The organism is Winogradskyella sp. 3972H.M.0a.05, from assembly GCF_040493455.1.
Lineage (GTDB): Bacteria > Bacteroidota > Bacteroidia > Flavobacteriales > Flavobacteriaceae > Microcosmobacter.
Genome location: NZ_JANFDA010000004.1, coordinates 346029 through 388187 on the forward strand (window position 1 = coordinate 346029; position 42159 = coordinate 388187).

Genomic DNA, 42159 nt, shown 5'->3' on the forward strand with positions numbered 1-42159 from the left:
TGAAGTAGGTGCAGCTGTTTTGGTCGATGGTGCACAAGCTTGTCCTCACATAAAACCAGATGTGCAAGCGCTAGATGTCGACTTTTATGTTGCCTCAGCTCATAAAATGTGTGGCCCAACAGGTGTTGGCATGCTTTACGGTAAAAAAGAATGGTTAACGCTTTTACCACCTTATCAAGGTGGTGGCGAAATGATTTCGGAAGTCACTTTCGAAAAAACTACTTATGCGGATTTACCGCACAAGTTTGAAGCAGGCACACCAAATGTTGCTGGAGGCATAGCATTTGGAGCAGCAATAGACTACATGAATTCTATAGGTTTTCAAGCTATTGCAGATTACGAAAACAACCTCTTGGAATATGCCACTTCAGAGTTATTATCTATTGATGGGCTGACAATCTATGGTACTTCAGACCAAAAAACATCTGTGATTTCATTCAACTTAGATGGTATTCATCCTTACGATGTAGGCACGCTTCTAGACAAAATGGGCATTGCCGTAAGAACAGGACATCACTGCGCTCAGCCAATCATGGACTTCTATAAAATACCTGGAACGATAAGAGCTTCTTTTTCATTTTACAACACCAAGGAGGAAATCGATCGATTTGTTGAAGGTGTCAAAAAAGCTAAGCTGATGTTATCTTAGGATTTCATACATTTAAGCAAAATTAACAACCATGCGTTTTATTAACCTTATGACTCTAGCTTTATTGCTAACTTTAATGTCTTGTGCTAAAGAAGACCCTATCAAAGTATTACACATTTCTGGAAATCTAGCAGATTGCGAAGGTGTTGCTCAACAAAAATGCCTTCAAGTAAAGTATGAAGGAGATACAGAATGGACGCTCTTTTATGATACCATAAAAGGCTTTAATCACACTAAGGGTATGGATTATGTCATTAAAGTAAAAGAAACAAAAGTAGATAATCCACCTGCAGATGGTTCTTCAATCTCCTATGAATTGGTTGAAACGATTAGATCTTACAAAACACCTTTACAGCTTGGAGAAGGCTCATGGAATGTTGTTTCTATTTTAGACCAAAGCAAGTTTACAAGAGCGCCTTTCATTACGTTAACGCCTTCTGAGAAAAAAATTCATGGCAGTACTGGTTGCAATAAGTTTTTTGGTTCACTAGTTTCAGATGATTTTAACTTCAAAGTTGAAGAAGTTGGTCTCACAAAAATGCTATGTGAAGACACTGAAACTGAAACCAAATTCTTAAAAATGTTGGAAGCAACAACTAATTTTGAAATCGTAGACGAGACCTTGCATTTACTGTCCTCGGACGGAAAAATATTAATCAAAGCAGCGCACGATAAGCTTAGACAATAATGTTTTGGCTTCATTTTTGAAATAACACTAATATGAACGTAAAACACTAGAGCTATGAAACTTTTATTCAGCCTATTGGCAATACTAATGTTGTCTAAAGAATGTGAGAACAAGAATACATCTTCTGCAAGTGAGGAGGTAAACACTACTGAACAAAGTCAGAAAATGGCTAGTATGGAAAAAGCACAAAATGAAATGACCATTACTTACGAAGCCTCTACAAGAGGATACTTCCATAAAGTTTGGGTTACAAAAGATACTATTCGTACAACGACAGATAGATATATGAAATCTATTGAAGGCTATCCTTGCCCAGAGAAAGATTGGGAAGAATTGATGGAAGCTATGAAAGATATAAAGCTTACTTCGCTTTCTGAGCTTGAGCCACCATCAAAAGCATTTCAATACGATGGTGCTGCTATGGCATCACTCAAAGTGCAGGATGGTGACGTTATATACGCTACGCCAATCTTTGATAATGGTAATCCTCCAAAGTCAATAGCGGCAGTGGTTAAAAAAGTGTTATCGCTCGGCGAAATGGTAGAAAAGCAATAAGGAAGTTGTACCTTTGCAAAAAGGTTTTTTACATGACGATAGAAGCGATCCAACAAGATATTATTGATGAGTTCTCAATGTTTGAAGATTGGGAAGAACGATATCAATATATGATTGATCTTGGTAAGACTTTACCACTTATAGACGACCAATATAAAATAGATAGTAATCTTATAAAAGGTTGCCAAAGTAAGGTATGGGTTCATGCTGAAATGAAAGATAATACGATTGCGTTTACAGCAGACAGTGATGCCATTATTACTAAAGGAATCATAGCGATCTTAATCAGAGTTTTTTCAAATCAGCATCCTGAAGCCATTATAAATGCCAATACTGATTTTATTGATGAAATCGGCCTAAAAGAGCATTTATCACCCACAAGAGCAAATGGCCTAGTAAATATGGTAAAGCAACTAAAAATGTACGCTATAGCCTATCAAACACAATTAAATTGATTATGAGCGAGATAATTATTGATACTGAAGCACTGGGAGAAAAAATCGTAAGAGTTCTAAAGACTATTTACGATCCAGAAATCCCTGTAGACATATACGAACTGGGTTTAATTTATGACGTCTTGGTTAACGAGGATTATGATGTAAAAATCCTTATGACCTTAACGACGCCAAACTGCCCTGTGGCTGAGACATTACCTCTCGAAGTTGAGGAAAAAGTAAAATCTCTTAATGATGTAAAATCTGCTGAAGTGGAGATTACTTTTGATCCACCTTGGTCGCAAGATTTAATGAGCGAAGAAGCTAAGTTAGAGTTAGGAATGTTATAACTCCACCATTAAAATATTCTAAAGCCTTGACAGTTCTACAGTCAAGGCTTTTTTGTTTTATCAAAATAGTATTATTTTCATGCCATGAACATTACTAGAGCCGTAGAAAACCTATTTAAACGATTCTTGCCCTCGCCATTTACCATAGCCATACTACTGACTTTGGTAACGATAATTTTAGCATTAACCTTTACAGAATCTAAAGATGAAGGCTCTCATCTATTAAACATCCTGTCTTATTGGGAAAAAGGCATCTGGAATACTGGCTTATTAGAATTTGCCTACCAAATGATGCTTATTCTGGTTCTTGGACATATTCTTGTGCTGAGCAAACCCATGAGTAATTTAATAATGGGACTTACGCGATATGCTAAGAATTCTACATCTGCAGTTATTCTGGTTAGTGTTACTACCATGCTTGTAGCATTCTTCAATTGGGGACTTGGACTTATTTTTGGTGCTATTCTCGCGAGAAAAGTCGGTGAGCATGCTCAGAAAAATAACATCGCTTTAAACTATCCGTTAGTCGGTGCAGCAGGTTATGTCGGCCTTATGATTTGGCATGGAGGCATTAGTGGTTCTGCACCTATAAAAGTTGCAGAAAGCAATCACATTATCGATATGATGAGTTCTATTTCAGATGCTTCTGTATTATCACAATTGCCAGAAAGTGTCAACTTCAATACAACTGTGTTTAGCTGGTGGAACTTATTACTCTTTGTCATTTTATTAATACTAATTCCTTTTGTATTAACCCGATTGGCCAAAGCCTCCAAACCAACATCTTTACATCTTGAAACTTACCAGTTTCAGTCTTCAAAAGATGAACCCATTGAAGGAGCAGAAAAAATGGACCATTCTAAGCTATTGGCAATTGGTTTTGGTGCTTTAATACTCATCGTATTCGGATATCAATATAGTGACAACCTTCTAAGACTGCAGATTACGCCAAACATGCTAAACTTTTTTATGCTTGGTCTAGCCATAATGTTGCATGGTAGTTTTAGTAGCTTTCTCAATGCTGTCGAGGAAGCCATAAAAGGCACTTCTGGGATACTTATTCAGTTTCCGCTATACTTTGGTATTATGGGGATTATGAAAGATACTGGTATGGTTGTTATGATTTCGGACTTCTTTGCCTCTATTGCAACGGCAACAACGCTACCAATTTTTACATTTTTTAGTGCAGGCTTGGTGAATATTTTTGTCCCAAGTGGTGGTGGCCAATGGGCGATACAAGGACCTATTGTCGCGGAATCTGCAATGCAACTAGGCGTTCCGCTACCAAAAGCTATTATGGCTTTGGCTTACGGTGATCAAATTACAAATATGTTACAACCATTTTGGGCACTACCTTTACTCGGAATCACAAAGTTAAAAGCTAAAGAGATTTTACCATATACCATTATCTTAATGCTTGTCGGTATCTCAGTATATATATTAGGCTTATTATTGCTGTAATAAAAAAGTCTCGAGGGTTAGTCGAGACTTTAATGTTGTGGTTTTAGGTTTTGACCTTTATAAACAAACTCAAAAAAAGCAATGATGAACAAAATAAGTGAACAAAGGTCATCTCAAATATGGCAAAAAATATCTTATTTTCAAAGTTTTAGATGGCTTTTAACAGCAAGAAATTTACTTAAACGTTGTAGTTATACATAAAATTGAAATTTCTAGATCAAAATATCGAATTCCCAAATGTCTCAGAAGCTACTGAAGATGGTCTGTTGGCTATTGGAGGTGATTTGTCTCCCGAGCGTCTAATCTATGCTTACGAAAATGGTATTTTTCCATGGTTTGATGATGGTCAACCTATCTTATGGTGGTCTCCCGATCCAAGATTTGTATTATTTCCTGAAGACCTTAAGGTGTCTAAAAGCATGAAACAGACACTTCGCAATAAAGATTTCGAGGTAACCGTGAACAAAGCCTTCGAAGACGTTATCAATGCTTGTGCTGCAATAAAGCGAGATGGTCAGTATAGCACATGGATATCACCTTCAATGATTGACGCTTATATCAAACTGCATGAACTAGGCTACGCAAAATCTGTAGAAGTTTGGGAACAAGAAGAACTAGTCGGAGGGCTTTATGGCATTGACCTGGGAAATAAAGTGTTTTGCGGTGAAAGTATGTTTACCAAAGTAAGTAATGCAAGTAAGGTTGGTTTTATCTCTTTTATTCAGAATAGTGACTATCGCTTAATAGATTGCCAGGTGCATACACTTCATCTTGAAAGTTTAGGTGCAAAATTTATTAGCAGATCCGATTTCTTGAAATTCCTAATTGATTAAATCTTCAAAATTCCTGAGGTAAGAATAAACAAACGCTGTTTGGTATCGATGTTTAATGCTTCAAATCTGTATTGAACTCCTGCTTGAATTTTGAATTGCTTAGACAATTGATATCCTACTTGAATAGTAGTTCTATGATCCAATTCTGGAGCAATTAGCTTATTCATACTCCAAAGTGCTTCCATAGACGACACCATATAAGCCTCTCCTGTATCCAAACGCTCTCCATTTAAGGGAAAGTCTAAAGCAAAGCGATAACGTGCTCTAAAAGTCGTAGAAGCATCAAAAATTCGCTCTTCTAGCCTTATACGATGCCCAAATCGCTTACTAAATCGTTTTTTTGTGTAATTGAATTGCTGAGTCAATCGCAGCTCATTAGAACTATCTTCAAACCAATCTCTATTTCTGTATTGAGCACCTAAGCTCACACTATGGTTGAACGTAAGACTTAGCGTAGAAAAATGGGCAATATCGATTTGCCTAAACTGAGCGTTAACCTCATCATTTCGATATAAATAATAACGTGTTCCTAACTTGAAGTTTATTTTATAATCCTGAGATACTTTATGGTTTACAGCAAATTCAGATTCTCCAAAACTGGTAAAATCGGATTGTGCGTGCAATATCGAAAATGCACATAGAAACACAGCTAAAAACCACTTCCTAATACAACACATAATCATAAGAAGAAGGAGCTACCACACGTTTTGAAATAAATTCACCTGATGCTGAAAACGTAAACTCTCCAAGAGCTCTGGAACTACCTGTTTTGGTTTCAGCAATAATCTCATAATATATATTGGAAAAATGAGCATTTTCTAAAGCAATCTTCAATAATTCTGCTGCATTTTGTGAGATCGGCCTATACTGTTTTTGGATTTTTATAATTCTGCTTTTTTTGTGATTTTCCTTGAAGTAGTTTTTAATGTTACTAAAAGCTTCTTGGTCTAAGTCTCTCTGCTTCATCAGCACTTCAATATCTTCCAAAATACCTTCAGTATTAAACTCAACACTAAAAAATTGCCTATTGTACTTAAACTTTGCCTCGTAACTTATTGTAGAACCATCTGTTTCTCTGAAGAGCTTTAGGCGTTTTACTGTTTTTGGTAGCGCCTCAATATGAATCAGTGCTTCCTTGGGAAAGTCTTCTTTGGATACGCGTTCTTCTATTTCGTTTTTCTCTTGGGCAAACGAAACAAACGCAGCACATAGAACTATTAAAATTGAAAATCTAAACTTCATTATATCTAAAACAATCTACCATGTGATCATTAACCATACCTGTCGCTTGCATGTGCGCATATACCACTGTAGTACCAACAAACTTGAAGCCTCTCTTTTTTAAATCTTTACTTATGGTGTCGCTCAAAGGCGTATTGGCTGGAACTTCGGACATAGTTTTAAAGGCATTCTTTATAGGCTTACCATCTACAAAACCCCATATATATTTACTGAAGCTTCCAAACTCTTCTTGTATTTTCATAAAGGCTTGAGCATTGGTTATTGTAGCATTGACTTTCAGCTTGTTTCTAATGATACCTGCATCTTGCAATAGGCTATCAATCTTTTTTTGATCGTATTTAGCAATCTTCTTATAATCAAACTTATCAAAAGCCTTTCTGAAATTCTCTCTCTTCTTCAAAACGGTGATCCAACTTAGTCCAGCTTGAAAAGTTTCAAGAATTAAAAATTCAAATAATGTATCATCATCATAGACTGGGACGCCCCACTCTTCATCATGATAAGCTTCATATAATGTATCACCTTCACTCCAATGACATCTGTGCTTTTCCATTTGTAAGTTTTTCAGAATTCAACTACTAATGTAAGAACTGTTACGCATTTTACGTAATAGAATTCTTAATATTGAAGAAAAATGGAAATGATTCTAGATAAAACTATCGAAACTGCTTTAGAAAGCAGTATTACATACAACGATTACAGAGCTTTGGTTGCAGACCAGGTTGAACATAAACAAACTAGTGGTGACAATCAGTCTGAAGCTTTGATCAACTATACCATGTTAAACGACAGGCGTATGAAACGTTGGGATAAAACAGTAAAGGTTGACCCTGAAAGCGTGGAAACTATTCAGTCCTTTTCTGGTGACACTACATGGTTGGTGATTTCGGAAAGCTGGTGTGGTGATGCAGCACATCTTCTGCCTGTAATGCATAAATTTTCTGAGCTAAATCCTAACATTAAACTACGTATTGTGTTTAGGGATGAGCATTTAGAATTAATGGATCAATACCTTACTAATGGAGGTAGATCTATTCCTAAACTTATTATGATAAACAATGCCACTGGTGATGTTGTAAACACTTATGGTCCAAGACCTTCTGTTGCTACTGAAATGGTTAACGCGTATAAGGCTGAGCATGGTCAACTAACTCCAGAATTCAAAGAAGATTTGCAACGTTGGTACAACAAAGACAAAGGACAAACGGCTATTAAGGACCTTAAGGGTATACTCGGAATCTAATTTTTCCCTTTAAAGTAAAAAGTAATTGAACCTAATTGCGACGTGTTACTTGAAGTGTCGAATGTAACTGCTTTGGCATACTCTAGTGCATGTTCAATGAGACATTCGTTTGTAGATGTAGACGTCGTGTTGACATAAGCATCGGTTACAGCACCTTGAGCATTAACAGTGATATTAATGACCATTTTACCACTGATTTCACAAAGGTATCTTGGCGTATTGTACTCTAACAGTGTTCTTCCTTTGAGTGAATAGGTTAATGTGCTGTTAGCATTTACACCTTTTTTGGAAGCATCTCTGGTATGCATTGCCAACTTATCATTTATCTTTTTGAATGAAGACTTATCAATGTCTTTAATGGCATAGTTTCCTTGTGAAGAACTGACTCTAGAGTTTTCGGTCAACACGTCTTGATCTTCATTCTGAAGCTGCTCCTCTTCAATAGATTTCATGGTCTTTTCAAAATCATTAGAATTCATTGATTTGAAATTCTTCATTAAATCTTTAAACTCCTGATCTTCATTTAAGGCTGAATTGGTTTGCGGAAGTTTGGAAGCCAATTCTTCCAACAATCGCTTTTCTTTTTCTTCTTCGGTTTCTGGTGTTAATTCATAGAAGCTTTCTGCAATGCGTTCATCTTGTTTTTTAATATGAACAGCAAACATAGCCATAACCATAGTCCCCGTTAGAAGAACAGTTATTAGTAGCGCCTTATGACTATCTGATAGATTCAAGTGCTTTGTTTTAGGTAAATATATACGTTATATCTCAAAAAATAGTTGATATGCTTCAAAAACAGACACTTCTATAGAAATGCTTGTTTTTCAAATTCATAAAATAATTGAGCAAAAATCAGCCCAAACTTTCTACAAATTCTTCCGGAGAGATAGCGTCTTCAACCTTAAAATCACCTATTCGTGTTCTTCGTAATGCGGAAAGATGAGCTCCAGAGTCGAGCGCTTTACCAAAATCGTGAGCTAGAGACCGAATATAGGTGCCTTTACTGCAAACCACTCTAAAGTCTACGTTTTTGCCTTCGATCTTAGTGATTTCAAACTCTGAAATAGTTACCTGTCGTGGTTTTATCTCAACATCCTGACCAGCTCTGGCAAATTGGTATAATCGCTTGCCATCTTTTTTAACTGCTGAAAATACTGGAGGATATTGTTCTATATTACCAATAAATGTCGAAGTTGTTGCTTTGATGCGTTCTTCGGTAATATGTTCAGTAGGAAATGTAGCGTTGATTTCAGTTTCAAGATCATACGATGGTGTAGTACTACCTAAAACTATGGTTCCAGTATACTCCTTTTCTTGTCCTTGAAAAGTATTAATCTGTTTTGTCATTTTGCCTGTACAAATGACTAATAGACCTGTTGCCAAAGGGTCTAACGTCCCTGCATGGCCTACTTTTATTTTTTTAATGTTGAAATTTTTACGGATAGCCCAACGTAGTTTATTTACTACCTGAAAAGAAGTCCACTCAAGAGGTTTATCAATCAGCAAAACTTGCCCTGATGTAAAATACAATGCGTCCATAATTACGAAGCTGATGCCATTCCTATGGCAATTAAACCTACAATGACACAATACACGGAGAAGTAAACCAGCTTACTTTGCTTTACCAGTTTTATCATCCAGGTGCAGGCCAATAACCCAGAAATGAATGCTGCAACGAATCCTATAGATAATGTTGAAATATTAGAGCTTTCGTAACTCAATTCTCCAGTAACAATATCCTTAGCAATCTTACCAAAAATCAATGGCACTACCATCAAAAATGAAAAGCGCGCAGCTTTTGTCTTATCATTCCCTAATAATACCGAAGTAGATATCGTGGCTCCAGATCTCGATATGCCTGGAAGCATAGCAATGGCTTGGGCAAATCCTATAACTATTGCATTTTTGAAGGATACATTCTTCGTGGTATCTTTTGCTTTATCTGCTAAATAGAGTAACAACGCTGTTAGGATAAGCATAAAACCTACCATTTTTATATTTCCACCGAAAAGTTCTGCTAATTCACTCTCGTAGGTGTAACCTATCAATGCAGCTGGTATCATGGATAATGCAATCTTGGCAGCAAACTGCATGTCTTCATTCCATTGAAATTTCAAAACGCCTTTTAGAATGTTCCAGATGTCCTTTCTAAAAACGACAATGGTACTCAATGCGGTTGCAAAGTGTAATATAACCGTAAACAACAAGCTTTCTTTTGGCATGGATTCATCACCAAGTATAGCCTTACCCAACTCTAAATGACCACTAGAAGATACTGGTAAAAACTCTGTTAAACCTTGAATGATTCCTAAGACAATTGCATCAATAATTTCCATGGCGTCAAAGGTATCAAAAACTGATTAAGATTCTATTCTAAGCGTTTCTTTTTGGATAAAAACCGTAAGTGTTTTGGACATTACATCGAAGAATGTTTGTTTGTTTACATTATCAACTGCATTAATAGCACTCATAAAAATAATTAACAACCAAACTATGCTATATATAAAATAAAAACAGGCTATGATAATAAAGGTTATTATCACTTGAAATAACCCAATTGCGTTGTCTATTATTACTTCAGCCATATTACCTCCCTTAGTCTCATTAAAGTCGAACAACTGATCATGGAATAGTAGCATAACCAAATGAGGAATAACAAAATACAAGACCAAATAACCATTTCTTGTAACACTTTGTTTGAATGTTATTGATGTATACTCTTGAGAAACTACTTTCATACTCATTATCCTCTTCCCTATTGTATGACCATATTTCCATTCTCCCAACATCTTATACGCTGGAAAAATTAAAGAAATAATCAAGGAAATTTTCAGAGTTCTAGGTGAGGTAAAAAAGTAATCTTCACCCATAAAAATAAAGGAAACAACACCAGAAAATATATAACCTACAAAAAAGTAATCTAGTAAAAAAGCTAGAATTCGCTTTCTAAAACTAGCTATATGCATTATTTGTCTTTATTCGGATTTAATAAGATGGCATAGACCTGAATTCCAAAGCCTATCAACACTAAAGTCGGAGCTAACCGAATACGTCTCCAACTAAACACATCATCGTTCCAAACATTAGGATCATCACTTCCTCCTCCTGCCATGAGTATAAATCCAATCGCAATACATGCTAACCCAATGAACATCCACTTGTAGTTTTTCTTTCCGAAAATGAATTCGTTTTTAGATGCTTCTTTACGTTTTTTTTCGCCCATGTTTAGTCTTAATTACCTGAACTCAGTGTAAATAATCTCATCACCTAGAGCTAATTGTGAGATATGCTCCGAAGTAATACCACCAAGTACTTTAGCCAGGTGCAAAGTAACGGTTTTATTTAAAACTTTTGTCTTAAGGGAATCTAAATTTAATCCTTGCTCCAATCCTCTGTTGATATAATAGAAGTCGCTACCAGCATCATGAAACACAATATCCTTCACACCACCTTCTGTGATATTGGTAACTTTTATGGTCATTACGACACATTCTTCGGGTTTAGGATTTTGGATAATACAGGATTTAAATGCAAAAAGCGCAACAATAGCAAAAGCTAAAAGACAAAAGAGAAGTACTAATCGTTTCATTGGTTGGTGGTTTTCTTTTGAACGTAACTTTTCAAGAATTATTATGCTAGGGTACTAACCACCAACACCTAACGTCCATAATCCAACTAATAATACAACTGATCTGTCTTCAGGTTTAAGAAGCGCTGAGTGGCTATGAAAGTACTAAACCACGTGATGACGATTCCGAGTAAAAAGATACCAACAAACAACAATCCAATCATCACTGGCTGCCTAAGAAGTTCTAATTCGGGGAATGTTTGGTTCAGATAATACAACACTACAGCCATTCCAATCAAAGCTACAATAGCACCGATGACACCAAGTTGCACACTCTTCCATACAAATGGTTTTCTAATAAATCGTTTTGTGGCACCAACCATTTGCATGGTTTTAATAATGAAGCGTTTAGAATACACTGCCAATCGTATAGAACTATTGATAAGTAACACCGCAATTAAAGTGAATATGGCACTGATTAATAATACCCAAAATGTGATCTTCTTTACGTTATTGTTCATAATCTCAACAAGGTCATTGTCATATCGTATTTCTTCAATAAACGCCTTCCCAGATAGATCATCAGTAATATTGGCTAACGAATCTGTAGTTACATACGCTGCTTTCAAATAAACATCAATAGAGTTCTTCAAAGGATTATATCCAACAAAATCCATAAAGTCCTCGCCAGTTTCAGCTTTCATGATTTCGGCAGCCTCTTCTTTAGAAACATAGGTCGTTGTTTTGGTATAATCTGCCATGGCCAAGCTCTTCTTCAATTGATTTACCTCAACATCTTTAGCAGAATCCTGAAGATAAATGGTCATAACCACCTGCTCCTTAAAGTGATCTGCAACCTTCTTAGCATTCAATACCAACATACCAAGACAACCCAATAAGAATAACACCAAAGCTATACTTACGACAACCGAAAAATAAGATGAAATTAACTTTCGTTTTTGATACCTATCAAATGATGAACTCATAAATCGCGGATATTGCGTAAAAATAAAAAACAAATCTAATTGCGTAAGGAATACAACGCTTAAACTTTCAACATTGTTATAATAGATGTAAATTAGTCTGCATAACACATATTATTTTGAATACGATAAGCTTTAGAAAGGCAACCAAAAGTGATTTACCAAGTATCATAGAGATGCTTGCAGACGATGCTCTTGGAAGCACCAGAGAAGACTTTCGGATTCCGCTTCCTGAAGCCTATCAAATAGCTTTTGAAAACATTATCGGTGACAATAATCAAGAACTAATCGTTGTAGAAACCGAAGATTCTAAAATAATAGGCACCTTACAACTCACCTTTATCCAATACTTAACCTATCGTGGCGGGATTAGAAGTCAAATTGAAGCCGTAAGAATTAAAAAAGAATTCAGAGGTAAAGGCATAGGAAAACAGATGTTTCAATTTGCTATAGAACGTGCTAAAGAACGTGGTGCGCATTTACTACAACTTACCACAGACAAAAGAAGACCTGAAGCCATACAATTTTATGAAGATTTGGGCTTTACAGCATCACACGAAGGGATGAAAATTCATTTCAAATAATTATTCATTGCATTTTAGTCTCCTATACACTTTTCAATCTACTTGATTAACTGTAAATTTGCGGCTTAAAAAGTTGTTAGGCTTTAGTCATTAGGTGTTAGGACAACATGAAAAAATGACTACAACAATTAAAGTATAAGCCAATAGACAACTACTTTGGCAGGCAATGTTATGAAATACAATTTCAACGAGATAGAGAAAAAATGGCAAGACCATTGGGCTAAGAACCAAACCTTTAAGGCTGAAAACAATTCAGATAAGCCTAAATATTACGTACTAGACATGTTCCCTTATCCGAGTGGTGCTGGGTTACACGTTGGGCATCCATTGGGCTATATTGCTTCAGACATCTATGCGCGCTACAAGCGACACAAAGGCTTTAATGTTTTACATCCACAAGGTTATGATAGTTTTGGACTTCCTGCCGAGCAATATGCCATCCAGACAGGGCAACATCCTGCAATTACTACTGAAGAAAACATTAAGACCTATCGTCGTCAGTTAGATCAGATAGGATTCTCTTTCGATTGGTCTCGTGAAGTGAGAACTAGTGACCCTAAGTACTACAAATGGACGCAGTGGGTATTCATTCAATTGTTCAACTCATGGTATAATAATGACAGTAATAAAGCTGAAAACATTTCAGAATTAATAAAGATGTTTGAAGCTGAAGGAAATGCTAATATAAACGCTACTTGTGATGATGATACGGAAACGTTCACTGCTGAAGCATGGAACGCGTTTTCTGATGTTGAACAACAGGAAATTCTTTTAAAATACAGACTAACATACCTTGCTGAAACCGAAGTGAACTGGTGTCCTGCACTAGGTACTGTTTTAGCCAATGACGAAATCGTAAACGGAGTATCGGAACGTGGTGGTCATCCAGTGATTCGCAAAAAAATGACACAATGGAGCATGCGTATCTCTGCTTATGCAGAACGTCTGCTTAATGGTATTGATTATAACACAGAAGATTTAGATTGGACCGATGCATTGAAAGAAATGCAGAAAAACTGGATTGGAAAGTCTGTTGGAGCTAGCGTTACGTTTAATGTTATTTCTAATTCGGACGTTGAGGCTCTCGAAACGTCTGAAGAAATGGACACTTCGAGAACCTCAGTGTCCAATACCATCGATGTCTTTACCACACGACCAGATACCATCTTTGGAGTAAGCTTTATGACGCTTGCACCAGAGCACGATTTGGTGTCTAAGATTACCACTGCTGAGCAAAAAGATGCTGTAGATGCCTATGTTGAAGCTACCGCAAAGCGTAGTGAGCGCGATCGTATGGCAGACGTCAAAACCATTTCTGGGGTGTTTACAGGAGCCTATGCAGAGCATCCATTTAGCAAGGAACCGATTCCGATTTGGATTGGTGATTATGTATTGGCTAGTTATGGTACAGGTGCTGTGATGGCAGTACCTTGTGGAGACCAACGCGATTACGATTTTGCAAAGCACTTTGATATTCCTATTCCAAACATCTTTGAAGGTGTCGATATTTCTGAAGAAGCCTTTGCCGATAAGGATAATACCATTATTGCAAACAGTGATTTCATCAATGGGATGAATTACAAAAAGGCAACAAAGCGTGTCATCTATGAACTAGAACAGATTGGTCAAGGTGAAGGCAAAACCAATTATAGACTGCGTGATGCTGTCTTTAGCCGTCAGCGTTATTGGGGCGAGCCATTCCCAGTGTATTATGTGGATGGTATGCCACAAATGATTGCGGATGAGCATCTCCCAATTACCTTACCAGAAGTGGAAAAGTATTTACCAACCGAAACTGGTGAGCCACCTCTTGGTAATGCCACAGTTTGGGCTTGGGACACAGAAACAAATACAGTTGTAGACAATGATAAGATAGACCATAAAACGGTATTCCCGCTGGAGTTGAATACGATGCCTGGTTGGGCTGGAAGTTCACAGTACTTTAACCGTTATATGGATCCTCATAATGCCAATGAGATTTTCTCGCAAGAGGCTATTGATTACTGGCAACAGGTAGACTTGTATATTGGTGGAAGTGAGCATGCTACAGGACATCTACTCTATGCACGTTTCTGGCAGAAATTTATGTACGACCTTGGTTTAGTACCTCATAATGAGTTTGCTAAAAAGCTGATTAACCAAGGAATGATTTTGGGGACTAGTGCTTTTGTTAATAGAATTGATAAAGTTATTATTAACAAAGCAACTAGAATAGATGGGAAAAAAGTTGCCTCAAAAGAAAAAATTAAAACTGTTAAGCTCAAAAATCCAATTTTCTTATCATATTATTATGTTAATGAAATTGACTACTCAAAAAGTGTTGGAATTAATCTGGATGATTCATTTGGCAATAAAATTATTAAAGAAAGAACTCAGAGAATTACAGATATAATCAAAAGTCAAGTTTCAGATGATGATATTAAATATTTTGAAGATGATGATTTTGCTTACACAAGGTTCATAAGTACAATTCATGCTGACGTATCTTTTGTTAATGCTTCTAATGAACTAGATACTATTGCTTTTACGGAATGGAGAAAGGAATATAGAAATGCTCAATTTCTTTATGAAGAAGATAAAACTTTCATAGTTGAAAGAGACGTCGAAAAAATGTCGAAGTCTAAATTCAATGTAGTTAACCCAGATGATATTGTTAGAGATTACGGTGCCGACAGTTTAAGACTTTATGAAATGTTCCTTGGACCATTAGAACAATACAAACCTTGGAATACTGCTGGTATTACAGGTGTATCCGGTTTCCTCAAAAAACTCTGGAAACTATATATTCCTTTTATGGACGGGTCGCTGAGCGGAGTCGAAGTGGAACCAACAAAAGACAATCTAAAGACACTTCATAAAACCATCAAAAAGGTTGAGGAAGACATCGAGAACTTCTCGTTCAATACGTCTGTATCGACGTTCATGATTGCGGTAAACGAATTGACTGCGCAAAAGTGTACTTCAAAAGATATTCTCGAGCCACTATTGGTATTGATTTCGCCTTATGCACCACATATTGCTGAAGAACTTTGGGAAGCACTAGGTCATAACGAATCGATTTCTACAGCAGCGTTCCCAATCTTTGATCAAAGTCATTTGGTTGAGAGTACTAAAGAGTATCCGATTTCGTTTAATGGTAAAACCCGTTTTACTATCGAGTTTCCACTAGACATGAGCAAAGAAGACATTGAAAAGGCTGTTTTAGCAGATGAGCGCACGCAAACACAAATGCAAGGTCGTGAACCGAAACGAGTCATTGTCGTACCAGGTAGAATAGTTAATGTGGTAGGATAGTATGCTATGCAATTAAGACTAAACAGATACGGAAAAATAGGTTTATTCTTAGTTGCGTCAATCATCATTAGTATTGCTCTACTTCGATTGTTTGAAAAACGTTTTGATACTGAAGATTGGAAACGCCTCCCTACTGAACGTTACAAAATGGTCGATAATCTCATTGAACAACAACTACTAATAGGAAAGACCAAAGAAGAAGCCATTAAACTTCTAGGAAAGCCCAATGCTACTATATCTTCTGCTAGTGTATTTCTTTATGAAATAGGAACAGTCCCTAGTTTTTTTAAGTCGAAAACTGAACAGTTGCTTATTGTTTTTGAAGATGAAAAAGCAATAAAAGTAACACTTGCTGATGAATAGTTAAGCAGTATTGTTTTGTAGATTTCTCACTTTGTTCGACATGATATAGCCTTGCCATTCAGAGCGAATACAATGAAGCGAAGAATCTCTTAGCTCTCTGGAGCTAATTGCACCTTAAGCCCCTCCATCGCTGGAGTCATTTGAATTTGACAACCAAGACGACTATTATCCTTAACGTAAAAAGCTTCTGCAAGCATAGCATCCTCATCGTCTTGCATTTCTGGTAAATCGTGGTCAGATAACACATAGCATTGACATGATGCACACATTGCCATGCCGCCACAAACACCAATAGTACCTTCTTCAGCCAGTTCATAAGAACGTACAACTTCCATAAGGTTCATTGCCATATCTGTTGGTGCTTCTATAGTATGTTCAACACCGTCACGGTCGATAATTGTTATGTTAATATCTTCCATACAGGAATTAGTTATTAGGTCTTAGGATTTAGTTTTCATCGAATTAATCAATCCATAAAGCATTCTTGAAATTTCATTAGAAGCTTCAATCAACTCCTTGGAATTTACTCCTGCAATTAATTCTAGTTCTTCGGCAAGATATAACATTGACCTAACTTCACTATTTGAACCTAAAGAAAAGTACAAAAATCTTGAAAAATCGGCATTAGTCTTTCTTTCAAATCCTTCAGCTATATTGTTTGATATTGAAACAGAGGCTCTAGTTATTTGATCCCGAAAGGCAAAGTCTTTTGATGCATTAAACTGTTGATATATTCTTACAGAAAAATCTTGAGCTTTTTGCCAAACCAAGATGTCTTCAAACTTTTTTATTGCCATTTTCTAATTCCTAGTTCCTAGTTCCTAAAAGACTATACCCTAAAGTATTATTCAATTTTCTTAACTACTGCTTTTGGTGCTTCTTTTCGTGTGCCGTCAAACCCATCTATACCACTCACTGTAGTATACTTCATGACATATTTCTTACCCGGATTGATAATCTTATATGCTGCCTGACACATTATAGTTGCTTCGTGGAAGCCACAAAGAATCAACTTAAGTTTTCCTGGATAGGTATTGACATCTCCAATAGCAAATATCCCTGGAATATTAGTTTGATAGTCTAATGCATTATTAACCTTAATGGCATTCTTTTCAATCTCCAAGCCCCAATTTGCAATCGGTCCAAGCTTAGGCGATAATCCAAAAAGCGGAATGAAATGATCGCATTCTATTTCAAACTCTCTTTCTATATGCTGTGCTTGTTTTACAACAACTGCTTTAAGGTGATGATCACCAACTAATCCAATAACTTCAGCTGGTGTAACTAGGTTTATCTTTCCTTGGTTCTTTAACTCTTGGACTTTTTCTACAGAATCCAAATGCCCTCTGAATTCGTTTCGTCTATGTATCAATGTAACTTCGGAAGCGACATCACTTAAAAAGATGCTCCAATCTAAAGCTGAATCTCCTCCTCCTGCAATCACCACTTTTTTATCGCGATACATTTCAGGATTTCTGATGATATACTCTACACCTTTATCTTCAAAATCTGCAATGTTATGAATCAATGGTTTTCTTGGCTCAAAACTCCCTAATCCACCTGCTATGGCTACTACTGGTGCTTGGTGCTGCGTACCTTTATTTGTCGTTACTATAAACGATCCGTCTTCTTGCTTTTCTATAGTTTCGGCACGCTCTCCTAATGTGAATCCAGGTTCAAATTGCTTGCCTTGTTCTAATAGCTTTTCGGTAAGGTCTCCTGCTAAAATTTCAGGATAAGCAGGTATATCGTAGATGGGTTTCTTTGGGTAAATCTCAGAGCATTGTCCTCCTGGCTGTGGTAAGGCATCGATAAGATGGCAACGTAATTTTAAAAGCCCTGCTTCGAATACAGTAAACAATCCTGTAGGTCCAGCGCCTATGATGAGTATATCTGTTTTTATCATAATATAACCTGCAAAAGCAGGCTTAACTTTAATTCAACTTAATGTAATTCAAAAGTAAAATGAAATTGAAAAAACTTTTATGACAAAAGTCATGCTAAGCCTCTACATTGATGACTTCTTCTATCTGTGGTGCATATTTCTTAATAGTCATTTCCACACCAGATTTTAAGGTCATTTGATTGACACTACACGATATACAAGCACCTTCTAACTGTACTCTTACACGTTTGTCATCTTCAATAGATAATAACGAAATATCGCCTCCATCGCTTTGAAGAAATGGACGAATTTCGGCCAAGGCTTTTTCTACGTTTAGTTTTATTTCTTCTGTAGTCATACTCTATTTCTTAACGGCTGAGCAACCAGCCATTGTTGTAATTTTTATTGCTTCTGTAGGTGGCAAATCGGTATTACGTCTTACCACTTCCTGAACCACATTTTTAGTTAGTTCTTCAAAAGCTTCTTCTAAAGTAGAAGCTGTCTGTAATGCCGCAGGTCTACCTACATCGCCTGCTTCTCGTATACTTTGTACTAATGGTATCTCTCCCAAAAATGGTACTTCTAAATCTTCAGCTAGGTTTTTTGCACCTTCTTTACCAAAAATGTAATACTTGTTTTCTGGCAATTCTTCTGGAGTAAAGTAAGCCATATTTTCAACAATTCCTAAAACCGGCACGCTAATGCTCTCTTGCTGAAACATTGCCACTCCCTTTTTTGCATCGGCTAGTGCTACATTCTGTGGCGTACTTACCACAACGGCTCCAGTGACTGGAAGCGATTGCATAATGCTAAGGTGAATATCTCCTGTACCTGGTGGTAAGTCTAGTAATAAGAAATCTAAGTCTCCCCATGCCGCATCGAAGATCATTTGATTTAAGGCTTTTGCTGCCATAGGCCCTCTCCATATCACTGCTTGATCTGGTTTGGTGAAAAATCCAATTGACAATACTTTAACACCATAGTTTTCTACGGGTTTCATTTTGGATTTGCCTCCAACATTGACTGCTAATGGTCTTTCGTCAGCAACATCGAACATTATTGGTATTGACGGCCCATAAATATCTGCATCTAGCACACCAACTTTAAAGCCCATTTTTGCTAACGTAACAGCAATGTTGGCGGTCACTGTAGATTTTCCAACGCCACCTTTACCTGAAGCTACCGCTACAATATTCTGAATGCCAGGAATGGCTTTTCCTTTAATCTGGTTTGTTGGTTTGGCTGGTGCTTCAACTTTTACATTGACATTGACTTTAGCCTTTTCATACACTTTATCATGAATAGTTTTCATGATATCTACCTCAGTCTTTTTCTTTGCTTGAAGCGCTGGGTTTTTTATAGTGATATCAACAATAACCTCATCTGCAAAGGTCACTACATTGGTTACTGCACCACTATCTACCATATTCTCTCCTTCACCAGGAACAGTAATGGTTTTTAGTGCATCTAATATATCTTGCTTATTAAGTTTCATTAACTCTATTAAGATTCATTCTAAAATGCAAAGATAGTCAATAATGACAGAAGACATCTCACCATACAAGAAGTTTTATTTATGCTATTATTGAGTTTAATTATGTTTCAAAATGACACAAAAACTACGCAAATCGCATACATTTCAACGTGAAAAAATGCTCTAAAAACAGAAAAAAGGGTATTATATCGATTTTTATAAAATTTTGGTGACTTACACGTATCTCACTGTTTCTTAATTATATAGAAACGCCAAACTAATACTTTGGATAAAAACACTCACTATGTTTACGTTTAAGAAAAAAACCGAGGTACAAGAAGATGCTCAATTTATTTTTGACATCGTGAAAAAATATTCTGGAGACAGCAATATTAAAAAGCTAGTGGCTCCTGGATCTGGTGAATGCTATCTTATTGATTCTGAAAATGAAATCACTATTAGCATCGCTGATGAAAAGGTTATGATTTCGAACCATGTGTTTCTGTACAAAAAGCTATTCAACTTATCCTTCACAGATCAGCTAAAGAAGCAAGTAAAGAGTGATATCAAGAAAGAGGTTGCGCTTCTTAAAAAGTCATTATTAGAGGATGAAACGAATTTATTGTCGAACATTTCGAGATTAAACTCTGGTGAGAGCATGCCCGAAAACATTACTTCTGTTTCTGCTTCGTAATTATTGTAATTCAGTACTTGGATCCCAATAAACTTTATCGAAATTCTGGATTTGGTTTTCTATAACCTCTATACCTTCGCTTTCTAAGAGTTGTTGCATGAGGTTAGTGCCATCGAAATGATGTTTGCCTGTAAGTAGTCCTTTTCGATTTACAACACGATGAGCGGGTACATCTTTGCCTCCAGAACCGTTCATGGCATAGCCAACCATTCTTGCGCTACGTGCTGCTCCTAAATATTTTGCTATGGCTCCGTAACTGGTAACTCTACCATAAGGGATAAGTCTTGTGACTTCATAAACTTTATCAAAGAAGTTAAGTGTTTCTGGCTTCATCTTACAACTCTTTAATAATGTTACACAGTGTTATTAATGCCACTACACCTGTAATGGCTCCTATAATGTAGTTCATGTTTTTTTGTGAGGTAAAGCTCTTGCCTCTAATCTTATCAAAGAAAAAGATATAGATATATAACATCACAAAAGTTCCTGTGGCAGCTCCAGCAACATAGGATATGATACTGATTTTATCGAATTGCATCCATCCAAAAGAAGCTAATGTAATGGTCATATATGCCTGATACGGAATAGGAAACACATTGATACTAGACAGAAACATCCCTTGAAAAAAGCGACTGTGTTTACTCTTAATCTTTGGAGTTACCATCTGTTGCTTTTTTTGCTTTTGAGCTAATAGCAAGAAGTAAATCGTTATTAGTACGAAAATGACAAAGGCTACACGCTGTAATATTTCTACAACTTCTGGATGATTGGTCATGTAACGTGCAAAAATCGCTGCAATATAGGTCTGAACACAAACGATGAGGCAAACACCTATAGAAAACATCACGCCTCTTACATGTCCTTCTTTGAGGCTTATTTTGGCGGCATTCATATTAAGTAAACCAGGAGGAACAACACCAACTAATGCAATTACCAGCCCCAAAAAGAAAATAATTGTGAAATCCAATATTACCTGATTTTGAACCTAATATACGTAATTGGTTTGTTTTGTTCTAAATATTGCTGTTCATAGAACGTTTGTATCGATGTAACTACTTCTGGGCTACCTTCATTTTTGTAAACATCGTGATTTGCGTAGATCACTTCATGTCCTTCTCCATGCAAAAGTCCAAGTGTATAGCCATGCATAAACTCACTATCTGTTTTTAAATTGACTATCCCTTCTGGTTTTAAGATGGATTTATAACGCTTTAAGAAATCGGCATTAGTCATGCGGTGTTTAGTACGCTTGTATTTTATCTGTGGATCTGGGAATGTGATCCATATTTCATCTACTTCTTCTTTATCAAATGCGTATTCGATTAATTCTATTTGCATTCTTATGAAGGCAACATTATTGATTCCTTCTTCTATAGCTGTCTTTGCGCCTCTCCAAAATCTGGCTCCTTTTATATCTATACCAATAAAGTTCTTATCTGGGAATTTTTTAGCTAGTCCTACAGAATACTCTCCTTTTCCACAACCAAGTTCTAGTACTAATGGGTTATTGTTCTTAAAATACGATTCGTTCCACTTCCCTTTCAATGAAAACTCGTTAGTAATAAGTTCGTCACGAGAGGGCTGGATAACATTCTCAAATGTATCATTCTCCTTGAATCGTTTTAGCTTGTTTTTGCTTCCCACAATAATTTAATGTTTTGGCAAAATTAAAGAAACATTTTAGGTTTATATTTGGAAATCGTATGAATTTGAAGAAGCGAATTTTAGTTGCTCCATTGAATTGGGGACTTGGTCATGCAACACGTTGTATTCCAATTATCAGAGCTTTGATTGAGCACGAATTTGAGCCTGTAATTGCTAGCGATGGATCTGCTTTGGAGTTACTAAAAAAGGAATTTCCTAAGCTAGAACATATCGAACTTCCTTCTTACAACATCAAATATTCGAAGAAGAAGAAAAACTTCAAACTAAAACTTATTAAAGATACTCCTAAGGTTTTAAAGGCTATTAAAGCTGAAAAAAAGCAAGTGAAAGAACTTGTGAAAAATTCTAACATTAAGGGAATTATTTCTGATAACAGAATGGGTATTTATAGTAAGCAGGTACCTTCAGTTTTTTTAACACATCAACTCAATGTGCTAAGCGGTAGTACGACATGGTTTAGCAGTAAATTGCATCAAAGAGTTATTAAGAAATTTGACATCTGCTGGGTCCCAGACCTTAAAGATGCTCCCAACTTAAGTGGTAAACTTGGGCACTCCGAGACTTTTGATTCTAGCCTTAAGTATATAGGTCCAATTAGCCGGTTTGAAAAACAGGATATGCCGATTAAGTATGATCTTTTGGTATTACTATCTGGACCAGAACCTCAACGTACTTTGCTTGAAGAAAAGCTACTCAAAGAATTAGAACATTCTAATAAAAAAATTGTTTTTGTTAGAGGTGTTGTCGAAGGTGAGCAAATCCAAGTTGAAAAAGGGCACATCGACATCTATAACTTTATGACTAGTAATGAGCTTGAGCGCACGATTAATGAAAGCGATATGGTCTTATCTCGGTCTGGTTATACCACAATAATGGATTTAGCTAAGCTAAATAAGAAAGCATATTTTATTCCCACGCCTGGACAGTTTGAACAAGAATATTTATCGAAATTGTTGGATGAGCAAGGGATAGCGCCTAGTTGTAGTCAAGACGACTTTACTATAGATAAATTGGATTTAGTTGAAAACTATAAAGGTTTAAAAGCTTTTGATTACAAATTGAATTATGCCAACTTATTTGGCCTTTTCGAGGGTGAATGAAAACTCACTTCCTACACCTAATTCACTTTCAACATAGATTTTCTCATTATGAGCTTCTATGATATGCTTTACTATTGAAAGTCCAAGCCCTGAACCACCTTCTTTACGAGAACCACTTTTATCAACTCTATAAAAACGTTCAAATAGTCTAGGTAAGTTTTCAGAATCTATCCCTTCTCCATTATCTGTAACCCTAATAATGACTTTATTCTTTATAAGGTTTTCTATACTAACTTCTGTAGTTCCCTTTTCTCTACCATATTTTACCGAGTTAACAATAAGGTTAGTAAGTACTTGCTGAATACGCTCTTTATCCGCATTTACCAGTACTGGTTCATTATAATCCATATCAAAGGTTAGCGTAATCTTCTTTTTAGCAGCTTTCATTTCAAAAAGATCATACACATTTTGAACCAATTCTACGATATCAAAAGTTTCGATATTAAGTCTTAGATCACCTACTTCTAGCTTGGTAATCATGTCTAAGTCTTTAATAATATAGATTAGACGTTCTACACCTTTGCTAGCTCTATTGAGGTATTTTTTTCTGAGCTTTTCATCTTCCATAGCACCATCTAGCAACGTAAGGATATATCCTTGAACTGTAAACAAAGGTGTTTTTAGCTCGTGAGAAACATTACCCATATACTCTTTTCGATATTCTTCTCTTACCTGAAGGGTTTCAATTTCTATTTTTTTATCTCTGGCGTATTTGTCAATCTCCTGAGTAAGGGTCCCCATATCTGTCGTGATGGGCTGATTCCTTAGTGTGGTAGATTCTAATAAAGTAAGGTCATCGTAAATTCGTTTTACCCTTCTGTAAATGAAGCGCTCTACCCTGTATTGAATAATCATAAAGCAAACGGCATAAGTGACTATGATATCGAGCACAATCCACCAGCTCAACAATTCGTAGTAATACAAAAAAGCACCCATTAAGAGCGCTAATACTAATGTTATAAAGAACGATGTCTTTATCGCAAACTTATACGTTTTTTTTAACCTCAAAAGTCATCAAATTTTACGGCTATAGGTATTAATCTACAAACTTATAGCCAACTCCTTTTACAGTTTTAAAGGATTTGTCACCAATTTTTTCTCTTAGCTTTCTAATATGAACATCAATGGTTCTACCACCAACGACAACCTCATTACCCCAAACCTTATCCAAAATTTCTTCACGCTTAAAGACCTTTCCAGGTTTGGTTGCTAACAAAGATAACAATTCGAACTCTTTTCTCGGTAAAATGATCTCTTCGCCCTTATTAGTAATCTTGTATTCTTCTCTATTGATAATCAGGCTACCAATCTTCACAATTGGATCGGCTCCATCAGCATCCTTCAATCGACGTAGCAATGCTTTAACCTTACTAGTAAGCACTTTTGGCTTAATTGGTTTGGTTATATAATCATCGGCTCCAGCATCGAAACCAGCAACTTGAGAATAATCTTCTCCTCGAGCAGTTAAAAACGTAATTATCGTATTATTCAACTCTGGAATCTGACGAATCTGCTCACAGGCTTCTATACCATCCATTTCTGGCATCATTACATCTAAGATAATAAGATGCGGTCGTTCTTTTTTAGCCTTTTTAACCGCTTCTAAGCCATTTTCTGCAGTCGAAATTTGATATCCTTCCGAAGAAAGATTGTAGCCAACGATCTCTAAAATATCTGGTTCATCGTCGACTAATAAAATTTTGATGTCGTGCTTTTTCAAAGTGAAAAATAGTTTTAATTATATGTCTGGTAAAGATAAAACATAAAAAACAATGTCTTAACATTGACAAGAATAATAACAATAAGCTAACATAGGTATAACGTTTCTGTAAAGCCGCCAAGAAAGCTTGTTTTAAGTCACTATATAATGACATTAAATGTGTTATGATATTGTAAAATACTCTATTTGGGATAAGGTTGTTATCCAAAAACCCCATTTTCTGTTTATATTTGTTTGCTTAAATTTTTTACAACAAACAAATTATGAAAAAACTTTACTCTTTTATTGTTGCCATAATGGTAGCGTCTTTGTCTTTTGGACAAGATATGATAATTACTGGAGCTTTTGACGGCCCCCTTACTGGAGGAACACCAAAGCTTGTAGAAATATATGTAGTTAATGATATTGCTGATTTGTCTTTATATGGACTAGGCTCTGCTAATAATGGTGGAGGATCTGATGGAGAAGAACTTACTTTTAGCGGCTCTGCTACTGCTGGCCAATTTATTTACGTTGGAAGTGAAGGTAGTAATCCTGGATCTGTTAATGCATATTTTGGAATCACAGCTGATTACTTAGATTCTACTGCTAATGTTAATGGAGACGATGCGTTAGAGTTATTCTTTAATACTGCTGTAATAGATACTTTTGGTGATATTAATACAGATGGTACTGGTCAACCTTGGGAATATCTTGATGGTTGGGCATACAGAAATAATGGAACAGGACCAGATGGCACAACTTTCAATTTAAGTAGTTGGTCTTTTAGCGGCCCTAATGCTACTGATGGTTGTACAGATAATGGATCTTGTGCATCAGTTTTTCCAATTGGAACATATACTACAGCTGGAAGTAGTTGTGGTGTTACTTTTGGCACGGCTCTAGTTGCTTGTGATTCTAGTACAATTGGAGATGACAATGATAATGTTACGATTTCTATCCCTTACACAGGCTCTGATGCTGGTATTACTTCTGTAACGACTACTTCTGGCGGAACTATTGCTGGAGATGACCCATCTACTACGGCAGATGGTACAATTATATTATTAGGCTTGTCTGAAGGGGATGCTTGGGATGTCGTTTTAAATGGTGGAGACTGTGATGGCAGAGATATCTCTGGAACTGTTGATTCTGCATTATGCGATCCAACACCAAACACTTGTTTTGACTTAAGCACAGGTGGTGAATTATTTGAATTAGTTACTGTAACTACAAACTCTGACATGGATGTTTGGACATTAAATGCTGGAACATATTCTATGAATGGTTTCTGCGGTGGTGGATGTGAAGAGTTAGTTGATACATGGTTAATTTTTGGCCCACTAGACATGACTGGAGTAACAGATCTATCATTATTGTTTGATGCTGCTGAAAACTTCGGAACTACAGACTTAACTGTTAACTATGCAAGCTCTTACTCTGGATGTCCAGATAGTACATCATGGACTCTTGCACAAACTATTACTGATGCAGGTGCCATTAATGTAGATTTATCTGCTGCTTCTGGAACTACTGTATTCATTGGAATTAATTATAACGATGATGGTGTTGATGGTTATTCTGATTGGGATTTGTCTAATGTGGAATTGGCTGCTTTTGGAGCTTGTCCTACTTTAGGATCAAGACCAACATCTGACTGTGCTACATGTGATGTTTCTCTAGGAACTGAAAACTATGTTTGTAACTCTATGACAGCAGGAGCTGATAACGATTCTGTAACTATTGAAATTCCATACACAGGAACTGATAATACTTTAGTATCTGTTACAACAACTTCTGGAGGTACTGTTGGTGGGGACAATCCTGCTCTTACTGCGGACGGTACTATTACTATTACTGGTTTATCTGAAGGTTCTGCTTGGGATATCACACTTAACGGTGGTGATTGTGATGGTACAACTATTTCTGGTACAGTTCCTTCAACTTTATGCGACCCTGTAAGTTGTGGTAGTCCTGGTGATATCATCATTACTGAAATCATGCAGAATCCAGCTGCTGTAAGTGATGCTGATGGTGAATACTTTGAAGTATACAACACTACTGGTTCTCCAATCGATATGAATGGATGGATTATCAAAGATGAGGCAACTGTTTCTGAAACTCATACTATTTCTGGTTCTGTAATCGTACCAGCTAATGGCTATGCATTATTTGCAATAAACGGTGATTTTGCTACCAACGGTGGCTTAAATGAAGACTATGTATACTCTAACATCACTTTAGGTAACGGAACTGACGGTCTTATTATAGAATGTAGCTCTACTACTATAGACCAAGTTGTATGGGATAATGGTGCTACATTCCCAGACCCAACTGGTGCAAGTATGCAATTAGACATGACTGCTTTCAATGATACTGACAATGATGTTGGTACTAACTGGGGAATTGGAGTTGCTACTTATGGTGATGGAGACACAGGTACTCCAGGTTCTGCTAACGACTTTTCATTATCAGTAACTCAGTTTGAGCAAAACAGTTTCTCTATATATCCAAACCCATCTAACTTAGGGTTTGTAAATATCACATCTAACAATGCGCAAGCAATTACAGCTGTGGTTTATGATATATTAGGTAAACAAGTTAAGAACGAAACAATTAGCAACAACCGTTTAGACGTTTCTAACTTAGTTGCTGGTGTTTACATTATAAAACTGACACAAGATGGTGCTTCAACAACTAAGAAATTAGTCATTAAGTAATCGTTTTATATAATACTTTAAAAAGCGTTGCCACTTGGCAGCGCTTTTTTATTTTACATACTTTTGCTTTGCTTATTAGCATGCCTAAACTATGATAGATACGCAGCGTATTTTCAATATTAAAAACGATTCAGAATTTGAAAGCTTAGCCTTGGAGGTATTTAGGTTTCAGTTTGAAAATAATCCTGTATATCGTTCGTATTGTGACTTACTGTATAAACACCCTAGTGCTATTACCAGTCTTAAAGACATTCCTTTTCTTCCCATACAATTTTTTAAATCTCATGAAGTGTTGAGCTCTAGTTTATCGGCATTAAAAACCTTTACCAGTTCTGGAACTACTGGAAGTGTTACCAGCAAACATCATGTTGTTGACCTCAACATCTATGAAGAAAGTTTTAGTAAAGCTTTTAGGCAGTTTTATGGAGATATAAAAGACTATGTTATTTTGGCGCTTCTTCCATCTTATTTAGAGCGAGAAGGCTCTTCTTTAATCTATATGGTTGATGCTTTAATTAAAGCATCTCATCATCCTGAAAGTGGTTTTTACCTCAACAACCTGTCAGATTTATCTAAAATCATTCGAAAGCTAGAAGATAAAGGACAAAAAACACTACTTATTGGCGTTTCATTTGCATTATTAGATTTGGTTGAAACGCATCAGTTTCAATTGAAGCATACTACAATCATGGAAACTGGTGGTATGAAAGGGCGCCGTAAAGAGTTAATCCGAACTGAATTGCATGATATCCTTAAGAAAGGTTTTGGTGTAAATACTATTCATAGTGAATATGGTATGACGGAGCTACTGAGTCAGGCATATTCAAAAGGTAATGGTGTATTTGAATGCCCTCCGTGGATGAAAATCTTAACCAGAGATACTGAAGATCCATTGTCAATTAATTCTGAAGGCAAAACAGGAGGCATTAATGTTATTGATCTTGCCAATATCAATTCATGCGCTTTTATTGCTACTCAAGATTTAGGCAAAGTTTACCCTTCTGGAACTTTTGAAATCATTGGTCGTTTTGACCATTCAGACATTAGAGGCTGTAACTTAATGGCTCTGTAGAACTACCCTTTACTTTTTTTGACTATTTATTGAAAGGTTATCGAAAGTTTTTCGACTTAAATGATGAGCTATAAAAACTTTTTCAATTCTGTGAAAAAGAAAGATTAATTTTTTTATAGTTGGTTGGTTGATTTAGAACGCCCTAACCTTGCGGTTAGGGCGTTTATTTTTATTCTATGTTTCTAATATGTTTCTAAAAAGGCTTACCAAATATGTACACGTTTTTCAGTTTGACCAACTCCAAACTATCTGTGGTGGTCCAATAAAATTACTCATTTGTAGAAGTTTCAATCAGAGTTGGATGGTCTCTTAATATTATTAGCGTCCAACTCAAGTTTTTTGTTGATTTGAAGATTAAGATAAGATACTGATGCTAAAATTTCTTTTATCGCAGTAAGTTTAATGTTTTTTTCAACATTATTGAGGTTAAGTACGTCATAGAGCTTGAGCGCTGTAGTTTCAACAACAATAATTCTTGACTGGATTGTATTGGTATTAATCTGCTCCGGAATTGTAGACTTCATTTCATCTAACAACGTGGTCATTATCTTTTTATCATTTCTAAAGAAAGAGAATTCAGCCTGCTTTAAAAAGTCGATTTGCGAATTAAATTCCTGAAACTTTTGCCAATCCATAATCAATTTGTCCGCTTCTGAACTCAATACATAATCCGAGTATGAAAGGTCTTCAATGTCTTTTCTCGTAATTTGATCTCTTTTCTGTGATTGTTCTTCTTTTACTTGATCTGCCTCAGAAGTATTGGCCTCTTTCTTACAGCTAACCACAGCTATAGCACTAAGTAAAATAACTAAAAACTTTATTCTCATATCTCTAAACATGCTCGAGGCTAAGATATTAAACTCTACTTCTTCAAAATAATTATTTAACCGTTTTTTATTTTAGAAAAATTAACGATTTAAGAGCTTTATTCTTATTATTTTTGAGACATACTAATGTCTTCAAGATATATATGACTCCAAAAATCTTAATTCTTGGTGCTGGCGGACAAATTGGATCTGAGCTTACCTTTAAGCTCCGAACACTTTATGGAGAAGAAGCTGTAATTGCCAGTGATATTAATAAAAACAATCTGGAAGTTGTTAATTCTGGCCCTTTTGAATGTATTAATGCTAAAGATTATGATGGTATAAAAGATTGTATCATTAAATACAATATAAAAAAGGTCTACCTCATGGCTGCTATGCTTAGTGCCTCCGGAGAAAAACACCCTTTAGCGGCTTGGGACCTCAACATGACCTCACTCTTTAATGTTCTAAACCTTGCCAAGGAGGGCTACATTGAGTCTATCTTCTGGCCTTCTAGTATTGCTGTTTTTGGGCACACGACACCACGACATAATACACCTCAGCATACCATTATGGAGCCATCAACGGTTTACGGTATTAGCAAGCTTTCTGGTGAGCGTTGGTGTGAATATTATAAGGAAAAATATAATATTGATGTTAGAAGCCTGCGTTATCCAGGAATTATAAGTTGGAAAACTAAGCCTGGTGGCGGAACGACAGATTATGCTATAGATATTTTTCATAAAGCGATTTTAGAAGAACATTATAATTGCTTTCTTTCTGAAGATACAGAGTTACCCATGATGTACATGGACGATGCCATAAACGCAACCATTGAATTGATGCAAGCTTCTAAAGATGATATTTCTGTGGCTTCTTATAATTTGGCTGCCATTAGTTTTACACCAAAAGAAATAGCGGCTACGATCAAAGATTTAATTCCTGAATTTAGTATAGATTACACTCCAGATTTTAGACAAGACATTGCAGATTCTTGGCCAGCCTCAATTGATGATTCTTTAGCGAGAAAAGATTGGAATTGGCAACATCAATTTGGTTTAAGCGATATTACCAAAGCTATGCTTACCAATCTTGAGAATCATTATAAACTAAATGGTGTTTGAAATCACTACATTTGTTATTCAAAATAATTAATAATGTACACTACTGTTAAATTTTTACATTCTTACTGGGCTTATCTTACCTTGCTTGTGTTGGTACTGGCAACATTAAATGCCTTGATAAAACTTTTCGGCAATAAAGAGTTTGGAGCGAAAGATTTCAGAATCTCTTTATTCACTTTAATTGTTACTCATATTCAGTTTTTAATTGGAATCATCTTGTGGTTTGCTGCAGATTATATTTCACTTATTGGTGATATGGGAATGGGTGGTATAATGAAAAATTCTGCCTTAAGATCTAATATAGTTGAGCATCCAACAACGATGTTGATTGCTGCTATTCTGATTACTATTGGATATTCTAAACATAAAAAGAAATTGACATCCAAAGGAAAGTTCAAAATGCTTTCTATATTTTACACAATTGCATTGATTTTAGTTTTGGCTAAAATTCCTTGGGATGTATGGTTTAAGTAAACAAAAAAGGCGCAAATAAAATTTGCGCCTTTTTTGTTTTTTCTCTTGTAGACTTTATTTAGATTCTTCTTTCACAACAAAGACATAAACAGGGAAGTGATCACTAAATCCTCCTGTAAAACCTCCATCGGCAAAGCTTCTTTTCGGATACCCTTTCCAACGTCCGCGCTTGTTGGACAGGTACGTTTTATTAAAAATGTTTGCTTTATAATATCGGTATGATGAAAAATCTTTCTCTAATAAAGGTTTAGTCACTAAAATTTGATCAAACAAACTCCACGCATCACGCCAAGCTGTTGTTCCCAAGCCTTCTTTCTTAAACATGTTCTCATACGGATTGTAAATTCCTTTAAGCTCAACCTTTTCTCTCTTATTTTCAGCTTTAAGAACTTCCTTAACACTATCGTTTGTTGGGTTATCATTTAAATCTCCCATTACAAATATCTTAGCGTAAGGATCGTCAGACTGTAAAGAATCTATAATACGCTTTGTCAGTTTAGCTGCTCCAACACGCTTAGATCTACTTCTTGCTTCGCCTCCACTCCTAGAGGACCAGTGGTTAACAATGATATGAATTAAGTCACCATCAAGTAAGCCACTTACCAATAGTTGATCCCTTGTGAAAATTCGTTTTCTCGATATATCATCAAAAATCTTAAGCTCGTGTTTACTTGTATTTATTGGTCTAAATAACGCCTTCTGATAAATCAATCCTACATCTATTCCTCTGGCATCTGGGGAATCGTAATGCACAATTCCATAATCTTTTGGCAACAGTAAAGGATGGTTTACCAAGTCTACTAACACCTGTCTGTTTTCAATCTCGCAGACTCCTAAAATTGCTGGTGAATTCTTAGCAACATCTGCTCCGATGTCTGCAACAACTCTAGCCATACTATTCAACTTCTTAGTGTATACATCTTTCCTGTTTACTTTCATCTCCATTATTGGACTGCGTTCATCCAACTTCAATGGGTCATTAATAGTATCGAATAAGTTTTCTAGATTATAAAACCCAATAGTGTGTATTTTGTAACGTTTCTTCTCTTGAGAAAACGTATTCTGAACCAATAAGATACAGAAAATTAGTAGTGTAGCTTTTATTAATTTCATCTATAAAATATTAAGTTATCGTTATGATACAAACAAAACTCGAGCCAAAAGTATAATATTATTATAAATAACTTAAATTTGCACGCCTTAAATAACTTTTATTTAATCTATAAGAGTATTAACTTTTAAATTTCACATGAGAAAAAACTTTTTTTACGTTTTGTTGTTTGGAGTTTTGTTTACGCTATCTTCTTTTGCTCAGGAGACCAAAATTACTGGTAGTGTAAAAGATGCTGTAACAAACGAACCACTTCCTAATGTAGAAGTTACTATTGAGGAAACTGGGCAAACAACAAAAACAGATGCTAATGGTAGGTTTGATTTTTCAGCCAATGTTCCACTAGGAGAACAAGTTCTGAAACTTACCAAATTAGGTTATCTAACAGCACGATTCCCTATAGTTGTAAATCAGGGACAAGTATTAGACATTTCAGATATGTTTATGCAAATAGACGTATCTGAAACGCCAGATTTATTTTCCATTACACTATCAGATGACGAGCTAAATGATGACGATGCTGGTGCCGACAATATCTCTGGACTACTTTCTGCTTCAAGAGATATTTTTAATCGTACAGCTGCTTTCGAATTCAGTTCATCTTTCTTCAGAGTAAGAGGTCTAGATTCTGAAAACGGTAAAGTAATGATCAATGGTGTAGAGATGAACAAAATGTTCAATGGGCGTCCTCAATGGAACAACTGGGGAGGTATGAATGATGTTCTAAGAAACCAAGAGTTTACAAATGGTTTGGTACCATCTGCTTACAACTTTGGATCTGCATTGGGTACTACTAATATCGATGTTAGAGCGTCTCACTACAGACGTGGTGGTAGACTTACTTACTCTTCTTCTAACAGAAGTTATAGAAACCGTGTCATGGTTAAATATTCTTCTGGTTTATTAGAAGGAGGTTGGTCTTATGCACTATCTATAGGTAGACGATGGGGAGAAGAAGGTTTCCAAGAAGGAACACTTTACGACGCTAACTCATTCTTCGTATCTGTTGAGAAAAAGATCAATGATAAACATAGCCTTAACTTCACTGGTATCTATGCGCCTAATAGAAGAGGACGTGGTTCTAACAGTACACAAGAAGTTTATGACTTAAAAGGAATAACATATAACGAATACTGGGGTTACCAAGATGGTGAGATTAGAAACTCTAGAATTAGAAGAGTTTCTGAACCAATTTTTATGTTGAACCACTACTGGACAATCAGTGATAATACTACATTAAACACCAATATTGCCTATCAATTTGGTGAGATGGGTAGCAGCCGTTTAGATAATAATGGTACAGATTTAATCACTAACTCTTCAGGACAAGTTGCTTTTGAAGGTGGTGGTGCTAACCCAAGCCCAGCTTATTATCAAAACTTACCAAGTTATTATCTAAGAGAATTCCCAGATCAGCCTGGTTTAGCTTTTGGTGCGCAACAAGATTTTATCAATGATGGTCAAATCGATTGGGATGCACTTTACCAAGCTAATATTGCCAATGCACAAGCTGGAGGAAATGCTAGATATGCTTTATATGAAGATCGTACAGATGATACGCAACTTACAGTTAACTCATTCATCAATACAGATCTTACTGATAACATCCAATTAAATGGAGGTGTTACTTACAGACGTTTAAAGTCTGAAAACTTTGCTGAAGTATTAGACTTACTAGGAGCATCTACGTATTTAGATGTAGATGGTTTTGCAACATTCAGTAACGAAGCTGCTCAAAATGACCTTAGAAACCCAAATCGTATTGTTACTGAAGGTGATAAGTTCAGATACAACTTCAACATGTTTGCGAATGAAATCAGTGGTTTCGCTCAGGCATTCTTTAAGTACAGAAAAGTAGACTTTTACATAGGAGGTAGTGTTACCAATACGCAATACCAAAGAGAAGGTCTTTATGAAAATGGAGCTTTCCCAGGTTCTGAATCTTTCGGAAAAGGTGAAAAAGTAAAATTCACTGGGTATGGTGCTAAGATTGGTGCTACTTATAAAATTACAGGTAAACACCTCATCGATGCTAACGCAGCTTACATAGCAAAGGCACCTACCATTAGAAATACATACTCTAACAGTAGAGAAAATCATGATATAGTTCCTAACGTAAGTGAAGAAAAAATTACTTCAGGAGACATTAGCTATATATACAGATCACCAATAGTTAAAGCACGTTTAACAGGTTTCTACACTAAAATAGAAGATGCAAATGAAGTATCATTCTTCTTTGCAGATGGTATTGGTAGTCTTAACCAAAACATTGCTAATATCGATCCTAATGCTGATCAAGCTACGGCATTTATCCAAGAGATTCTTTACGGTATCGATAAAAGACATGTTGGAGCTGAATTAGGTATTGAAGCTCAAATAACACCTACTATCAAATTAAAAGGTGCAGCATCTTATGGTCAGTATACTTATGACAACAACCCTAACATTGCTATTTCTTCAGAGTTTTTCTCTGCTGCAGATACTGCTGAAGGTTTAGATAAAGCATACTTAAAAGATTACAAATTAGCTGGAGGTCCTCAAAAGGCTTACTCTATTGGTTTCGAATATCGTGACCCAGATTTCTGGTGGTTTGGAGCTACAGCTAACTTCTTTGATGAAACTTACGTAGACATCAGCCCATTAAACAGAAGTGCAAACTTCTACACTGATACTGATGGTCAAGTATTTTCAGATTATGATGAAGATGTAGCCAGGGAGCTTCTTCGCCAAGAAGAATTCGATCCTTATATGACGATTAACCTTATTGGAGGTAAGTCTTGGAAAATAGGTGATTACTTTGTTGGTCTTTTTGCCAGTGTTAATAACCTTCTGGACGAAGAATTCAGAACTGGTGGTTTTGAACAAGGAAGAAATGCTAACTTTAGACAATTAAGAGAAGACCGTTCTCTTGGAACACCTGTTTTTGGAAACCGCTACTGGTATGGTAGAGGAGCCACTTACTTTTTAAACCTATACTTTAGATTCTAAATACAAAACAAACTTTTAAAAATATAATAATGATGAAGTCAAATAAATTTTTAACCTATCTAAGCGCAATGATGCTTACACTATTTATAGTGTCTTGTGTTAATGATGATGATTTTAGTACTCCAAATGTTGGTGTTACTCCGGTAGACACGTCTTCATTTGGTAACTTAACTACGTTTAATGCAGTAGTAGGAAGATATGAGCAAGCAGTTGCTGATGGTGACCAAATAGGTCTATTTACAACTGAAGAAGCAGCTCTTTACATAGAAGGTTATGTTGTTTCTAGTGATGAAGGTGGTAACTTCTTCGAAGAAATTATTATCCAAAACTCAACAGATGCTTCAGATCCTGCTGGAGATACAAGACAAGGTCTTAGAGTTGAAATCAACGTAAGATCTTTATCAGATACTTATGATTTTGGTCGTAAAGTATACGTAAGATTAAATGGTCTTGCTATTGGACTCAGCAACGGTGTGTACACATTGGGTAGAGCTGAAGGTAATGAAGTGGGTCAAATTCAAGAATTCGAATACCTTGATTTTGTAATCAGAGATTCTGAAGTAGCGACAATCACACCAAAAGTTTCTAATGTAACTGACCTTACTGAAGCTGACGAGAATACGCTTATTCAATTACCGTCAATGCAAATTAACCGTAACCAATTAGACCTTACTTTTGCTGGAGAAGGTTCTGATGAGTTCGATGGTTTTAGAACTCTAGAAAGTTGTGCTGGTGGTGGATCTATTACACTTCAAACAAGTACGTTTGCAGATTTCAAATCTTTACCTGTTCCTCAAGGTGGAGGAAGCATTACTGGTATTTTATCAAGAGACTTTTTTGATGATTTAGATGTATTTGTAATTAATAGTATCGGTGATATTGATATGATTGGTGATCGTTGCGATCCAGATTTCTTAGAGTGTACTACTCCAGGGAATGGATCTAACACACTTTGGGAAGAAGATTTCGAATCTTTCGGAACATTTGCGTCAGAAGGATGGGATAACATAAATACTACTGGAGGAAATTTAGACTGGGTAGAAGGAAGCTTTAGCGGAAATGCTTACGCTCAGATTTCAGGATTTAGTTCTAATGAAAGTCCTTTCAATGTATGGCTAGTAACACCTGCAATCAATCTTGATGCATCTACAGGTGAAAACTTAAGCTTTGATGTTCAAACTAACTTTAACAACGGTGATATCCTTTCTGTATTTATTACAGACAACTATACAGGTGATCCTACAACTACAGAGTGGAAGATATTAGATGTTAATATCCCTGCAGGTAGTGCTACAGGATTTGGTAACTTTGAGCCAGTTGGCCCAGTGAATATTTCTTGTTTAGATGGAGATGTTCATGTTGGTTTCTTCTATGAAGGTTCTGACCCTGGTCCTACTACAAGATACCATGTAGATAATGTAGAAGTAAGAGCTGATTAAAAAAGCTTTTCTTAACCATATTTTAAAGCCCATGATAATCATGGGCTTTTTTTATACCCAATAATTAAACAAAAGTAAATTTCACCTTGCAGCTTTAATGTATTTCAACGTAAAAAAGAGCACTTAATCTATTAAGCAAAAATTAACAATACTGAAAGATTCGTTTTTTTTTAACTTCAAACATTTTAAATTTCTTTCATTAAAAAAATTTTGTTTAATACTTATCATTTTTGAAAAAGAAATAACCTAATTAACCTAACAAAAAGATGAAAAAGACTACGCTAAGTTTACTACTAATCCTTTTTACGGTAGTAACCTATGGTCAAATTGCGATCATAGAAGATTTCGAGAATGGAATCCCTGGTGATTGGACGAGTACATTTGGAGACAGTCCAACTCAAGCCTGTACGGGATCATCAGCTCGTGACAACATTTATCAATTCTCCAATACAGGTGAATTGGTTTCACCAAACCTTATTGGGCTTTCTAATGCCACTGACTTAAACATCAGTTTTGATTACAAAATTGTAGATTGGTCAGCAGCTACTGATGCAACAGCTCCTGGATGGGGAAGCTTTATTGTACAGTATAGTACAGATGGTGGTGGTAACTGGATAGACATTGAGACTATCGATGACAATAACCACGTCACATCTAATGTATGCGCTACATTAAATTATACTGTTCTTGCAGCAGACCTCCCTACGGGAAGTGATTTCCAACTTCGCTTCAATGCAACTTGGACAGGAGGAGATTATTACCTTTATTTTGATAATGTAAGTGCTTTGCAAATGGCTGATGCACCGCCAGCTTGCGATTCTAATTTAACAAATCCTGCAGATGGTTCTGCAGATAACGAGATCAACGGTAATATTGCTTGGAGTACTGCGACAGGAATTCCAACTGGGTATTTCCTTACCGTAGGAACTACTTCTGGAGGTAATGATGTCCTAGATAATGTTGACGTTGGTAACGTAACATCTTATGCTCTAGGTCAATTACAATACGAAACTACTTATTATGCAACAATAGCTCCATATAATGATATGGGGACAACAACAGATGCCTGTACAGAGCAAACGTTTACCACTAAAATGGACCCATCTCAAACAGTAGACTGTAGTGGGGCTCCTATGAATGTAACATATTGTTACGGAAATAATGATGATACATTTTGGTTATTTACATCTTCAGATGGTAGTCCACTTCGTATTACATTCAATGCAGGTGGTATAGAAAGCTGTTGTGACGATATTTTAATCTACGATGGTGTAGATAATACTGGTACATTACTATACCAAGGAAACAACGGAGGTGATTTAGCTGGGCTTCAATTTGATTCAGTAGGCACATCACTTTATATGGAAATTGATGCAGATGGTTCTGTAAGCTGTCAATCTGGAAGTGGTTGTTGTACTACAGAATGGGACTTCACTGTAGCCTGTGCTACTTGTGTTAACCCTGTTGCTACTAGTAGCGTTCGTGAAGATTGTGAAAACGGGCCTCAATTCTTTGTTGATGTTGAATTAACAGACTTAGGGTCTGCTACTTCAATTACTATTACAGATGATCAAGGATCTACACCTCAAACTGTTAATGCTACTGGAACGTATTCTTTTGGTCCTTTTGCTAACGGTACTAATGTTGTGACAACAGTTACAAATGATGATGATGGAAATTGTGTCATAAATAGCTCACCATTAACTCAAGATCAATGTGTGCTTAATTTAGTAGATTGTACACAACCCCCTTTACAACTCAACTACTGTTACGGAAACAACGACGATACATCTTGGTTATTCAGATCTACTGATGGTAGCCCTGTGCGTTTAACATTCAACGCTGGTGGTATCGAAAGCTGTTGTGATGATATTTTAATTTATGATGGTCCAGATAACACGGCACCACTTTTATACCAAGGAAATAATGGAGGCGACTTAGCTGGGCTTCAATTCGATTCTACTGGAGATGAAATGTTCATGGAAATTGATGCCGATGGTTCAGTAAGCTGTCAATCTGGAAGCGGATGTTGTACTACAGAATGGGACTTCACTGCTTCATGTGCTACTTGTGTCAACCCTGTTGCAGCCAGTAGTGTTCGTGAAGATTGTGAAAACGGCCCTCAATTCTTTGTTGATGTTGAATTAACAGACTTAGGATCTGCTACATCAGTAACAATTGCTGATGACCAAGGATCAACACCTCAAACAGTTAGTGCTACTGGAACATACTCTTTTGGTCCTTTTGCTAACGGTACTAATGTTGTAACAACAGTTACAAATGATGATGATGGAAACTGTGTAGTAACAAGCCCTGTTTTAACTCAAGATCAATGTGTACTCAACTTAATAGATTGTACACAACCACCTGTACAGTTCAACTACTGTTACGGAAACAATGATGATACATCTTGGTTGTTCAGATCTACTGATGGTAGCCCTGTGCGTATAACTTTCAATGCTGGTGGTATCGAAAGCTGTTGTGATGATATTTTAATCTATGATGGCCCAGACAATACTGCACCATTATTATTCCAAGGAAATAACGGAGGTGACTTAGCTGGGCTTCAATTCGATTCTACTGGAGACGAAATGTTCATGGAAATCGACGCAGATGGTTCTGTAAGTTGTCAATCAGGAAGTAGTTGTTGTACTACAGAATGGGACTTTACTGTAGCATGTGCTACTTGTGTCAACCCTGTTGCAACTTATGATGTTGTTAGTGATTGCGTTAATGGCCCTCAATTCTTCCTTGATGTTAATCTTACAGATTTAGGTTCGGCAACATCAATCACACTTAGTGATGATCAAGGATCTACTCCTCAAACGGTTAATGCTACCGGAACTTATACTTTTGGTCCTTTTGCAAATACAACCGATGTTGTAATTACAGTTGCAAACGATCAAGACCCAAACTGTACATTAACAAGTAATGCACTGACTCAACCATTCTGCCTAGATACAGTTGTAGACTGTAATGCTGGGCCAATAAGTGCTTTCTACTGTTACGGAAATAACGAAACTAACGTATTCCAATATACATCTTCTGATGGCTCTCCATTAAATTTAACTATTGATTCAGGAATTATTGAAGGAGCACCTTTCGACTTCTTGGTAATCTTAGATAGTGATGGTGTTACAGAACTATATAACGATGAAGGAAATAATGGAGACATTGGAGGGCTTACTTTCCAATCTACTGGAGATACAATTTTCTTTAGTGTCACTTCAGATGGTTCAGTAAGTTGTGAGTCTGGAAGTCCAGGTGAAGTTGATGGAATTAATTATACTGTTGCGTGTGCTACTTGTATCAATCCTCAAGCAACTTATGTTGTTGTAGACGATTGTGCTAATGGAAATCAATTCCTTATTGATGTTAACATAGCCTCTTTAGGAGATGCAACGTCATTAACAATCACTGACAACCAAGGTTCGGCTCCTGTACAAGTAACCACAACAGGAACTACACAATTTGGTCCTTATGGTTTTGGAATTGATGTAATCATTACTGTTTCCAATGACCAAGATGTGAATTGTGTTATTAATAGTCAAGCTATACAATTATTAGCATGTCCACCAGAAAATGATAACTGTCCAGATGCTATTGTTGCAGGTGTTAATGCCGATAGCTCTTGTGATATTGTAACGCAAGGAACTCTTATTGAAGCGACAGATTCGGGCGTTCCTTCAGGAAGCTGTCCAGGAAATCCAAATGATGATGTTTGGTTCCAGTTTACTGCTTTAAGTGAAGTACAAATCATTGCGATAAATAATTTATCAGGTGGTTTCCCTAATATTGATCATGCTGTCTACGAAGGTGCTGATTGTAATAACCTTACTGAACTTTACTGTTCTGATGATGATGCAAGTGTTACACCTCAATTAACTGTTGGTAATACGTATTTCATTAGAGTATTCTCAGGAGGTGCAGATCCTGTAACTAATGATTTTGAGCTTTGTATTAGAGAAGCTCCAAGTAATATTGTTTGTGAGAATTCTGTTAACTTCTGTTCAGGAGAAGATGGATTAACATCAGCTAATATTATAGGTATTCCTGATACTGGTCAAATAGCTTGTTTATTTACAGCACCAAACCCAACTTGGAATATTATTCAGATTGGTCAAGGTGGATTAATTGAAATTCAAATAGATCAAACAGATGATCAAGGAAATGGATTAGATGTTGACTTCGTGCTTTGGGGGCCTTTTGCTTCTTTAGAAGAAGGATGTGGTAATTTAGATACAGGTTGTCCAGACCCTAGTGATTGTCCTAATAACACTACCAATCCAAACTTCTACCCTTCAGGAAATATAGTAGACTGTAGTTATTCTGCAGCTCCTACTGAAAACTTAACTATTGATAATGCTCAAGTTGGTGAGGTTTATATTCTATTAGTAACTAACTTTAACGGAAACCCAGGAAACATCACAATTACTCAAACTAATGGTGGAGGCCCTGGAGACGGAGTTATTACTGCTGAAATTGAAGCTGAAATTGATAGTAATGAAGTTGCATTCGCTGACTTAGATAATGATCCATCAACTCCAGACGAAGCAATTCTATGTGGATTTGATCAAGTAACTATTTTTGCTGATTCTCCATTTGCAGACACTTATATTTGGTATCAAGATGGTTTTGTTATGCCAGGAGAAACAGGTCCTACTTTAACAATTACTGAATCTAACACATATCAAGTACAAGCTTTTGATGAAGACTGTATGGATGATGCTTTCTCTCAAATAGTATCAGTGAAACTTTATAGAGAACCTTCAGCCGAAGATATTCCAGATGTTGTCGTCTGTGATGGCCCAGAAGCTGATGGTGTTGAAGATTTTGATCTCAATGCTCAGATAGCAAGTATTCTAGGTGGTCAAAGTGGCACTGATTTTACTGTAAGATTCTATGCTTCAGAAACTGATAGAGATAATGCGACTAACGCGCTCAACTCTCCATATTCAAGTTCTGGCGAAACTATATATGTAAGAGTAGATGATGTAGACGCTGCCAATGATGATTTCCTTGGTTGTCGTGCAATCACGCAATTCAACTTAGTAGTAAATACGATTCCTGTTGCAAATGCACCAGGCGATTTAACTGCTTGTGATAATGATGATGGTACAGGTTCTTTCGATCTTACATTACAAGATGATAGTGTTAATAACAGTCCAGATGTGACAATAACCTATCATACTAGTGAAGCAGATGCTAACAGTGGATCAGGGGTACTAAATAGTCCATACACAAGTTCTGGTGAAACTATTTATGTTAGAGTTGAAGACAATACCACTGGATGTTATAATACTACTTCTTTTGATATCATAGTAGATACCATTCCTTTAGCTACCTTTAATACTAACGAAGTAGATTACCAAGTATGTCCGCCACCAAGTGCTGCACCGATTGAAATATCTCTTATTCCTTCAAACTTTACTGAAAGTGAAGTTACTGTAGCTTGGTTTAGAGATGGCGTACCAGTTTCAGGTAGTGGCTTGACTCTAAGTACAAACGAAGCCGGAGACTATTCTGCTCTTGTTACATTCAATTCTGGATTACAATGTGATAATGAATTCTTTGCAACGATCACACAACTAGAGTTTTGCGAGTTCCCAGAGGGTATTTCGCCAGGCGAGGTTGATGGTCTGAACGACCGTTTCGACCTGA

The 42159-nt window shown here is 36.3% G+C and carries 42 protein-coding genes (1 of these 42 cut by a window edge); 20 read left to right on the plus strand and 22 right to left on the minus strand.

Translation table 11 applies throughout. The features are described from left to right. The 7 genes from NCE97_RS10670 to aat form a co-directional block, all read left to right on the plus strand. A protein-coding gene (locus NCE97_RS10670; RefSeq protein WP_503066095.1) for an aminotransferase class V-fold PLP-dependent enzyme crosses the window boundary here: on the plus strand, nucleotides 1–649 show its 3' portion. 581 nt of this gene lie to the left of the window's left edge; only the last 649 of its 1230 coding nucleotides appear in the window; its start codon lies off the left edge, out of view; its stop codon occupies nucleotides 647–649. A 31-nt stretch (nucleotides 650–680) separates the two neighbouring features. After that, nucleotides 681–1337: a DUF4377 domain-containing protein gene (locus tag NCE97_RS10675; RefSeq protein WP_353779155.1), complete on the plus strand. Its 657-nt coding sequence runs from the start codon at nucleotides 681–683 to the stop codon at nucleotides 1335–1337. Nucleotides 1338–1391: 54 nt separating this feature from the next. Then, a complete protein-coding gene (locus tag NCE97_RS10680; RefSeq protein ID WP_353779157.1) occupies nucleotides 1392–1892 on the plus strand; it encodes a hypothetical protein in 501 nt (166 codons plus the stop codon). A 32-nt stretch (nucleotides 1893–1924) separates the two neighbouring features. Then, complete coding sequence (locus tag NCE97_RS10685) at nucleotides 1925–2347, plus strand: SufE family protein (RefSeq protein WP_353779158.1); 423 nt, start codon at nucleotides 1925–1927, stop codon at nucleotides 2345–2347. 2 nt (nucleotides 2348–2349) lie between these two features. Further along, a complete protein-coding gene (locus NCE97_RS10690; protein WP_353779160.1) occupies nucleotides 2350–2676 on the plus strand; it encodes a DUF59 domain-containing protein in 327 nt (108 codons plus the stop codon). Between the two features lie 84 nt (nucleotides 2677–2760). Continuing rightward, on the plus strand, nucleotides 2761–4137 hold the full coding sequence (locus NCE97_RS10695; protein ID WP_353779162.1) for a short-chain fatty acid transporter: 1377 nt from the start codon (nucleotides 2761–2763) through the stop codon (nucleotides 4135–4137). Between the two features lie 203 nt (nucleotides 4138–4340). Further along, the gene (aat, locus tag NCE97_RS10700) at nucleotides 4341–4970 is read left to right on the plus strand and encodes a leucyl/phenylalanyl-tRNA--protein transferase (protein ID WP_353779163.1); all 630 of its coding nucleotides are present in this window, start codon (nucleotides 4341–4343) and stop codon (nucleotides 4968–4970) included. On the opposite strand, the gene NCE97_RS10705 is transcribed toward aat, so the two are convergent. The 3 genes from NCE97_RS10705 to NCE97_RS10715 are packed head-to-tail and all read right to left on the minus strand — an operon-like array spanning nucleotide 4967 to nucleotide 6765. Further along, on the minus strand, nucleotides 4967–5593 hold the full coding sequence (locus NCE97_RS10705) for a DUF2490 domain-containing protein (RefSeq protein WP_353779164.1): 627 nt from the start codon (nucleotides 5591–5593) through the stop codon (nucleotides 4967–4969). The two genes, aat and NCE97_RS10705, sit on opposite strands and share 4 nt — an antisense overlap. 40 nt (nucleotides 5594–5633) lie before the next feature. After that, nucleotides 5634–6212 carry a hypothetical protein gene (locus NCE97_RS10710; protein WP_353779166.1) on the minus strand — a complete coding sequence of 193 codons (579 nt, stop codon included), beginning with the start codon at nucleotides 6210–6212 and terminating at the stop codon, nucleotides 5634–5636. Beyond that, on the minus strand, nucleotides 6202–6765 hold the full coding sequence (locus NCE97_RS10715; RefSeq protein WP_353779167.1) for a DNA-3-methyladenine glycosylase I: 564 nt from the start codon (nucleotides 6763–6765) through the stop codon (nucleotides 6202–6204). The genes NCE97_RS10710 and NCE97_RS10715 overlap by 11 nt, the downstream gene beginning before the upstream one ends. A gap of 81 nt (nucleotides 6766–6846) precedes the next feature. Here NCE97_RS10715 and NCE97_RS10720 point away from each other — a divergent pair, with 81 nt between their 5' ends. Further along, complete coding sequence (locus NCE97_RS10720; protein WP_353779168.1) at nucleotides 6847–7455, plus strand: thioredoxin family protein; 609 nt, start codon at nucleotides 6847–6849, stop codon at nucleotides 7453–7455. On the opposite strand, the gene NCE97_RS10725 is transcribed toward NCE97_RS10720, so the two are convergent. The 7 genes from NCE97_RS10725 to NCE97_RS10755 all read right to left on the minus strand — a co-directional run bounded on the left by NCE97_RS10725 (nucleotide 7452) and on the right by NCE97_RS10755 (nucleotide 12009). Next, a complete protein-coding gene (locus NCE97_RS10725; protein ID WP_353779170.1) occupies nucleotides 7452–8189 on the minus strand; it encodes a hypothetical protein in 738 nt (245 codons plus the stop codon). The two genes, NCE97_RS10720 and NCE97_RS10725, sit on opposite strands and share 4 nt — an antisense overlap. A 118-nt stretch (nucleotides 8190–8307) precedes the next feature. Continuing rightward, nucleotides 8308–8994 (minus strand): tRNA pseudouridine(55) synthase TruB, encoded by a 687-nt coding sequence (truB, locus tag NCE97_RS10730; RefSeq protein WP_353779171.1) that lies wholly within the window; start codon nucleotides 8992–8994, stop codon nucleotides 8308–8310. A 2-nt stretch (nucleotides 8995–8996) separates the two neighbouring features. Continuing rightward, complete coding sequence (locus NCE97_RS10735; protein WP_353779172.1) at nucleotides 8997–9791, minus strand: undecaprenyl-diphosphate phosphatase; 795 nt, start codon at nucleotides 9789–9791, stop codon at nucleotides 8997–8999. Between the two features lie 24 nt (nucleotides 9792–9815). After that, a complete protein-coding gene (locus NCE97_RS10740; protein WP_353779173.1) occupies nucleotides 9816–10421 on the minus strand; it encodes an RDD family protein in 606 nt (201 codons plus the stop codon). Continuing rightward, nucleotides 10421–10678 carry a DUF3098 domain-containing protein gene (locus NCE97_RS10745; protein WP_353779174.1) on the minus strand — a complete coding sequence of 86 codons (258 nt, stop codon included), beginning with the start codon at nucleotides 10676–10678 and terminating at the stop codon, nucleotides 10421–10423. The genes NCE97_RS10740 and NCE97_RS10745 overlap by 1 nt, the downstream gene beginning before the upstream one ends. Nucleotides 10679–10690: 12 nt before the next feature. Next, entirely contained in the window at nucleotides 10691–11044 is a 354-nt protein-coding gene (locus tag NCE97_RS10750) for a hypothetical protein (protein WP_353779175.1), read from the minus strand. 86 nt (nucleotides 11045–11130) lie between these two features. After that, on the minus strand, nucleotides 11131–12009 hold the full coding sequence (locus NCE97_RS10755; protein WP_353779176.1) for a cell division protein FtsX: 879 nt from the start codon (nucleotides 12007–12009) through the stop codon (nucleotides 11131–11133). Nucleotides 12010–12125: 116 nt separating this feature from the next. On the opposite strand from NCE97_RS10755, the gene NCE97_RS10760 reads away from it, so the two are divergent. The 3 genes from NCE97_RS10760 (at nucleotide 12126) to NCE97_RS10770 (ending at nucleotide 16247) form a co-directional block, all read left to right on the plus strand. Next, the gene (locus NCE97_RS10760; protein ID WP_353779177.1) at nucleotides 12126–12590 is read left to right on the plus strand and encodes a GNAT family N-acetyltransferase; all 465 of its coding nucleotides are present in this window, start codon (nucleotides 12126–12128) and stop codon (nucleotides 12588–12590) included. Between the two features lie 171 nt (nucleotides 12591–12761). Further along, entirely contained in the window at nucleotides 12762–15884 is a 3123-nt protein-coding gene (locus NCE97_RS10765) for a leucine--tRNA ligase (RefSeq protein WP_353779178.1), read from the plus strand. A 6-nt stretch (nucleotides 15885–15890) separates the two neighbouring features. Further along, the gene (locus NCE97_RS10770; protein WP_353779180.1) at nucleotides 15891–16247 is read left to right on the plus strand and encodes a hypothetical protein; all 357 of its coding nucleotides are present in this window, start codon (nucleotides 15891–15893) and stop codon (nucleotides 16245–16247) included. Between the two features lie 89 nt (nucleotides 16248–16336). Here the strand turns inward: NCE97_RS10770 and NCE97_RS10775 are convergent, their stop codons facing one another. The 5 genes from NCE97_RS10775 to NCE97_RS10795 all read right to left on the minus strand — a co-directional run bounded on the left by NCE97_RS10775 (nucleotide 16337) and on the right by NCE97_RS10795 (nucleotide 19627). After that, nucleotides 16337–16666: a 2Fe-2S iron-sulfur cluster-binding protein gene (locus NCE97_RS10775; RefSeq protein WP_353779182.1), complete on the minus strand. Its 330-nt coding sequence runs from the start codon at nucleotides 16664–16666 to the stop codon at nucleotides 16337–16339. A 21-nt stretch (nucleotides 16667–16687) separates the two neighbouring features. After that, nucleotides 16688–17044, minus strand: coding sequence for a four helix bundle protein (locus tag NCE97_RS10780; protein WP_353779183.1), 357 nt, complete (start codon nucleotides 17042–17044; stop codon nucleotides 16688–16690). Between the two features lie 47 nt (nucleotides 17045–17091). Next, nucleotides 17092–18153 carry an NAD(P)/FAD-dependent oxidoreductase gene (locus NCE97_RS10785; RefSeq protein ID WP_353779184.1) on the minus strand — a complete coding sequence of 354 codons (1062 nt, stop codon included), beginning with the start codon at nucleotides 18151–18153 and terminating at the stop codon, nucleotides 17092–17094. A gap of 94 nt (nucleotides 18154–18247) precedes the next feature. After that, complete coding sequence (locus NCE97_RS10790; protein ID WP_353779186.1) at nucleotides 18248–18490, minus strand: NifU family protein; 243 nt, start codon at nucleotides 18488–18490, stop codon at nucleotides 18248–18250. A 3-nt stretch (nucleotides 18491–18493) separates the two neighbouring features. After that, the gene (locus NCE97_RS10795) at nucleotides 18494–19627 is read right to left on the minus strand and encodes an Mrp/NBP35 family ATP-binding protein (RefSeq protein WP_353779188.1); all 1134 of its coding nucleotides are present in this window, start codon (nucleotides 19625–19627) and stop codon (nucleotides 18494–18496) included. Between the two features lie 283 nt (nucleotides 19628–19910). On the opposite strand from NCE97_RS10795, the gene NCE97_RS10800 reads away from it, so the two are divergent. Beyond that, entirely contained in the window at nucleotides 19911–20300 is a 390-nt protein-coding gene (locus NCE97_RS10800; RefSeq protein WP_353779189.1) for a hypothetical protein, read from the plus strand. Here NCE97_RS10800 and NCE97_RS10805 read toward each other — a convergent pair whose 3' ends face one another. From NCE97_RS10805 to trmB, 3 genes are read right to left on the minus strand one after another with little or no spacing between them, the layout of a single operon-like run. After that, nucleotides 20301–20633 carry an MGMT family protein gene (locus NCE97_RS10805; RefSeq protein WP_353779190.1) on the minus strand — a complete coding sequence of 111 codons (333 nt, stop codon included), beginning with the start codon at nucleotides 20631–20633 and terminating at the stop codon, nucleotides 20301–20303. A 1-nt stretch (nucleotide 20634) separates the two neighbouring features. Next, entirely contained in the window at nucleotides 20635–21267 is a 633-nt protein-coding gene (locus NCE97_RS10810; protein ID WP_353779192.1) for a LysE family transporter, read from the minus strand. Nucleotides 21268–21269: 2 nt separating this feature from the next. Further along, nucleotides 21270–21944, minus strand: coding sequence for a tRNA (guanosine(46)-N7)-methyltransferase TrmB (trmB, locus tag NCE97_RS10815; protein ID WP_353779193.1), 675 nt, complete (start codon nucleotides 21942–21944; stop codon nucleotides 21270–21272). Between the two features lie 59 nt (nucleotides 21945–22003). Here trmB and NCE97_RS10820 point away from each other — a divergent pair, with 59 nt between their 5' ends. Continuing rightward, nucleotides 22004–23065, plus strand: coding sequence for a glycosyltransferase (locus NCE97_RS10820; RefSeq protein ID WP_353779227.1), 1062 nt, complete (start codon nucleotides 22004–22006; stop codon nucleotides 23063–23065). On the opposite strand, the gene NCE97_RS10825 is transcribed toward NCE97_RS10820, so the two are convergent. Further along, the gene (locus NCE97_RS10825) at nucleotides 23039–24073 is read right to left on the minus strand and encodes a sensor histidine kinase (protein WP_353779194.1); all 1035 of its coding nucleotides are present in this window, start codon (nucleotides 24071–24073) and stop codon (nucleotides 23039–23041) included. The genes NCE97_RS10820 and NCE97_RS10825 overlap by 27 nt on opposite strands. Before the next feature lie 28 nt (nucleotides 24074–24101). Then, a complete protein-coding gene (locus tag NCE97_RS10830) occupies nucleotides 24102–24785 on the minus strand; it encodes a response regulator transcription factor (protein ID WP_353779196.1) in 684 nt (227 codons plus the stop codon). A 263-nt stretch (nucleotides 24786–25048) separates the two neighbouring features. Between NCE97_RS10830 and NCE97_RS10835 the strand changes: the two genes are divergently transcribed. Together NCE97_RS10835 and NCE97_RS10840 are read left to right on the plus strand one after the other, a co-directional pair. Then, nucleotides 25049–27484 (plus strand): T9SS type A sorting domain-containing protein, encoded by a 2436-nt coding sequence (locus tag NCE97_RS10835; protein ID WP_353779197.1) that lies wholly within the window; start codon nucleotides 25049–25051, stop codon nucleotides 27482–27484. Nucleotides 27485–27575: 91 nt separating this feature from the next. Next, complete coding sequence (locus NCE97_RS10840; RefSeq protein ID WP_353779199.1) at nucleotides 27576–28556, plus strand: LuxE/PaaK family acyltransferase; 981 nt, start codon at nucleotides 27576–27578, stop codon at nucleotides 28554–28556. A gap of 287 nt (nucleotides 28557–28843) precedes the next feature. On the opposite strand, the gene NCE97_RS10845 is transcribed toward NCE97_RS10840, so the two are convergent. Next, the gene (locus NCE97_RS10845) at nucleotides 28844–29395 is read right to left on the minus strand and encodes a hypothetical protein (protein WP_353779201.1); all 552 of its coding nucleotides are present in this window, start codon (nucleotides 29393–29395) and stop codon (nucleotides 28844–28846) included. Nucleotides 29396–29526: 131 nt separating this feature from the next. Here NCE97_RS10845 and NCE97_RS10850 point away from each other — a divergent pair, with 131 nt between their 5' ends. Together NCE97_RS10850 and NCE97_RS10855 are read left to right on the plus strand one after the other, a co-directional pair. Next, nucleotides 29527–30486 (plus strand): NAD-dependent epimerase/dehydratase family protein, encoded by a 960-nt coding sequence (locus tag NCE97_RS10850; RefSeq protein WP_353779203.1) that lies wholly within the window; start codon nucleotides 29527–29529, stop codon nucleotides 30484–30486. A 33-nt stretch (nucleotides 30487–30519) separates the two neighbouring features. Beyond that, the gene (locus NCE97_RS10855) at nucleotides 30520–30960 is read left to right on the plus strand and encodes a hypothetical protein (RefSeq protein ID WP_353779204.1); all 441 of its coding nucleotides are present in this window, start codon (nucleotides 30520–30522) and stop codon (nucleotides 30958–30960) included. 54 nt (nucleotides 30961–31014) lie between these two features. On the opposite strand, the gene NCE97_RS10860 is transcribed toward NCE97_RS10855, so the two are convergent. Continuing rightward, nucleotides 31015–32073 (minus strand): endonuclease/exonuclease/phosphatase family protein, encoded by a 1059-nt coding sequence (locus NCE97_RS10860; protein ID WP_353779205.1) that lies wholly within the window; start codon nucleotides 32071–32073, stop codon nucleotides 31015–31017. A gap of 136 nt (nucleotides 32074–32209) precedes the next feature. Here NCE97_RS10860 and NCE97_RS10865 point away from each other — a divergent pair, with 136 nt between their 5' ends. The 3 genes from NCE97_RS10865 to NCE97_RS10875 all read left to right on the plus strand — a co-directional run. After that, a complete protein-coding gene (locus NCE97_RS10865; RefSeq protein ID WP_353779206.1) occupies nucleotides 32210–35059 on the plus strand; it encodes a carboxypeptidase regulatory-like domain-containing protein in 2850 nt (949 codons plus the stop codon). 32 nt (nucleotides 35060–35091) lie between these two features. Continuing rightward, nucleotides 35092–36498 carry a DUF5689 domain-containing protein gene (locus tag NCE97_RS10870; RefSeq protein ID WP_353779208.1) on the plus strand — a complete coding sequence of 469 codons (1407 nt, stop codon included), beginning with the start codon at nucleotides 35092–35094 and terminating at the stop codon, nucleotides 36496–36498. A 266-nt stretch (nucleotides 36499–36764) separates the two neighbouring features. After that, on the plus strand, nucleotides 36765–42159 hold a 5395-nt coding region (locus NCE97_RS10875; RefSeq protein WP_353779210.1), incomplete at its 3' end, for an FIDD domain-containing protein.

Coding starts and splice junctions, on each gene's coding strand:
- NCE97_RS10840 (WP_353779199.1), top strand. CDS start 27,576: ATGATAGATACGCAGCGTATTTTCAATATTAAAAACGATTCAGAATTT.
- NCE97_RS10715 (WP_353779167.1), bottom strand. CDS start 6,765: ATGGAAAAGCACAGATGTCATTGGAGTGAAGGTGATACATTATATGAA.
- NCE97_RS10735 (WP_353779172.1), bottom strand. CDS start 9,791: ATGGAAATTATTGATGCAATTGTCTTAGGAATCATTCAAGGTTTAACA.
- NCE97_RS10835 (WP_353779197.1), top strand. CDS start 25,049: ATGAAAAAACTTTACTCTTTTATTGTTGCCATAATGGTAGCGTCTTTG.
- NCE97_RS10775 (WP_353779182.1), bottom strand. CDS start 16,666: ATGGAAGATATTAACATAACAATTATCGACCGTGACGGTGTTGAACAT.
- NCE97_RS10750 (WP_353779175.1), bottom strand. CDS start 11,044: ATGAAACGATTAGTACTTCTCTTTTGTCTTTTAGCTTTTGCTATTGTT.
- NCE97_RS10680 (WP_353779157.1), top strand. CDS start 1,392: ATGAAACTTTTATTCAGCCTATTGGCAATACTAATGTTGTCTAAAGAA.
- NCE97_RS10790 (WP_353779186.1), bottom strand. CDS start 18,490: ATGACTACAGAAGAAATAAAACTAAACGTAGAAAAAGCCTTGGCCGAA.
- NCE97_RS10780 (WP_353779183.1), bottom strand. CDS start 17,044: ATGGCAATAAAAAAGTTTGAAGACATCTTGGTTTGGCAAAAAGCTCAA.
- NCE97_RS10860 (WP_353779205.1), bottom strand. CDS start 32,073: ATGAAATTAATAAAAGCTACACTACTAATTTTCTGTATCTTATTGGTT.
- NCE97_RS10690 (WP_353779160.1), top strand. CDS start 2,350: ATGAGCGAGATAATTATTGATACTGAAGCACTGGGAGAAAAAATCGTA.
- NCE97_RS10845 (WP_353779201.1), bottom strand. CDS start 29,395: ATGTTTAGAGATATGAGAATAAAGTTTTTAGTTATTTTACTTAGTGCT.
- NCE97_RS10850 (WP_353779203.1), top strand. CDS start 29,527: ATGACTCCAAAAATCTTAATTCTTGGTGCTGGCGGACAAATTGGATCT.
- NCE97_RS10695 (WP_353779162.1), top strand. CDS start 2,761: ATGAACATTACTAGAGCCGTAGAAAACCTATTTAAACGATTCTTGCCC.
- NCE97_RS10795 (WP_353779188.1), bottom strand. CDS start 19,627: ATGAAACTTAATAAGCAAGATATATTAGATGCACTAAAAACCATTACT.
- NCE97_RS10820 (WP_353779227.1), top strand. CDS start 22,004: ATGAATTTGAAGAAGCGAATTTTAGTTGCTCCATTGAATTGGGGACTT.
- NCE97_RS10865 (WP_353779206.1), top strand. CDS start 32,210: ATGAGAAAAAACTTTTTTTACGTTTTGTTGTTTGGAGTTTTGTTTACG.
- NCE97_RS10765 (WP_353779178.1), top strand. CDS start 12,762: ATGAAATACAATTTCAACGAGATAGAGAAAAAATGGCAAGACCATTGG.
- NCE97_RS10805 (WP_353779190.1), bottom strand. CDS start 20,633: ATGAAGCCAGAAACACTTAACTTCTTTGATAAAGTTTATGAAGTCACA.
- NCE97_RS10770 (WP_353779180.1), top strand. CDS start 15,891: ATGCAATTAAGACTAAACAGATACGGAAAAATAGGTTTATTCTTAGTT.
- NCE97_RS10870 (WP_353779208.1), top strand. CDS start 35,092: ATGAAGTCAAATAAATTTTTAACCTATCTAAGCGCAATGATGCTTACA.
- NCE97_RS10785 (WP_353779184.1), bottom strand. CDS start 18,153: ATGATAAAAACAGATATACTCATCATAGGCGCTGGACCTACAGGATTG.
- NCE97_RS10720 (WP_353779168.1), top strand. CDS start 6,847: ATGGAAATGATTCTAGATAAAACTATCGAAACTGCTTTAGAAAGCAGT.
- NCE97_RS10755 (WP_353779176.1), bottom strand. CDS start 12,009: ATGAGTTCATCATTTGATAGGTATCAAAAACGAAAGTTAATTTCATCT.
- NCE97_RS10685 (WP_353779158.1), top strand. CDS start 1,925: ATGACGATAGAAGCGATCCAACAAGATATTATTGATGAGTTCTCAATG.
- NCE97_RS10745 (WP_353779174.1), bottom strand. CDS start 10,678: ATGGGCGAAAAAAAACGTAAAGAAGCATCTAAAAACGAATTCATTTTC.
- NCE97_RS10855 (WP_353779204.1), top strand. CDS start 30,520: ATGTACACTACTGTTAAATTTTTACATTCTTACTGGGCTTATCTTACC.
- NCE97_RS10740 (WP_353779173.1), bottom strand. CDS start 10,421: ATGCATATAGCTAGTTTTAGAAAGCGAATTCTAGCTTTTTTACTAGAT.
- NCE97_RS10675 (WP_353779155.1), top strand. CDS start 681: ATGCGTTTTATTAACCTTATGACTCTAGCTTTATTGCTAACTTTAATG.
- NCE97_RS10800 (WP_353779189.1), top strand. CDS start 19,911: ATGTTTACGTTTAAGAAAAAAACCGAGGTACAAGAAGATGCTCAATTT.
- truB (WP_353779171.1), bottom strand. CDS start 8,994: ATGGACGCATTGTATTTTACATCAGGGCAAGTTTTGCTGATTGATAAA.
- NCE97_RS10710 (WP_353779166.1), bottom strand. CDS start 6,212: ATGAAGTTTAGATTTTCAATTTTAATAGTTCTATGTGCTGCGTTTGTT.